This is a genomic window from Roseibium denhamense, from assembly GCF_009711415.1.
Taxonomy (GTDB): Bacteria; Pseudomonadota; Alphaproteobacteria; order Rhizobiales; family Stappiaceae; genus Roseibium; species Roseibium denhamense.
Genome location: NZ_SMLZ01000105.1, coordinates 55883 through 113553 on the forward strand (window position 1 = coordinate 55883; position 57671 = coordinate 113553).

Sequence of the window (57671 nt, forward strand, 5' to 3'; positions counted from 1 at the left end):
GCGTCCGGGTCAAGCAGGCGGCCGAACCGCGCATGATGAACTTCGGCGGCAACGACAGGTTCCGCGACTTTTTCGAGGACCTGCCCAACGGGCATCCGTTTGAACGCTTCTTCCGGGAATTTGGCGAGCGCGGCGATGAAGGCCGGTCCCAGCGCCGGGCACCGCGCCAGTTCGGCATGTCCCAGGGCTCAGGCTTCTTTATCTCCGCAGACGGCTTTGTCGTCACAAACCAGCATGTGATTGACAAGGGCACGGAATTCACCGTGATTGGTCAGGATGGCGAAGAATATGCCGCGACCCTGATCGGCGCTGACAAGCGCACCGACCTTGCGTTGCTGAAGGTCGAAGCCGATGAAGACTTCACCTATGTCGATTTTGCGGACGATGCTCCGGAAGTGGGCGAATGGACCGTTGCCATCGGCAACCCGTTCGGCCTTGGCGGCTCTGTGACAGCAGGGATCGTATCGGCGCGCGGCCGTGATATCGGTGCCGGTCCTTACGATGACTTCATCCAGATTGATGCGCCGGTCAACCGCGGCAACTCCGGTGGCCCTGCGTTTAACATGAATGGCGAAGTAATCGGCGTGAATGCCGCGATCTTCTCACCGTCCGGCGGCAATGTGGGCATCGCTTTCGCGATCCCGGCATCCACCGCCCAGGACGTGATCATGGAGCTGAAGGATGGCGGGACGGTCGTTCGTGGCTGGCTTGGCGTTCAGATCCAGAATGTGACCGATGATATCGCTGAAAGCCTCGGGCTTGACGAAGCGCGCGGCGCGATCGTTGCCGAAGCTCAGGAAGGCAGCCCCGCTGAAAAGGCAGGTCTGCGCTCCGGCGATACCATCCTGGCGGTTGACGGATCGGTCGTCGACGGTCCGCGCGATCTGTCCAAGATCATTGCGGCCTTCGAGCCTGACACGGATGTCGACATCACGGTCTGGCGCGACGGACGTGAGACAGACATTACCGTGACCTTGGGCCGCTTGCAGGATCAGGAACAGGCCTCCGTTGCCCCTGCGGTGGAAGAAACCAAGACCAGCCTGGATGACCTCGGCCTGGTGCTGACAACCAAGGCTGAAGCCGGGCTGGGCGGTGACGGCGTCGTCATTACCGATGTTGATCCTGATGGGCCAGCCGCTGAAAAGCGCTTGTCCGCAGGGGATGTCATCCTCGAAGTTGCCGGTATGAAGGTATCGTCTCCGGGCGATGTCCAGGACGCCTTGAAGAAGGCGGAAGATGAGGGCCGCAAAGCCGTCCTCTTCCGGGTGGAAAGCAACAACAACACGCGGTTCGTCGCCTTGCCGATCAACCTCGCCTGAATTCGGATGCCGGATCCCCCGGTCCGGCTCCGATAGGCAAGGCCGGTCTGCCCTCTGCCCCCAACCCCGACAGACCGGTTTTGTCTTTTCCGGCTGGCAGCAGCACTCTCACATCCATTGCTGCTGCCAGCCCGCTCTTTTCTCACCATTTCCAATCTCAGCAGCACAAGGTAATAAGAAGACATGTTGAGAATTCTTGTGATCGAAGATGACCCGGAAGCCGCAGGCTACCTCGTGAAGGGCTTGAGCGAACTCGGGCACACCGCCGACAAGGCCGGAGATGGTGAAACAGGCCTGCAGATGGCGCTCGACAGCCGGTACGACATTCTGATCGTGGACCGGATGCTGCCGCGTCTCGACGGCCTGTCCGTGATCCAGCAGTTGCGCCAGGCCGCAAATCACACACCGGTCCTGATCCTCTCGGCTTTGGGCCAGGTCGACGACCGGGTTAAGGGATTGAAAGCGGGGGGCGACGATTACCTGCCCAAGCCGTATGCCTTCACCGAGCTGCAGGCACGGGTCGAAGCGCTGGCCCGCCGTCCGAAATCGGCCAGCCAGGTCGAAACGACATACACGGTCGGCAATCTGACCCTCGACCGCATGGCCCATTCCTGCAAGCGCGGAGATGTGGAAATCCCGCTCCAGCCCCGCGAGTTCAGGCTTTTGGAATATCTCATGCAAAATGCCGGTCAGGTCGTGACCCGGACCATGCTTCTGGAAAATGTCTGGGAGTACCATTTTGATCCGCAAACCAACGTGATTGACGTTCACATTTCCCGTTTGCGCAGCAAGATCGACAAGGGTTTCGATACGCCCTTGCTCCACACGATCCGGGGCGCGGGATACACCATTCGTGACACGGCTCACTAGATACACACGCACGACAGCCTTCAAGCTGTCCCTGCTGTACCTTGGCGTCTTTACGGTCCTGTCTGCAGGGCTGCTCTACTATGTTGCCCGCAATACCGATCATCTGATGTCCGAGCAGGTGGTGCAGACCGTTGACGCGGAGCTCAAGGGCCTCTCCGATATTTATGTGCGCGGTGGTGTGCGCGCGGTTGTCGAAACAATCGACCGCCGTTCCCGTCATCCGGACGCCAGCTTGTATCTCCTGACCGACTTTGCCGGAAACGCACTTGTTGGCAACATCGCGCGCCTGCCCACCATGGTTCTTGAGGAGGCGGATGGCGGCCTGCGCCGGGTCCGCTACACGCGCATGGGTCCGGATGTGGAGGATATCGAGCGCCAGGCCATGGTGCGCACATTCGAGCTGCGCGGCGGTTACCGGCTGCTGGTCGGCCGGGATCTTGGTGATCAGCTCCGTTTCTCCAACCTGCTCGGAAATGCCTTGCGGGTCTGGCTGATCGGCGTTGTCGTTATGGGCGTCATGACCTGGGTGTTCGTAAGCCGCCGGGTCATGAAGCGGATCGATGAAATGTCGGCCACCAGCCGGACGATCATGAATGGCGACCTGTCCGGCCGTCTGACGGTCCGCGGAAATGACGACGAGTTCGACCGCCTTGCCGTCAACCTGAATGCCATGCTCGGCCGGATCGAGCTGTTGATGCAGTCGATGCGGGATGTGACCGACAATATTGCGCATGATCTCAAGACACCGCTCACCCGCCTGCAGACCCGCGTGGAAACCGCGCTTCGCGAGGCCAAGGGGGAGGACGGGTACCGTGAGGCGCTGGAATCGGTTCTCGATGACGGGGACCACCTTTTGCGCATCTTCAATGCCCTTTTGCGGATCGCCCGGATTGAATCCATGGCGCCCGGAGCGGACATGGAGCCTTCAGACCTGAAGGCCCTTGTTCTGGAAATCGCGGACCTCTATGAGCCGCTCCTTGAAGACGAGGGCGGTCATTTCGAGATAGACGTGTCCGATGGTCTGAAGACCGTTTGCAACAAGGATCTGATCAGCCAGGCGCTGGTGAACCTGATTGAAAACGCCCTCAAATACGGCCACCCTGAAAACGGGTCGTTGATTGTCAGCCTGTCCGCCAAATCAGACGGCGGCCGGATCGTGCTTTCAGTGTCCGACAATGGTCCTGGAATTCCCGAGGCGGAACAGGACCGTGTGAAAGACCGCTTCGTTCGTCTGGATGACAGCCGGACAGAACCCGGGACGGGCCTTGGATTGAGCCTCGTCAAGGCGGTTGCACGCTTGCATGGCGGAGAGTTGCGCTTCAAGAATGAGGCACCGGGCCTGACTGCTTCGATTGATTTGGAGCAGGCGCCTGGCCAGGACGGGAGCGATCATGAGCGGCACGACGGATCAGACAAAACCGGAATCCCCACGGCCTGACACGGGCGGTGCGGGAGATCTGGCGGACCGTATCGCAACGGTCCCCCTTGCTCCGGACGCTGAGCGGGCGCAGCTTTTCCTGAAAGACCTCCTGGACCATCCGGCTGCGGGAACTGAGCTGTCCGCACTCATGAGCCGCACGCCGGATCTGGAAGGGTTTCTGCTCGGGATCATCGGCAATTCGCCTTATCTTCGGGACCTTATGCTGACCGACCCCGCGCGTCTTGTGGCGATCTTGAGCGATGCGCCCGAAAGCAGGCTCAGCCGGATCCTTGCTGAAGCAGAAGCGGCCCGCGCCGAAGACGAGGCCGACATCATGAAGGTGTTGCGCCTGTTGAAGCAGGACCTTGCGCTGACGCTTGGATTGGCGGATATCGCAGGCGCTATTGGGCTCAACCGCGTCACCCATGCTCTGGCGGGTTTCGCCGACGCCTCTTTGACGGCGGCCATTCGCTTTTGCCTGGATGACCTCACCCGCAGAAACCGCTTCCAGCCAAAAGACCCAGAGCGGCCGGAAATTGGCAGCGGGCTGATTGTTCTGGCCATGGGAAAGCATGGCGCCAATGAACTCAATTACTCCTCAGATATCGACCTGATCGTTCTCTATGATCCGGCCATTGCTCCCATGGCCGGGTCAGCGGAAGCGCCGGTCGAATTCGTCCGTTTGACCCGGCGCCTGGTCAAGATCATGCAGGACCGGACAGCCGATGGATATGTCTTCAGGACCGATTTGCGTTTGCGTCCGGATCCCGGTGCAACACCGCTGGCCATGTCGGTTCCGGCAGCGCTTGTCTACTATGAGTCGCTTGGCCAGAATTGGGAACGCGCGGCGCTGATCAAGGCACGTGCCTGCGCAGGCGACATTGAGGCAGGCAACGCCTTTCTCCACGAGATCGGACCCTTTATCTGGCGCAAATATCTCGACTTTGCCGCGATTGCCGATGTGCAATCCATCAAGCGCCAGATCCACATGCACAAGGGGCATAGCGTGATTGCGGTTGCCGGCCATAATGTGAAGCTGGGCCGGGGCGGGATCCGTGAAGTCGAGTTTTTCGTGCAGACCCAGCAATTGATCGCAGGCGGGCGCAATCCGGCCCTGCGCGGGCGCCGGACTTTGGACATGCTGGACGGTTTGCTGGACGCCGATTGGATCCGCCCGCGGGCGCGGGACGAGCTCAGCGAGGCCTACCGTTTTCTGCGTACGGTAGAACACCGCATCCAGATGCTGAATGATGAGCAGACCCAGCTTCTGCCCAAGGACGAGGACGGGCTGATGCGTGTCGCCGCGCTTATGGGCTACGACACGCTGAAGGCGTTCGAAGCGGTTTATATGACCCACCTCAAGAACGTCCAAAGCCACTATGCGGACCTGTTTGAAGATGAGCCGGGCCTGTCATCCGATCTCGGAAATCTGGTTTTTACCGGGGATGATCACGACCCGGACACTTTGGAAACCCTGGCAAGGCTCGGGTTCAAACAGCCGGGCGATGCAGCAGCCATCGTCAAGTCCTGGCATTTCGGACGGTATCCATCCACCCGCTCCACCAAGGCACGGGAAATCCTGACCGAAATGCACCCGGCTCTGATCGGCGCCCTGGCGGCGACTGACAATGCCGATGCAGCGCTTCGCGCATTTGATGCGTTCTTGGCCAAACTGCCTGCGGGTGTGCAGCTGTTTTCGCTGTTGCGGTCGAACCCGCACCTCCTGACCTTGCTGGCAACGGCGATGGGGGCGGCACCGCGAATGGCCGATACGGTGTCGAAGCGCGTGCATGTTCTTGATGCCGTTCTGGATCCGGCCTTTTTCGGGGCTATGCCGAGCGTGCGCGAGTTTCGCGTGGGCCTCGATCGCACGCTGTCGCAAGCCCGGTTTTATGAAGAAGCCCTGGACCGGGCCCGCATCTTTACTCAGGAACAGCAGTTTCTTATTGGCCTGCGACTTATCTCCGATACGCTGTCCTCCGGCCGTGTGGGCTATGCACTGGCCCGGCTGGCCGAAGTGGTGGTGGAACGGATCCTGTCCCAGGTCATCGCCCATGTCGGCGAAACCCATGGAGTGGTGCCCGGCGGCAATGTTGCCGTGCTTGCCATGGGCAAACTGGGCGGCCGGGAAATGACAGCTGCCTCGGACCTCGATCTCATCCTGCTTTACGAAGCCCCAGAAGATGTGAAACAATCCGATGGCCGCCGGCCCATGCCGGTCTCGCAATATTACACCCGCCTGACCCAGCGGCTTGTCACGGCCCTGTCCGCGCCGACCGCCGAGGGCACTCTTTACGAGGTTGATTTCAGGCTGCGGCCCTCCGGAAATGCCGGGCCGCTTGCAACCAACCTGGATGGGTTTATCGCCTATCAGAAGAACGATGCATGGACCTGGGAACATATGGCTTTGACGCGGGCGCGGGTGATTGCGGCCTCATCGCCGGAGTTTTCCGAGAAGATAAGGCACAGCATTTGCCATACCCTGACGAGCCAGCGTGACCGGCCAGTGCTTGCCGACGATGTCCGGTCCATGCGGGCCAAAATCGAGAAAGAAAAGGGCACAAAGGACATCTGGGACCTGAAACAGGTGGCCGGCGGCCTGGTTGACATTGAATTCATTGCGCAGTTCCTGCTGCTCGCCAACGGGCGGGGGCATCCAGAGATCATTACCCAGGCAACGGACGATGCGCTTACGATCCTGCGCGAATCCGGTTTCCTGAGCGTTGGTGACGCGGAAGTTCTACTGGAGGCGCTGGGTCTGTATCAAAGGCTTACACAGGTCTTGCGCATGGCCCTTGACGGAAAGTTCGAGCCGCGGGACGCCCCGGGCGGGGTTCTCGATCTTCTGGTTCAGGCGTCCGGAAGTCCGACATTCAGCCGGCTGGAAGCCGATTTGGCTGACCGGCAGCGCCAGGTGCGGACCGTCTTTGAGCGGCTTGTCGGACCCGTTGAGACTGTCGATACCAGCAGAGATTGATGCAGATCACGCCGCCATCGGCAGTGTGAAGCTGACCGTCGTTCCTTTTTTCAGTTCCGACTGGATTGTCAGGCTGCCGCCGTGCAGTTCGACGAGCGAGCGGGCAATAGCCAGTCCCAGTCCTGATCCCTGGTGGGTTTTCGTGAACTGGTTCTCGACTTGAACGAAAGGCTGGGCAAGCCGTTCAATGTCGCGCTCGGAGATGCCGATACCGGTGTCGGTAACTTCAAAGCGCAACTTGTCACCCCGTGGGCGGGCCTTCAGGGTTACCGTGCCGTTGTCCGGCGTGAATTTGACGGCATTGGCCAGAAGGTTCAGGAGGATCTGCTTGAGCGCACGCTTGTCAGCGTGAATCATGAGATTGTCCGGCACATCGGCAGATACTGAGATGTTTTTCTCGGTCGCGGCGCCGGTGACGATCCGGCCCGCATCGGCGGCGGCTTCCGATGCGCTAAGGACTTCCGTTTCGATGGTCATCCGGCCAGCCTCGATCTTTGACATATCCAGGATGTCATTGATCACGTTGAGGAGATACGTGCCGGAGGAATAGATGTCCTTGCAGTAGTCGGAATACCGGTCCTGCCCAAGCGGGCCGAACATTTCTTGGGTCATGATGTCGGAGAAGCCGATAATCGCATTCAGCGGTGTTCTCAGCTCATGGGAAATGTTCGCCAGGAACTCCGACTTGGACTGGTTGGCAGCTTCCGCGCGGGTTTTTTCTTCCTGATACTTGTCTGCAAGGTCCACGAGCTGGCGGGCTTGAACTTCCAGCGTCTGGCGGGATTTTTGAAGGTCAGCCACAGTATTCTTGAGCCGTTTTTCCGACTCCATAAGCTTTTCTTCGTGCTTCTTCAGCGCGGTAATGTCCGTGCCGACGGAGACGAAGCCGCCGTCCTTTGTGCGGCGCTCTGAAATTTGGAGCCAGCGGCCATCTTCCAGCTGGGCCTCGTAGGAGCCTTCCGGCGAGCCGCCGCGCTGGGTCACGGTGAGCCGCTGGGGCGCAACTTCCGCATTGGATGCGGCTGCCATGACCGTCTGGTAGGGCGTGCCCGGCTTGATGACCGTATTCGGCAGGCTGTGCAGCGCCTGGTAATTGGAATTGCAGATGATCAGTTCGTTCTTGGAATTCCAGAGAACAAAGGCTTCCGAAATCGTCTCGATGGCGTCGCGCAGCCGGAGATCCGCCATCCGGCTTTGTTCGGCCAGCTTATGCTGCTCGGTGATGTCGATGCAGATCCCGATCAGGTGCGGCTCTGCGCGGCCCGGTTCCGACTGGATCTCGCCACGTGCGCGCAGCCAGACCCAGGACCCGTCAGCGTGACGCATCCGGAAGGTTTCATCGACCAGAGTTTCACCGCTTTCCAGAAGGTGCTCGGCAAGGCCGAGAAGGTCGATGTCATCGGGATGGGTGATGTCATCCACATCCGCAAAGCTGAGGATGTCATCCTTTGGCGTGCGCCCAAGCATTTCATACAGCGAAGAGGACCAGAACATGCGGCCGCGGGACAGGTCCCAGTCAAAGAGGCCGCAGCGGCCATGGGTGAGAGCGGTGTCGATCCGCGCTCGTGTGGCGGCATACATGTCATCGGCATTTTCCGCACGGGTTGCTTGGCTGAAGAACCCGTAGAGGACGGCCAGAAGCACGAGCGACGTGCCAACGAACAAGGTCACATTCGCGGAGAGATCTTCGCGCCAGCCCGCAAAGATCGCCTGTTCCGGCTGTAGAACGGCGACCATACCAAGCCGGCCGTCAAGATGGTGGACGGTTGCAAGAACACCGGTGTCTTCATCACCGTAGCCAAGGTCGACGGGAACGGACATCACGCCGGCGCGCGCGCCAAAGACAGTAAGGGGCTGTGAGGGGCCGAACAGTCCGGTGATCGGACGGTTTTCCAGGGCAGGGCGGGCTGGAGCGGTTGCGATGATCTCGCCGTTGTCGTCGGCAACCACAAAGATCCGCTCATTCAGGGTCGCCCCGGTGGGCAGGCTGTCCGCAAGAAGGCGCTTTAAGTTCGTCCGGTAGCCGACGTCGGGCAAGGACGCTTCTGAGCCATTCAGGTTCGTGGCGACCACAGTGGTCATCAGACTGAGGCGTTCGCGGGCCATGTCTTCGGTGATCTTGTAACCGGAGGCAAGATCACCTGCCCGAAAGAGCGCAAGAACCCCGATGAAGGTGATGGCAAGCACCGGGATTGCGCGGCGCCAGATGCTGTCGGTCTTGGCGAGGCCGGCAATAAACCGGGCAGCCATTGAGGTCAGCGGCACAGCTGGTCCAGTTGCTGTCTTTTCCGACTCCGGGTCGTCCCGCCGCGTGGTTGCGTCGCCAGTCAATGCTCGCGCCATTGGAAGTGTGCCTCAAATTCCGCCGCATCGGGGCCGCCCCCCGAATCACTTCCATTTGAATCAAATGCCGATGATTTGTCCAGTACACGGTAAGAAGAAAATGGTTAACGGGCGCTGTGTTTTCACGGTGTTCCGTTAACGTTTTGCAGTGTTACGTACTATTGCAGGGTCCTGTCCACGATATCGCGGCTGTCTCTTGACAGTTCTTCGCATGATGAAATCCGCAGGAGCGCAGATTCAGCAAGGGCAGAACGTTGTGGTTCCAGTGCGCGCCAGGACCGGAAACTGGTCAATAGCCGCGAGGCGACCTGCGGATTGCGCTTGTCGATGGCCAAAACTGATTCGGCAACCAGTTTGAATCCGGATCCGTCCACTCGGGCAAACTGCGTCGGGTTGCCGGACGCAAATGACTGGAGAAGCGCGCGCACCTTGTTTGGGTTGGATGGATCGTACAGCGGATGGTCCATGAGGCGGGCAACAACTTGCGCCGCGTCCTTCAGCGGTGCGGTCGCCTGGGTCATGAACCATTTGTCCATCGCCAAAGAATTCGACTGATGCCGATCATGGAAGGCGGCAAGGGCTTCCGCTGCCCGGGGAAGGTTGCTGTGAACAAGCAGTGTGAGGGCGGCAAGGCGGTCGGTCATGTTGTTTGCAGTCTTGAACCTGTCGGCCACTAATGCGGATACCCCTGAAGCATCTGATACGGCAAAGTAGTGCAGCGCCCGGTTGGCGAGGGCGCGCTGCCCGGCCGGTTCCGCATCCGGAGAGTAGGCGCCCGCCGGTGATGCTTCGATGATTTGAAGCAATTGGCCGCTTAGGGCTTTTCCGGCGAGGCTGCGCAGGCTCTCGCGGGCGCTGCGGATGGCGTCCGGGTCGACGTCCTTGCCGATCTCCTGGGCGATGTCCGCTTCCCCCGGCAGGGTCAGCGCCTGAGCCTTGAGCGCTGCATCGAGCGAACCATCTGACAGGATTGACCGGAAGACATCGATAATGCCCTCGGACGGGGACACGGGCTGATGAGCGCGAATGGCACTTGTCAGCCGCACGAGGTCTTGCATGGCGAGGGTCTGAACCGCCTGCCACCGGTTGAATGGATCGCTGTCCTTTCGCGCAAGAAACAAAAGCTCGTCTTCCGACAGCTTCTGATTGAGGCGCACCGGAGCCGAGAATGCACGCTGCAGGGAGAGAACCGGCGGAACCGGAACGTTCTTGAACGTCACTGTCTGATGCTGCTGATCAAACAGGAGGACGTCGCCCGAAACAGTGGCCCCATCCACCGAGCCGGGTGTCAGATCTGTGCCATTGGGGTCAACCAGCCCGAAACGAAGCGGAATGACGTTCGCCCGTGTTGTTTTTTGACCCGGTACAGGGGGGATTTCCTGGGTCAGCGACAGTGTGAAGGACTGGCGCGCGGGATCGTATTCGGTTTCCGCCGCCACCACCGGTGTTCCGGCCTGGTCGTACCAGAGCGAAAACTGGCCGAGATCCCTCCCTGAGCTGTCTTCAAAGCATTTCAAGAAGGCTTCGATGGTTGTGGCTTCGCCGTCGTGACGCTCGAAGTATAGATCAAGCCCGGCCCGAAAGGCTTCGGGGCCAAGCATGGTCTTGAGCATGCGGACGACCTCCGCGCCCTTCTCATAGACCGTTGCCGTGTAGAAGTTGTTGATCTCGTGATAGGTGCGCGGGCGGACCGGATGGGCCAAAGGGCCGGCATCTTCGGGAAACTGATGCGACTTCAAAAGCCTGACATCGGCAATGCGTTTCACCGCCCGGGACCGCATGTCGGATGAAAACTCCTGATCTCTGAAAACCGTCAGGCCTTCCTTGAGGCAAAGCTGGAACCAGTCCCGGCAGGTGATGCGGTTGCCCGTCCAGTTGTGGAAATACTCATGGGCAATGACCGCTTCGATATTGGCGTAGTCCTGGTCCGTCGCGGTTTCCGGATCCGCAAGAACGTATTTGTCATTGAAGATATTGAGGCCCTTGTTCTCCATGGCACCCATGTTGAAGTCGGACACGGCAACGATGTTGAAGACGCTGAGGTCATATTCCAGGCCGAAGGTCTCTTCGTCCCAGCGCATCGAGCGTTTGAGCGAATCCATTGCCCATCCGCACAGCCCCTCCTTGCCGTGCTCGACATAGATGTTCAGCTCGACAGACGTGCCAGACCTGGTCGTGAAACGGTCCGGTACCTTGGCCAGGTCACCTGCCACAAGCGCAAACAGATAGGCCGGTTTGGGGTGGGGATCGTGCCAGACCGCAAAATGACGGTCCGTCCCCTCAACCCGTCCGGTCTCTGCAAGGTTGCCGTTCGCCAAGAGCACCGGGCAGTTGTTCGCGAGGGCCTCCAGCCGTGTCGTGTAGACCGACAGGATATCCGGCCGGTCCAGGAAGTAGGTGATCCGCCGGAAACCCTCTGCTTCACATTGCGTGCAATAGGTCCCCGAAGACTGGTAAAGCCCCATCAATTGGGTATTCGCAGACGGATTGATGACCGTCTCAACGATCAGTTCGAACGGCGCGGCGGGCGGTGCCTTGATCGTCAGCTTTTCGGGAGAGGCTTCATAGGCGGAACACTCGAGCGGGACACCATCGATTTGGACGCTGGTCAGGGAGAGGTCGTCACCGTCCAGCTCAAGCGGTGTTCCGTCCGGCGTGCCCGCGGTCCGGGCAAGGCTCATCCTTGTGCAAACGCGGGTCTCAGTAGGGTCGAGATTTATGTCCAGGAAAACCGTTTCGATGCGGTAACGGGGCAGTTGATAGTCTTCCAGCCGGATGGCGGGGGCCGTTTCAGAGCGCAACGCGGTCTCCTTGGTAGTCTGCGAAAATCATGGATCAAGCGGGATAGGATAATCGCTCAATCGGACATTCAGATCTGGCAAATGCGGCGCAACCATGATCCCGGGCATCGCAATTGTCCAGCCACGATCTCCCTGCAGCCTCTGTCCGGCTGTTAACAATTTTTAAGCGCCGCGGCGTTGCGATCCGTGCAACCATCGTCAAGGTCTTCTACCAGGTTTTGAAACATGAGGATTGGCATGGCGGACAAGGTCAAGAGCACACAAAGCCAGACTGTGATCGATTACAAAACCAAGCACGTCTATTTCTATCTGCCAAAACTGCCGGAAAACGAAGGCGAGGTTCCGGATAACATCGATCTTGGCGCGGTTCTGCGGCTTGGCGGATATTCCGATATGGAGCAGCGGGCTCATCAGGTGCCGGACGAGCAGCTTCACTATTATCCTCAAAAGCATATCGAAGACGAAGGCGGCAGCTCCAGCAAGAACATCTTCAAAAGGGCTTCGGGGGCTGACGGCGAGACAAGCCACGGTATCCTGATGGCCTGTGATGGCCGCTTCCTGGTGAAGGCGGGCGAGAAAATGTACATGGAAACCGGCGACCACCACCTGCAGGTCAATGGTGATTACGAACACAACGCAACAGGTACAATAAAGGTGCATTCCGGCGGCACGTATGATGTGTCGAGCGCCGAGGGGCAGTCGATCACCCTGAATGCGGGGGATCAGACCGGCGACATGCTCTTTCAGGCAAACAACAAGAGCGAATCCTTGTCGGGTAATTCCTCCAGCAGTGTCCTTGGCAGCGAGGATTCCAAGACCAGCGGGAACAGCACGAAGATCATCGGCGGCATGTCCTGGGCGCACACGCAGAAGGTGGCCGTATCGGCCTTCGCGGCAGGTCAGGTGACCCTGTCATCCTGGGGTTTCCAGAGCTTTGGCTATTTGATCAAGCTCTATCCGGTGGGTGACATGATCATCGCCGGAACCCGCATCCAGGCGGTTGGGGCGGCCTTTACACGGCACCAGGCGAGTTTCGGCTATGCGGCGTTGTCGGCAGAAAGCCGGCAGCTCAAGCTCCGCGATGATCTGACCAGCCTCGATGGCATCGGCATCAAGATCCAGAATACCGATATCGGAGCTTCGGACAACGCCATTCACTTTGCCGCCCAGCAGGTCGAAATGAACAGCGGGGAGGTCGAGGCGAACACCAAGGGTGTGATCGTTTTTGTCTGATACCCGGCCGCCCGGCCGCCAATTACAAGTTTGCGATGATCCCGGACATGGCCACCATCGCATTGGTGGTCGACAACCGCAGTTCTCCCAGGTCGGTTTTGAGCCCCTGGGTCGCCGCTTCAAGTTCTCCTGCGCGGGTCTTGAGCGGATTGACCTCCACCTGAACGTCTGAAATGCGTGAGCTCAAGGCGTGCATTTGGGTTTCAAGCTCTGTCATTTCGGCTTTGGTCGCGGGCGAGACCAGTTTCATCTCCGCGATGTCGAACTCGAATTTCTTGAAAGACATTTCCAGGGTGGTGATGGAGATGTTGACGAAAAGGTTCATTTCAAGCGCAGCATTCAATGAGATCGCGGCAACGGCGGCCAGGTTCATCTCCAGGCAGCCGCCGGTGACCATCTCGACTTTCCCGCCGGCAAAGAATTCATAGCGGTTGGCATGCACGACCTCATAGGAGTTCTCCGTGATGAGCTCGTAGGAATGCCCCATGATTTTCGTTTGCTGTTCCTTGCCCTGAATATAGATGGTGCCGGTCTCGTTCCCCGCGTCCAGCGTGATGGACTGGTTGGTGCCGGATTCTATCTTGACGCTTCCCTCCGCGGCGACGTCGACATTGCCGCTGACTTCCAGTTCATAATTTCCCTCCACGTCGATGTTTTGATCGGCGGTCTGCAGGTAATACTTCTCTCCCGCCTTCAAAAGAATCCGGCCATCGCAGGCCAACAGAATGCCGTGACTGGTGGATGGTGAGGAGCCTGCCGCATGCTGAAAAATATTGTCCGACCCCAGGCCGCCTTCATCCTCGATATGTTTTTCCGGGTAATAGTGTTCCGCATCCTCTTCCACATCACCGGCCTGCTCTTCCAGTTCGCAATAACCGCCAAGCCGGAAAATTGCGCCCAGATCAATATTGTCCGGAACATCTTCTTCATTTTCCGAAAGACGTGGAAGGTAGAAGTAAAAGTGCTTGGTGTCGTAGCTGACTTGTGATTGCGAAGTGGTGTCGGTATCGGACATAGGCCCCCCAAGAGCAAATGCTTAAAAACGAGCGCGGAGCCGCGCTTTTTTGAGCCGGATCGTGAAACTCTGCCGCAAGCAGGCGCAGTCTTCCGGAACGGGCGGTGTATACCGCACGCAATCACGTTACGTCAGATGTCGTTGCACTTGAAGCTGGTTGAAACCACAAGGGCATCAGGGTTGTGTGGTGTCGTCCCAAAGATCAGTGCTGACAAAGCGGATTTGATTTACCGCCCAGGCCTGATCGACTATCAACGGGCCGGGGATCTTCAGGCATTTCCCCCAATACGCCTTATGCTCTAGAGAAAAGCGTTTTTGACCTTCCGGACCGGTGCGTTTATTCAGGCACCCGAATTTGGCAACAAGGGTTTGTATTTATGAGTCGCTTGGACAGCTTCATCCGCCGCATGACGTCCCAGAAAATTCTGCTGGAATACCTTGTCAGCAAGGTCAATGAAACCGAAGGACCGGTCCTGGAGCTTGGTCTCGGCAATGGCCGGACCTACGATCACCTGCGGGAAATTTACCCGAATAAGGAGATCTACGCCTTTGATTTCGTGATGGAATGCCATCCAAGCTGTGCGCCGGATGCGGATCACATGATCTCAGGCGACATTCGCGACACACTCGCATTTTGTGAACCACGCATTGGTTCCAAGGCCGCTTTTGCCCATGTGGATATCGGGTCTGCCGATCCGACTTTCGACCTGTCCATTGCCCACTGGCTTGCACCACTTCTGGACAAATGCATGACCGTTGGCGGTTACATCCTGACGGCCTTGCCGTTGGATCTTCCAAACTATGCCGAGGAGGAAAAACCTGAGGGCATTCATCCGGGCCGGTATCACATTTACCGTAAAATCTCCGAAGCGTGAGCGGCACTAAGACATCTTGAGGACATCGCATGACACCCCCATTGACCGGCCTGAAGGTGGTCGAGCTTGCCCGCATCCTTGCCGGGCCATGGATCGGCCAGACCCTTTCGGATCTTGGAGCGGACGTCATCAAGGTGGAAAGCCCGGCAGGGGACGACACCCGGGGCTGGGGCCCGCCGTTTACGGCAGGCAGTGATGGCGGGCAAAGCGATGCGGCCTATTTTCATGCCTGCAATCGCGGGAAACGCTCCATCACAGCGGATTTCCGGACCGCAGAAGGCCAAGAGGTGGTCCGAAGGCTGGTGGCTGGTGCCGACGTCCTGGTTGAAAACTTCAAGGTTGGCGGGCTTGCCAAATACGGGCTCGATTATGAAACCCTCAAGCCCATCAATCCGAAATTGATTTATTGCTCCGTGACGGGTTTTGGCCAGGACGGGCCTTATGCGCACCGTGCCGGCTATGACTTCATGATCCAGGGCATGGGCGGCATCATGGACCTGACGGGCGCTCCTGACGGCGAACCGCAGAAGGTCGGTGTGGCCTTTGCCGATATTTTCACCGGTCTTTACGGCGTTATCGGGATCCTGGCCGCTTTGCGGCGGCGTGATCAGACAGGTGAGGGAGAATGGGTCGACATGGCCCTCCTGGATGCGCAGGTTGGGGTTCTTGCAAATCAGGCCCTGAACTATTTCGTCAGCGGAAACGCTCCAAAACGGCTCGGCAATGCCCATCCGAACATCGTGCCCTATCAGGTCTTTCCAGCCAGCGACGGCCATCTGATCATTGCCGTCGGGAATGACGGGCAATTCGCCCGTTTGTGTGCGGTTCTGGGGCTTCCGGAGCTGGCGAAAGAGCCGCGATACGCGACCAATGCGGCTCGTGTGGCGGCCAGATCGGATTTGGTTCCGCTTCTTGTCGCAGAGACGCAAACGCGCCGGCGCGACGACTTGCTGGCGGCGCTGGAAGCGGAAGGGGTTCCGGCCGGGCCAATCAACTCGGTCAGCGATGTCTTCGATGATCCGCAAATCCAGCACCGGTCAATGAAGGTTACCCTGCCGGCGGATGCGGTTGAGGGCGGAACCGTTTCCTCCGTTCGAACGCCGATCAAGTTTCAAAACTCAGGGCTGAAGCTTGACCGGGCCGCGCCCGCGCTTGGCCAGCACACGGATGAGATCTTGAAGGAACTCGGCCTTTCCCCCGAAGCGAAGCCCGGAGGCGGGGAAGGGTAAAATGGACGACGCGCCAAACCTGAAGATCCTGAAGAGCGAGGTCCTGTCCGACAATTGGGGCACGCTCACAAAGTACACATACGAGTTGTTGCGCAGGGATGGTGCCTGGCAGGAGCAAATTCGGGAGGTTTATGACCGGGGGCATGGTGCGGCCTGCCTGCTCTACAATCCGCAAACCGGTTGCGTTTTGCTCACACGCCAGTTCCGCCTGCCCGTCTTTGTTGCAAGACGCCCAGCCCATGTGATCGAAGCACCTGCGGGCTTGCTCGAAGGTGAAAACCCGGCGGCCCGCATGCGGGCCGAATTGATCGAAGAGACCGGATTTGATGTCTCTGAACTTGAACACGTTTATGATTTGGCGATGAGCCCGGGATCGGTGAGCGAGTTCCTGTCCTTTTTCCGGGGAACGTACAGCCTGAAGGACCAGGTCGGGGAAGGCGGGGGAGACCCTCATGAAGGCGAAGACATCGAGGTTCTTCATGTTCCGCTTCAAAAAGCGCTGGGAATGATCGAGACCGGATGCATTTTCGATGCGAAGACCGTCATTCTGCTTCAGGATCTTCACATCAGACTGACCGCTGGGCTTTTAACGCAACCGGACGGGGCCTAGGACAGGTTCCTTGGGGGCTGCCTCCAAGCATTTTGCCACAATTTGACGGCAAGTCTGGTACCTGTAGTTTGATGGTTCACAAGAGGACCGGGCCGCATGGCAAAAATGCGCTCAAAAAATCGTCGCTTCCAGGTTAGCCTGTCAACGCTTGTTGGTGCCGGGTCCGGCGGCTTTGTAGCGCTTGCGATCGCGCTTGTTCTTGGAATGTCGGTCACGGCCAACTTTCAAAACACGTTTTCTCTTTTGAACGACAAGACGATCTTGAGCACCCAGGGGCTGGAACAGCAACTGAGGACGCATTTCGCCTCTGTCGAAAATGCCGTGGTGGGCTTGCAGCCCTCATTCGAAAACGGACTGGAAACCGGCAAAAGCCCGGACCGTATTCTCGAAGATCTGACGCTTGCGCTGAAATCCAACCAGGACATCACGACCCTTGCAATCACCTGGATGGACGGACGGCGGCTGGGGATCTACAGGGCTCTGAATGGAAAGCTTTGGCGGATCAAGGAAGCTGTGCCGCCTCCGGGGTTTGAAGGCCAGGACTTGCCCGAGCTGGCACCCGATAGCCCGCCAACCTGGGGGGAGGTGGTGATCCATGATGTCGGAACCTTCTCGAATGTTTCGGTTCCCCTTGTCAGCGGCGGTTCGTTGACCGCAGTCCTGACAGCGGCCACATCCATGGAAGACCTTGCCGAAATCGTATCGGCCCGGGACGAGGGACCGGACAATACGGTTTTCATTCTCGACGGGCAGGACCGGGTGATCCTGCATTCGGATTCGGATTGGTTGCAGACCGGCGGCCAGATTACGGAAAAGTTTCCGATGCCCCGGCAGACGATTTCAGACCCTGTCTTGAAGAACCTGGCCGAGCAGGAGCGCCTGGAAGAATTCGGAAAAGCGGCCGACCTCGGTATTTATGTCTCCTTCGTACCGGCCGACGAAGACGAGTTCATCGTCATGACGGCGGAACTGTCCGGCTTTAGCAGTGTTCCGCTCACCATCGGGCAATATTACCGGGGCGCGACAGTGTCCCGGGAAGTGCACCGCCTGTCGGGATCCATGATCGTCGGTCTGGGCATGCTGGCCGTATCGGTTGTGATTGCCTTCTGGCTGGGGCGGCGTGTGTCGCGCCCCTTGCGGAACCTGGCGAGACAGTCAGAGCGGGTTGGAGCTCTCAACTTGAACGAGGTCGAAAAACTGCCCCGCAGCCGCGTTGCGGAAATGGACCAGGTGGCAATCGCGTTCAATTCCATGGTCGAGGGGCTGAAGGCCATGAACACCTATGTTCCCCGGTCGCTCTTCATCAAGCTCATGCGTCTGGGCGGCAGCAAGGCGGCCGAGGCCCGGGAAGCGGATTTGACGATCCTCTTTTCCGATATCGTCGGGTTTACGGCCCTGTCCGAACACATGAGCGCCGAGGAAACCGCTGACATCCTGAATACGCATTTCGCGATTCTGGTTGAGGCTGTCGAAACGGAGGGGGGAACGGTCGACAAATTCATGGGGGATGGCATGCTCGCCTTCTGGGGCGCGCCAGATGCCCGCCCGGACCACGCTGAGGCCGCCGTTCGCGCCGCCCGCCGGATCGCTGCCGCTCTCCACACCGCGAATGCAAAGGCGGCTGCTCAAGGGCGCCCGCCGATCCGGATGCGCGTTGGCATCCACAGTGGACCGGCCGTGGTTGGCAATGTCGGCGCGCATGACCGCTGGAACTACACAGTGGTCGGCGACACCGTCAATGCTGCAGAGCGGCTGCAGCATTTGGGCCGGGAAGTGGCCGGTGAACCCGAAATGACGATCCTTGCAAGCGCCGACACCGTTGCACGTTTGCCGGTTCAAACCGGCCTGACTGCGGTCGGGGAACACTATCTGCGCGGCCGCAGCGAACGCATGGACGTGTTCTGGCTGGATCCGCACCCGCCAAAGGCCGCGGAGCAGGACAGTCTGCAAGAGCGTCCGGTTTCAGCGGCAGAATAAATGCCGGAATCGGGTTAGCGCTGGCAATATTCTGAAACAAATGGAATTTTCCGAATGGCCGTGATCCAAGTCACGGTTCAATTGTCGCTTCTGGACCATTGCTATCAGCTGCCAAATTTGATTGTCTTTTGTCTGCAACAGAGGCTTAGTAAGGCTCTGCAAGTCACGCCGCACCAAGGAGGAGCGACACGGTGAATGTTCTCTCGATTGAGGGGCTGACGGTAGATTTTAATACTGCCGAGGGAAAAGTCCGGGCCGTCGATGACGTATCGTTTGTGGTTCCGGAAAACCGCACCGTAGCGCTGGTTGGGGAATCAGGGTCCGGAAAGACCGTTATTTCGCAGACAATTATGGGGCTTTTGCCGGAAGCTGCGTCGATTACATCAGGCCGGGTGATCCTGGCCCATCCCAGTGGCGCGGAGCCTCCTGTCGACATCGCAACGCTCGAGCGCAAGGGACCGCAAATGCGCCATATGCGCGGCAACCGCGTTGCGATCATCTTCCAGGAACCCATGACATCCTTGTCGCCGCTCCACACGATTGGTGACCAAATTGGGGAAGCGGCGCTTCTCCACCGCAATTGCAGCCGCGCCGAAGCGCGTGAACTCACGCGCGACATGTTGAGGCTGGTCCAGTTCCCGGACCCCGAACGCGGCCTTGATACCTTTCCGTTCGAACTGTCCGGCGGATTGCGCCAACGGGCCATGATCGCAATGGCGATGATCTGCAATCCATCGCTTCTGATTGCCGATGAGCCGACAACAGCCCTTGATGTGACCATCCAGGCGGAGATCCTCAAACTGATCCGCGATGTGCAGCAGGAGCTGCGCATGGCGGTCCTGATGATCACGCATGATTTCGGGGTCGTTGCCAACATGGCCGACGAAATCGCGGTCATCTACCATGGCCGCATCATGGAGCGGGGCACGGCGGAGCAGCTCTTTTCCAACCCGCAGCACGACTATCTCAAGGCGCTTTTGAATGCCGTGCCGAGTTTTCACATGGAGAAAAGCGAGCGCTTGGTCCCGATCCGGCCGATAGAGATCAATTCCGCGGAGATGACGAGCAATCGTCCAAAATGCGATGTGCCGCCCGGCGAGCCGCTGGTGGAGCTTCGGAATGTGACGAAACAATTCACCCTCCGGAAAGGGTCGTTCCTGGGCGGTAAGCCGAAAACGATGACGGCGCTGGACTGCATCAACCTGACGATCAAACGGGGCGAATGCCTCGGCCTGGTCGGGGAGTCCGGCTCCGGCAAGACCACGGCCGCCAAAACGATCCTGCGCGCGCTCGATATTGAAGACGGCGAGGTCGTCTATAATCGCGGGAAGGGGCTTGAGAACGTCGCGGATCTTACCGGTGCCGATCTGATGGATTACCGCCGCCGGGTTCAATTGATTTTTCAGGACCCGTTCTCATCGCTCAATCCGCGCATGACGATCAACGATATCCTGACGGAGCCGCTCGAGATCCACGGGATCGGAACGCCTGACAGCCGGGCGGAGCGTGCCCGCAATCTCATGTCGCTGGTTGGGCTGGACCCGCGCTACCTGCGCCGGTATCCGCATTCCTTTTCCGGCGGCCAGCGCCAGCGGATCGGGATTGCGCGGGCGCTGACGCTCAATCCGGAGTTTCTGCTCTGTGACGAGCCGACATCGGCGCTTGATGTATCCGTTCAGGCCCAGATCCTCAATCTGCTTCAGGATCTGAAACGGGACCTGAACCTGACCTATCTGTTTGTCAGCCATAATCTGGCGGTTGTCGACTACATTGCCGACCGGATTGCGGTCATGTGCCGGGGCCGCCTGGTTGAAATGGGAGAAACGCGCAAGGTCGTTGCCAAGCCGCTTCACCCTTATACAAAGGCGCTTTTGTCCGCCGTGCCGGAACCGGACTTGTCCGCGCCACTTGATTTTGCAGCGCTTGATGCGAACCGTGCATCCGAGCCGCATCTTTGGCCCGATCCGTTCAAGATCACAGAAGGAGTTACCCCAACGCTGGTGGAGCTTGAACCGGGCCATTTTGTCTGCGCACCTGGTCTTCAGAATACCGGGGCGCTGAAGGGAACAGCAGCATGACGTTGAAATCATCATTTGCGGCGGGGGTCTTCCTCGGCGCTGCCCTGGTCTGCGGGCCGGTGGCCGCTCTTGAACTCAAGGAGACGCCGGGGCTTTCGCCGGATCTGCCTCCGGTTGCCGAACGGGTGCCGTCGGAGCCGTTGATTGTCGATTTGGAGGCGCGCGGGCGGACCATAGGACAGCACGGCGGCGCGCTTGATACCCTCATCGGCCGCGCCAAAGACGTGCGGTTGATCAATGTTTGGGGCTATGCCCGGCTCGTCGGCTACAATGAAGACTTGGAGCTGGTTCCCGACCTTCTGGAGGACGTGGAAGTCGAGGATGGCCGAATTTTCACCCTCCATACCCGTGAGGGTCATAAATGGTCCGATGGGCATCCGTTTGGCGCAGAAGATCTGCGCTACTACTTTGAAGATGTTGTGAGCAATGAGTATCTGACCCCGGCCGGCCTTCCGCCGTTTCTTCTTGTGAACGGCAAAGGCCCGACATTCGAGGTTCTGGATGAAACAACCGTCCGGTATACCTGGGACGAACCGAACCCGCTGTTTCTGCCGGAATTGGCCAAGTCACGCCCGCCCTTCATCTACCGCCCGGCGCATTACCTCAAGCAGTTTCATGGCGATTACGGCGATCCGGAATTCCTGAAAGAAGAGGCTGCGAAAGTGAAAGCCCGCAGCTGGGCACCGCTGCAGGGCAAAAAGGACGACATGTACAATGCCCGCAATGTCGACCTGCCGAGCCTGCAACCATGGGTCCGAAACCGGGATAACAGCGATCTCAGGTTCATTCTCGAGCGCAATCCTTACTACCACCGGGTCGACAGCACCGGCCAGCAGCTTCCCTATATCGACGAGATCATCATGACGGTCGCGGATGGCAAGCTGATCCCGGCCAAGGCCCAGGCAGGCGAAGCCAATCTACAGGCCCGCAATCTGAGCTTTTCGGATATCACCGTGCTCAAGAAAGGGGAGAAGCAGAACGACTATGTGACCGCGCTTTGGTCAAACACCAAGGGGTCCGAAATCTCGCTTCTGCCGAACCTGACCGTGAAAGATCCGGTGTGGCGCGAGCTGCTCCGTGATACCCGGTTCCGCCACGCCTTGTCCTTGAGCCTCGACCGGAAACTCCTCAACAAGGTTCTGTTCTTTGGTCTGGGCACTCCGGGCAATGATACGGTGCTGCCGCAAAGCCCGCTCTATAAGCCCGAATACACGACCAAATGGGCGGAATATGATCCTGACCGGGCCAATGCGCTGCTGGATGAGATCGGACTGACCGAGCGCGACAAGGAGGGCATCCGGTTGATGCCGGATGGGCGTCCGCTTCAGATCATCGTGGAAACCGCAGGCGAACAGCAGGTGGAACTCGATGCGCTCGAACTGGTTACCGACATGTGGAAGGATATCGGCATCAAGCTGTTCGCAAAACCGAGCCAGCGCGACAATCTGCGCGAACGCTCGATCACGGGCGAGCTGGTGATGTCGGTCTGGTCGGGCATGGAGAACGGCATCCCGACTTCTGAGATGCCGCCGGAAGACCTGGCGCCGGTGCGCGGTGATCTGGCGCTCTGGCACTATTGGGGCGACCATTATGAGACCCAGGGCAAGGGCGGGGAAAAGCCGGATTGGCCGCCAGCGGAGCGCCTCCTGGAGCTCTACAAGGCCTGGCTGGTCTCCAAGACGCCGGAAGAGCGGACCAAGATCTGGACCGAGATGCTGCAAATCCACGCAGACGAAACGATCCGGATTGGTCTGGTCTCCGGCGTGCGTCAGCCGGTCGTGATCAAGGATGTGGAAAATGTTCCGCTGGAAGGGATCTACGGATGGGATCCGGGCGCGCATTTCGGCATTCACCGCATGGACGAGTTCTATCTGGCTGACTGAGCTGGATAGACCCGCCACATCCTCACTACCTCAAGGAGCTTGAATGGCCGACCGGCTTCAGATCACGGAAGACCTCATCGACTATGTGTGTGAATACGGAACCCGGGAAACCGGGCCCCTGGCACAGCTGCGGCAAAAGACGCAAAGCCTGCCCGAAGCGGACATGCGGGTGCCGCAGGAACAGGGGCAGTTGCTGCATTTCCTCCTGAAGACATTGAATGCCCGCAAGGTGATGGAGCTGGGGGTCTTCACCGGTTACAGCACCCTTTGGATGGCCTCGGCCTTGCCGGAAGATGGCAGGGTTGTTGCAATTGAAAAACGCGAGACATGGAAGGACATCGCTGAAGCGTCCTGGGAAGAGGCCGGGGTGCGCGGCAAGATCGATTTCCGGATCGGGCGCGCAGAAAAGATCATTGCCGGTTTGCTGGAGAATGGCGAGGCGGGGAGCTACGACCTTGTTTTTGTCGACGCGGACAAGAAAAGCTACACGCGCTACTATGAACTCGCGCTGGAGCTGCTGCGTCCCGGTGGCATCATGGTTTTCGACAATATGCTGAGGCTGGGCGACGTGATCGATCCGTCCGTGAGCGACCCGGCGGTCGACGACATTCGCGAGTTGAACGAAAAACTCCGCCAAGACCCGAGAGTGATCATTTCCATGCTTCCGTTTTCCGACGGACTGACATTGGTGCTCAAAACGTCATAAGATTGAACGAAAATACGTGCGTGCGCCGGGGCAGAAACGCCCTTAGCGGCTGCGGGGCAAAGGGGAACCAGGGTGCTCTATTATATTCTGCGCCGGCTCTTGCTGATGATACCGACATTGCTTGTCATCAGTCTGTTGATTTTCTTCATCATCGAGCTGCCGACCGGTGACTATATTACCAATCAGATCGCGGCCTTGCGGGCTATTGGTGAAGAAGCGTCGATTGCCAAGCTTGAGTTCCTGCGCAAGGAGTTTTCCCTCGATAAGCCTTTTTTCGAACGGTACCTGATCTGGATCGGGCTTTGGCCTGGCCCCCATGGCCTGGATGGTCTTATCCAGGGGAACTGGGGCTGGTCCTTTGAATTCGACAAGCCGGTTGAGCAGGTTGTCGGCCCTACCTTGCCGCTGACGATCGTGCTGAACTTTGCAACGATCCTGTTCGTCTACATTGTTTCCTTCCCGATCGGCATCTATTCGGCGACGCGCCAATACTCCTGGGGTGATTACGGGTTCACGCTGCTGGGCTATATCGGTCTCGCAACGCCGAACTTCCTGCTGGCGCTGCTCCTGCTTTACGGGTTCAACCGGTGGTTCGGCATGTCAATCGGCGGGCTGATGGACCCGCAATACATCGATCAGCCCTGGAGCGTTGACAAGATGCTCTCGGTTCTTGCCCACCTCATCGTGCCGACAATCGTGATCGGGACATCGGGAACGGCCGCCATGATCCGGCGGCTCAGGGCCAACCTTCTTGATGAGCTGCACAAGCAATATGTGACCACCGGCCGGGCCAAGGGGCTCAAGGAAAACCAGCTTCTGGTCAAGTATCCCCTGCGCATGGCGATCAATCCGTTCATCGCCGACATCGGCAACCTTATCCCGTCTCTTGTGTCCGGATCGGTGATCGTGTCCGTGGTGATGAGCTTGCCGACTGTCGGGCCGGTCTTGTTGTCGGCGCTACAGTCCCAGGACCAGTTCCTCTCCGGGTTCATTCTGCTGTTCGTTGCAGTGCTCACGCTGATCGGGATGTTGATTTCCGATCTGCTTTTGGCCGTTCTGGATCCAAGGATCCGGCTCGGCGGGAGGGCCGCGTCATGAGCCAGGATCTCAAGGATCAGACGCCAGCCCGCGTGGTCGAACACTATGTCGATCCGACCCCGTTCAATCCGGCTGTGGCCGAAGATCTGACGCCGGAACAGGAAAGATATTACCAGGCGTCCCAATGGAAGATCATGTGGTGGAAGTTCAAGCGCCACAAGCCGGCCGTGTGGTCTGCCTATATCCTCCTGATTTTCTACCTGTGCGTTCCCTTCGCGGAGGTGATCGCGCCCTATGACGCCAACAGCCGCAACGCGGATTATCTCTATGCTCCGCCGCAGCGCGTGCACTTGTTCCATGAGGGCAGTTTCGTCGGCCCCTTCGTCTATGGAATGTCGTCGGAGATCGATCTGGAAACCGTGCAATGGGTATTCACCGAAGACCGGTCTGATGTTCAAAGGATCCGCTTCTTCTGCCGCGGCGAGGAGTACAAGTTCTGGGGGCTGTTTGACGCTGACTTCCACCTGTTCTGCCCGGCTGAAGGCGGTGCCCTTTATCTCCTGGGCACGGACCGGCTCGGTCGGGATCAGCTTTCAGGACTTGTTTACGGGGCGCGGCTGTCCCTGACGGTCGGTCTGGTCGGGGTGACGATTTCCATCGTTCTCGGGCTCTTTTTCGGCGGCATCGCCGGTTACTTCGGCGGCATTCTCGACAATCTGATCCAGCGCTTGATCGAGATCATGAGATCCTTGCCGGAACTGCCCTTGTGGATGGCACTGTCGGCAGCGCTTCCGGTCACATGGGGACCGGTGTCTATTTATTTCGGCCTGACCATCATCCTTGGGCTCCTAGACTGGCCGGGCCTTGCGCGCGCCGTGCGTTCAAAGCTTCTGTCGCTTCGGGAGGAGGAATACGCCAAGGCGGCCGTCCTTATGGGCGCAAAGCCTCAGCGCGTCATCACACGTCACTTGCTGCCCGGCTTTACGAGCCACATCATCGCCTCGGCGACCTTGTCGATCCCGGCCATGATCCTCGGCGAAACGGCGCTGTCGTTCCTGAACCTGGGACTTCGTCGGCCCGCCGTTTCCTGGGGCGTTCTTTTGAACGAAGCCCAGGATATCACGATTGTGACCATCTATCCCTGGCTGATGGCACCCGTGATCCCGATCATCATTGTGGTTCTGGCGTTCAATTTCCTTGGCGATGGTTTGCGTGACGCGGCAGATCCCTATAAGTGATGCAGCTGAAACCGCGACCTTTACCGGCGGGCCGTTCTGGCCCGCCTTTGACTTTAGGAAATCGAAATGTCGAAAAACGCCACAACCGCCGAAGGCTGGGACGAGGAATACGAAGCCGGGCGCTGGGCCTTTTTGCGTTCGCTTCCCGAAAGCGGCCGCTATGGCATCATCGGCATGTGGCTCAATCTGACGCAAGCCATGGACGAGGTCCTTGATATTGGCTGCGGTGAAGGCCTTTTGTACGAACGGCTTCAGCCGATGGGCGTTAAGAAATATGTCGGCATGGACCTGTCCCCGGCCTCCCTTCAGATCGCCAATGTCGACCCGGCCAGTGCCAGCCTGCGGGCGGGTGACATGCACACGTTCGAGCCGCAGCCGGGGGAAACGTTCTCCGCGATTGTGTTCAACGAAGTGCTCCATTTTGCAGAAGATCCGGCAAGCGTTGTCGCCCGCTACCGGCCATTCCTGAAGCAAAATGGCGTTATCGCCCTGTCGATGTATGCGCCGAAACGGCCTGAATCGGGTGCCAACAAGCTGATCAATGCGCTCTGGGCAGCAACGGATGATGAAAGCCAATGGGAAGTCCTGGACGACTATCGTCTGGTTTCCGACAAAAAGGGCGTCACCTGGCGGATGCGTCTGGTCAAACCCGTCTGAGAAATACTGGGATATAGCCAGTAGAAGGGCCGCGGACCGCATTCCGCGGCCCTTTTTCAGTGAGCGGCACGTGCAGTAAAAGGTCCAGGCCGCGCCTGCCTTGTTGTGTGCGGTCGTTCAAAGCAGTTCGGGACATGTGCCGGACGTGAGATTGGTATAAGCAGACAGGCCCATTTTTAGCACCAACTCTGAAAGTCAGTTGAGCGGCTTTTTGGATCCGCCCGTATTTCCGGCGTCCGGAAACAGATCTGCCAAACCTTCCAGATAGGCGGGATCTTCCGTGTCGAGTGCAGTCTGGTTCAGTCGGTAAGGGATGACCGAGACACCGCCCTCCGTATCATCCACCACCTTGAAGCCGATGAGCGCGATGACGTTTTCAGGCAGTCCGATGGATCGCAGATGCATCTTGGGATCCGCGATGAAGGTTGCGCGAAAGGCCAGATCCATCCGCGCCCGGGCAAGCAGTCTGCCCAGGTCCTCGATGTTTTTCTTGTAATAGGGAAACCGGGCCATGGCACGCTCAAGATCAGTGGGTGATAAATCGGACCCGATTTACCGCCCAAACCTGATCGATAGTCGGGGTTTCGAGCATCTTCGGGTTTTCCTTACTGAGCGCCCGATGCTCTCGGGGTGGGCCGGCTGTGTGCCGGCCCTTTGGCTGGTCAAGTTACCGGTTCGTCCGGTTGCTCCGAATACATGCACAGGCCCAGTGCCAGTAATCCCAGTTCTTCAAAATATGCAGCGTCATCGGCAGCAACACGGCTTTGGTCAATATGGGCGGGGATGACCAGGTGCACCATGTCGGCGGTATCCGCATACACCGTTGCGTTTGTGTGAATGCCCATGTCAGCCAAAACACTTTGCGGATTGGCGGCCAGCTCAGTCCGTGAGGCCTCGTTCTGGATCATGGCGCCGATCTGTTTTCCTGTTGTCCGTTTGGCAGCGGAAGAATTCTGTACCGACATCGTCTTTCTCCTGATCGTGTTTTTCTTCTTGAGCCGGGTGGACCCGGTTCAGGGTTAAGCCGTGTCGCGTTTCAGGTGACTGAAGCGGGCACGTGGGCAAAGCCGCATGAGGCGCTGGGGAGCCTGACTGCATGGGCGTTTGTCTTGACTAAAGACGTGGGGCTTTCGGGCGGGCCGCACAAGACCATGACAAATAATTAATGGCGGTTAAGTTAATGAAACCCGTCAAGTAAGGGCCGGGAGTAAATCATGTGGTCAGGCGCGGCCGCACCATCGGTTTCGCGCTGATTAAGCCGAAAATGGAGAAGGCATTTATACAGTAAAATATGCAAAAAGATCCAGTCATATATGCCTTTAGGGAAGGTAATTTCAGTTTCTGTCAGTAGTAATTGTGCATATGGGATTTTGATATTTGCTGGATTGATTCTTGAGTCTAAGAGACGGGGTGTGTGTATCGGAATTATCCGTAAAAATTGTAGAGAATACTGGAAGCCAGGAATGTTTAAGAAAAGTAAGGGCGTCATCCTTGCCATTTTTTCTTCAGCGTTGGTGATGGGCGGACAAGCGGCCGCCTCTGATCATCTGCTATCGCGAATTTACGCAAAAGTTGAAGGAGGGGCATCTATCTCATCCCAGACCGAAGCGACGGTGACGGGGACCCTGAGAGAAATGGCCCTTGAAAAGGACACGCTTGGAACCGGTAGAAGTGTCGGGGCCGGTTTGGGGATGGTTTTCAATGATTACCTGCGTGCGGACGTCATGTTCAATTACCGGACCGGTTTTGAACTGGACACACCCTTGGCAGACTTTCCCAGCACGGATCCAATCACCGGTGATATCAGCAGCTACGGAGTGATGGCGAGCATCTACTGGGATATCGCGACCCTCCAGGCCGGCGGGATTTCCATTTCGCCTTTTTTGAATGCAGGCGCTGGCCTTGCGGTCAACAAGGTCGATTCCGTGACGGTGCAAGAGGTGATGCCGATCGAGTTTGAAGGCGATACCACGACCAACTTTGCCTGGCATGTTGGTGCCGGGCTCGGGATTGGCCTTACCGAAAATCTGACGCTCGATACCAGTTATCGCTACTCGGACCTTGGTGACTTCAAGTCTGGAAAAAATGCCAAGAATTTTGCAGGAGCTCTTGAAGAACCCTTTAAGGGGGATCTGTCGACACATGAGCTGATGGTGGGTTTGCGTTACAGCTTCTAGGGGACGGCTTCGCCTGTTCTTCCATTTGCTGCGGCTCTAGGGGCTGCAATGAAATCGCGCAAATTTCACGCCCTCAATTCACAGAGCCTGGGTATGCGCGTCCTTCCGGTCAGAGATGGCCGGGAGGTTTGGCAATGAGTTTGGTTGATATCCTGAAAGCGCAATCCGTTTGGACCTATGACATCATGGCGGCCACGGCGGATCTGGGGGAGATGATCCGCGAGGATGCGCTGACAAGCGTCAACCTTGCACAGGTTCAGAGCATGGCCAATCAGCAGGGGATCGCGCTCGGGACGACCAGCCTGCAAGGGGCTAAACTGGAGGCCGAGTTCGGCGGAGACTGGATCTGGAACTATGACGGTGCGACCTTGCTGGTCCAGGCCAAGAAGCTCGATGCGATCAAGGGGCAGAACTTTGCGTCCTACACGATCAACATCGATCAGTTGAAAATACTGATGACCAACTGCACCGACGGCTATTTCTCCGATGCCAAGGCCATCCCGCTCTACGTGTTCTACAACACCTTTATCGATGACGATCACAAGGACGATGTGGGCTGCATCATGATCCATGCCAAGACGCTCTGGACATGGCTTTGCACGAATGGCCAGAGCGATCAGAAAACAGCTACCGTCTCCCCAACCCAGATGAAAACCGCCGGTGCTGGCCCCTGGTGGCAAATCTTCTCAAGTTGATTGCACCAGAGTCTGCCGATGTCAGATCCAGCGCCGGACTCTTGCGCAATAGGCGTCATAGTCAGCGCCGAACAAGGACCGCAGACTGGTCTCCTCCGGTTTGATCTGGAATTCCGTCAAATACCAGACAAAGGCGGGCAGAACGGCGAGTGCGGTTAACGTGCCCCAGTAAAGGGCCAGCGCTGTCAGGAGCAGGGCCATGCCGAGATACATCGGGTTACGGGTGTAGCGGTAGAACCCGGAGGTCACGAGGTGGCTTGCCGTTTCCGGCGAAAGCGGGTTGATGGTCGTTTTCTGGCGGACAAAGCCCAGGACCGAATACCCATCCAGAACCAGCCCTGCGGCGGCGAAAACAGCCGCAACAGCCCATTGGCCGGGAAAGGTGAGTGTGAGGGCCGGCAGCAAAACCGTTCCGCCATAAAGCAGACCGGCGGCGCACAGCGCGATGATGGGGGGCGGCAGTTTCAAATGCATGCGGCGGTCATTCCGTTGTCTTGGGACCTGGTGTCTTGCCGAAGAGCTCAATCGGCTCCCCGTGCGGGGTTGCCTTGGCCGCCCGGTCCCAGGCCTCTTGTGTCTCTTGAAGGACGTTCTTGGCTGCCACACCCTTATCGCTCAGCAGCGCTTCAAAGGCTGCCAGCCAATGGCCGTAATAACCAGTTTCATCCTGTGTCCCGGTTCCGGGCTTGGCCAGTTCCGCGCCAAGGGCGCGCGTCCACTCTGCCCAGGTAAAGGCGCCCGCTTGATGCGCCTGAAGGGTCATGGCAAAAACACGTGCTTGCCAGGGTTCTGAAAAAACCGGCGCACCCTTATCATCCAGGTCGAGGCCGGGAAGGGCGTCAAAGTTTGCTGGCAAGTTCAAGATAGGGCTCCCAAAGGTCAATGCGCACGACAAGATCCCGGTCGGTGCCGGGCCCCCAAAGATCCGGCCCTTCAAACGCAACGCCATAGAGCCAGGCGGGCTGATCCCCTTTTCCATGGGCATTTGCATCGGGGAAGACATGAACGCCGTGAATTGCCTCGATCTGTCCGACAGTATCCCGCGCATAGCCGGGCAGGCGGGTATGGTGTTCCGGGTTCAGCCGCTTGGTGTGAACATGATCGCCAACGCGGAAACGCGGCGGCTGTGCGGCCGGCCTGTCAACGGGTGCGCCCTTGGCAAGAACCTCCGGGACGCTTTCAGCCGCCAGAACTCGGTTCACCGGTTTGGCAGGTTCCAGCGCCGTGCCTGTGCGCAGTTCTTCTGCGGTCACCAAGCCGTACTGAACGACGAGTTTTTCAAGGCCCTTGGTCCAGATTTCATAGTAGCTGGAGGCTAGATACTCCGCAGGCGGCAGGCTTTCGCGGGCAAAGCGGGAGGCATCGAGCGTCCAGGTGCCGGTCGCGCCCATCGCGAGGGTGATCGCGAAGGCACGTTCTTCCCATTTTGCGTGAAAATTGGGCTCACCGGGTTCCAGCGCGATTGGGCCGTGCCCCATTTGCCCGCCGAGATCCTGCGCGCCGTTCATGAGGTTGTCTCCAGTTCGGCGGGTCGGCGGGCAAGGCCGGTTCCAATCATGCTGTCGCGCGTTACAAGCTGGCAAAGGCTTGATTCCGGCCAGTCCGTAGTGCCTTCGGGCCGTTTCGGGATGACAAGATAGCGGATTTCGGCGGTCGAATCCCAAACCCGGATTTTCTTGGCTTGCGGAAGCTCGACACCGAACTCCTTCAAGACGCCGCGCGGATCGCGCACGGCCCGGGACCGGTAGGGCGCGGACTTATACCAGACCGGCGGCAGCCCCAGCACGGTCCACGGATAGCAGGAACACAAGGTGCAAACGACCATGTTGTGGGTCTCGTCCGTGTTCTCGACGGCGACCATGTGTTCGCCCTGGCGGCCGGTGAAGCCGAGTTCGGCAATTGCGGCCGTGGCATCTTCCAGCAGCCGTGCCCGGTAGTCCCGGTCCAACCAGGCGCGCGCGACAACCTGTGCACCATTGCGGGGCCCGATCCTTGTTTCATATGTCTCGATCAACTCATCGAGCGCGGGCGGGTCGATATAGCCCTTTTCGGTGAGGATGGTTTCAAGGGCACGGACCCGCAATTCGGTATCGGACAAGCTGGAATGGCTGTGATCGTGATCATGGTCATCTGACATGGCGCCCTCCCGCTTGGTTAGAGCATCGGGCGTTTTTTTGAAACGCCCAAAGATGCTCGACCAATGCACAATCGATCAGCTTCGGGAGGCAAATCGATCCTGATTTACCGCCCGCTGATCTAGTTGGATGGTAGTGTGCACGGGCGGCGCGGCCAAGCGCGACCTAGGAGTTTTTTGAAGAATTTGCCTTGGGGGAATCCTGGAGAAGCCATTTTAGGTTTTAAAGTGGCTCAGGCACACTGTGCCCTTGGTCCTTTTCGATGGAGGTGACCGGTGAAACTTGGTTTGGGCGGCGGCTGCCATTGGTGCACCGAAGCTGTTTTTCAGATGATTGCCGGAATATTGAAGGTCGATCAGGGGTTCATTCAAGCCGATCCGCCCAACCATGGCTGGTCGGAAGCTGTTGTCGTGACGTTTGACCCGGTGGCCTTGCCGCCGGAAATTCTGATCGAAATACACCTGCGCACCCACGCCTCTACCTCGCGCCACAAGATGCGCGGCAAGTACAGGAGTGCTGTCTATGTCTATGACGCTGCGACCGGTGTGAAGGTCGGGCGGATCTTGCGCGAGCTGCAGAAACAGTTTTCAGAACCGCTTGTGACCGAGGTCTTGTCTCTTGCGGCTTTCAAGCCCTCGGGCAGCCAGTTTCAGAATTACTACCTGAAGGGCCCGGACCGGCCTTTCTGCAAAACCTACATCGACCCGAAGCTTGCACTTTTGCGGCGAGAATACGGGCGCGTTTTAAAGGACAAAGTTGAAGCCGCTGAGTGACACCCGATCCAGGAAAGCCATAAACCTGAGACAGAATGAGGCACCGTCCGGCGCCTCCTGCGATGAACCGGAAAGCCGGTTCCGCAATCAGTCAAGGGTGACGTTATATTCGGCTTTAAGGGCCGTGACCTTATCCTGATTTTCGGCCATCCAGCTGTTGAAATCCTCAACCAAACCCGGCTTCGTGGTGGTGCTGAGATAGTAGAAATCGCGGGTATGCTTCAGGTCCGGATCAAATTGGAGGTTGTTCGCCTCACCCATCTCGCTCAGCTGGTGCTGGATCACGGACACATTGGCGTAAGCAGCATCGATTCTGCCGGCGACAGCTTGTTTGATTAAGCCATCAAGTGCGCCGAGTTCAGACAATTCGACAGCCCCGGATTGAGTCTCGTCCAGACCACGCCCATGGCGTAAAACCGCGCACGGTGCCGAGTTTTTTAACTGAGGTCATCCCTTTTCCGACGTTCTCCGGCTTAACAGAAACACCGTCGATATACTCAACAACAGGTTTGGAATAAGTGACCTCTGTTGAGGCTTTGAGGTCAGACGACCAGTAAGCATTGTCCGGATACTTCAGGTCGATCCCGCCTTCAACCAGCATTGTCATCAGCCGTTTGATCGGAAATGCCTTGTAGGTGACAGAATGCCCGCGATCACTGGCCCAGCTATCGAGCAGGGCACGTCCGAAGCCCGCATACTCGCCGCCTTCGAACGTGTAATGCGGGTAGTAAGTCAGGTCTTCAACACCAATTAGGATTTCATCGGCACTGGCAGCGATAGGATAGGCCAAAAGCGTGGCCGCCAGTAGGCCTGGGGCAAGGCGGTTGGCTTTTGGGATAGGTCTGAGAAGCAACATGAAACCTCCGTAGGGATCCTATGATCCTTTGATCACCCCCTCAGTTTTGCTGCTTCCATGACCACAGCATGACAATGCGGGGCGAATGGACTTGAGGGTTAAGAAAGGCTTGAAAGCCTTAAGGGTCCCATGACCTAAAGGTCAAACAATCTCGACGGGTTTGGCCACTCCGCGCCCTTGTGGTGGGCGGCAATAGTGAAGAACGTTTCCAGGAACTCCCAGCACCCCTCATCATGGACAAGATGATGGGTCAGAATTCCGATAGGTTCCGGACCGGTGTTCCGCCTGCGTGTCAATTGCAGATCAAAGCGCAGACGAGCGCTCTCCCAGCCGATAAACCGGACCTGCTTTTTCCACTTGATGATATCGATGTGGCTCTGGAGCTGATGCGCGCGCGGGAAATTGTGAAATGTGAAGGACGACAGTCCGGGCAGTTCGATTTCCGGCAGGCGCCGGGAGACTTCCGGTGCAATCCGGTTCCAGGGCGGGACCATTGCCGGGATGAATTTCTTCCCAAACAACGCCTCTAGCCGGTCTTTGCCCTGACCGAGTTCGCCCATCAGCTCTTCCAGGTCGCGCCGGGAGCCGAGTTCAGCAGCCTTTTCGCCGAGATCTTTGCGCTGAAAGTTCTTGTGCTGCCAGCCATGCTGAAGAACATGGGCATAAGGTTCATCTGCCAGCCGCATGGCGAGCGTTTCCGTTGCGTTTTTTGGAATGACGGCCAGTGCCAGATGAACCTTGTTGGAATTGGCCAGCAGCAGCATTTTTTCAAGCGCCGGGGTTGGCTCAATCGCATCGTCATCACGCCACCAGAACCGCACCTTGCGCCCGCGCTCTGCAAACCAGTCTAGGTGGCCAGTCAACTCGTTTTTAAAGCGGTCGGCATCAGCAGCCATTAGAAGCGATCCTTCAAATCAGCCAACAAAATCTCAGCGCTCCGCTGGGCACCGCCGAGTTGGACCTGGTGCGGGCTGAGCTCCAGCGAAAGTGCGTCATCGATCCTGGCGGCAAGTCTGGCAGGGGTCAGGCCGGCTTCGCTGACAACGACAGCGCGGCCATGACGCGCCAAGGCTTCGGCGCGCTGGGTTTGTTCGGTTTCATCGGCCTGGGCAAACGGGACGAACACGGCCGGTAAGCCTGCGGTCAAAACGTCCAAAACCGTGTTGTAGCCAGCCTGGCTGACCGACAGGCGGGCCCGTTTCAAAAGGTCTGGGAAATCCCGGCGCGCACGTTCCACGATCAGTCCGGCGGGCGCCATTTGCCGGTAGCGCTGAAACGCGTCTTCGCCAACATCATGCCCGACAAGCAGACGCCAGATCGTGCCGCCGGCCTTGTGCGATAGCGAGCGGGCATTGAGCGCCGCCTCGATCAAAGGGGCGGCGACCGCACCGCCGCCACAGGAAATGATGAGTTCGTCCCGGCCGTCATCCCCTTGCGCTGCCGGGCGGGCCTCAGGTCCGACATAGCCGGTGTACCGGACGAGCGGCTCGACGCGGTCAGCGAAGGGAAAACTGTCGGAAAGCTGGATGAAGTCAGGATCGGAATGAACAAGGATGCGATCGTAAAAGCGCAGCGCCTGGTCCGCCATCCACTTCTCTTTCCAGGCCTCCTTCTTCCGAACAAGAATGTCCCGGATGGATGTCGCGATCAAAGGAGGTTTGGGGTTTTTCTTCGCAGCTTCCAGAAGCGGGGTGAGCTCAAAATCCAGCTGCCGCCGCCCGAATGGGTAGGTTTCCGTGAGCAATAAATCGTAATCACCGGACGAGAAGGCTTGAATCGATGCTTTAACGCGCGCGGATTTCCATGTCTCGTCAATGGGTTCATTGTCTAAAGTGACAAGGGACTTGAAGGTGGCGTCCGCACTTTTGCAGGCCGGGAGCTCAACTATGTCAAGCGGACCTGTGTCCAGAGTTGGCGGAATTTTGTTCCCGGTTGCCAGCGTGACGGCGGCGCCTTTGGCGGCCAACGCTTTGCCAATGGCAGCAGCGCGCACCACATGCCCGGTGCCGAGCAGATGTTGCACATGAATGAAGGCCTTGACCGTCATGTCAGCCCCTGGTTGTCCGGTTGGCATAGTGCGCGCAGGCCCGGTCTACAAAATCGGTCAGTCGTGAGGCTCCGGCCGACAGCGTATGGTGTTCTGCAATATGGGCCCGCGCGGCCTGACCCATGGCGTCAGCCAGCTCCGGTTGGTCAATGACATGAAGCAGGTTGGCGGCAAAGTCATCAGCATTTCCTTCCGCCGACAGCAGCCCGGTCTTGCCGTGCGCAACGATGTCCGGCACGCCAAAGGTGTCTCCTGCAATTACGCCAATACCCGCCGCCTGGGCTTCCAGGAAAACGAGCCCGAAAGCTTCGCGGATTGCCGGCCAGACTAGGAGGTCATGGCTTGCGTAGTGTGATGGCAGCGCTTCCGGCGGCAAAGCCCCGAGCCACGTGATCCGTTCCGGCGGGAAGAGGGGTAAAATCCGGTCCCGGTTCGGACCATCGCCGATAATCGTCAGATGCCAGGGCCGGTCTTTTAGAAGCGACAAGGCTTGTGCGAGAACCTCGTAGGACCGGGTCTTGTCGCCCTCCCTCATCATTCCGACCGCCAGCAAACTCAACGGGCTGTGGGCCAGCGGTTTGGCGATATGGCTTGCCGATTGAAAGGGAGCCGTCTCCAGGAACGGCAGAAGAACGGACAGGCGTTCTGCTGGAACCACATCGGCAAGGCACTCAGCATCGGCTCTGTGGATCGCCGCAACCGCATCCGCGCGCGCAAGAGCGGCATCGGCCGCGGCAAACCCTATGGCCCAATCGCCATTTTGCCGTTTCGGTGCCCGGCTGGCTTCTATCACGGCATAGGGGAGGCCGAACCGGTCTGCCAGCGCAGGCCCAATCCAGTCTGGAGCCTTGTGATAAAGGTGGTAAGTCAGGAAAAGATCCGGACGGTAGCCGGTCTCGGTCCAATTCCGGACGATATGTTCCGCCTCTTCCAAAGCCGCTTCCCGGATGGCCGCCTGCTCCGCTTCACTTCCATTTTTGCGCCATGCACGGAAGCTGCTGGCCGTGATGACGTTATGTCCGGCCTTTTCCAAGGCGGCGACAATCAGGCGGCCCATGGTGCGGTCACCCGATGGAACCGGGTGGTCAAGCGGCTTCATCGGCGCGGTAAAGGCGATTTTCATGAGGGTTTCCAGCCTTTGGTCACAATACCTTGCGCAGTTTTGCCGCCAGCCGGTCAAGACCAGGATCTGTCGAGAAGTGCGAACGGACACGGTCTGCACCGGCAAGACCGAGCCTTGAGCGCTTTTGCGGATCGCTTATCAGATCCGCCAAAGCTGCGGCCAGCTGATCCGGTGCGCCGGGCGCCGTCAAGACCCCGGTTTCCCCGTCATGAATGAGCTCCGGAATTGCCGAGACGCGGGTTGAGAGACAGCACAGACCCATGGATTGTGCTTCCATGAGGACATTCGGCAGCCCGTCGCGGTCACCGCTCTTGGCAAGTTTGGAAGGGAGCACAAACAAATCCGACGTCCGGCAAGCTTCGATCACCGCTTCACGGGGCTGCGCGCCCCGCCAGGTTATGTGCTTTGAAAGCCCGAGGCGTTCTGCTTGGGCTTTCAGCGTCTCAGCCATGTCGCCGCCGCCGATATGGGTGAAGTGCCAATTCAGCCCTTGCGGCAGGCTGCTGAACGCCTTCAGAAGATCGTCATAGCCCTTCTTCTCGACGGCGCGCCCGACAGACACGATCCGGACAGGCTCATCACGGCCGTCGCGGGCCGGATTGTTGGCAGAGGGTTTGGGAAAGCCGGAAAAATCAAGTCCGTGATAAAGAAGCTCAACCTTGCCGGGAGACGACGACAGGGAATTCAGATGATCTGCGTTCACCTTGGTGCAGGTCACGCCCCAGGCAGCATCATCGATCTTGGTTTTCAGGTCCCAGTCCGGGCTGGTCCAGATGTCCTTGGCATGGGCGGAAAATGACCATCCGCGCCCGCTCAGATGAGCCGCGTAGCGCGCTGCCGAACAGGGCGTGTGAAGGTAATGGGTATAAATCCAGCGCACATCTTCGGGAAGTTCGTGCGCAAAGACACAGCCTTGCGCCCATCGTCTCTGGCGGTCCGCATTGGATTGGCGGGCAAAGTCGGCATCGAACAGTGCCTTCGCGCCGGCGTATGTTGGCTGCGCTTCTGCCCAGCGTTTGGCACGGTTTACACGTGCCGGATCGTCTTTCACGTATTCCGGCAGATACATCACCTCTGCTTTGATTTGCCGGTGCAGATCGTGAATGTAAGGATCATAGGGTTTGCGGAGGGCAACGATGAGGATGTCGATCCCGCGTTGCTCGAGCCCGAGCATCTCCTGGGCGATAAAGGTTTCGGACAGGCGCGGATAGCCTTTTACGACAACGGCGATGCGGGACATGGTGACCTTGATGGGAAAAAGGGAAACAGCAGCAAAGGCTAAAAATTGACCAGTTTCTTGCCCGACCCGTAACGGAAATCGAAAATCTTGCTCACACGGCTGCTGATGATATCGAGACCGTCCATCAAATTGCCGATCCCCGCCTCCGACGGAGCCGGCATTTGCGGCAGGTCCGACAGCGCGTCCGCCATGAGTTGCGGATCCGGATACCGGTCGATTGGAAGTACCTTAAGAAGGCCGCTGCTTTCTGCCCGTTCCGCGCGTATGGCCTGCTCCCGGCGCGGGACGACACGGGGCACCATGAGCGTCGGCTTGTCGAAGGACAGGATCTCACAAAAGGTATTGTAGCCGCCCATGGCAACGATGGCCTTGGCACCGGCAAGATAGGGCTCGATCTGCGGGGTGAAGCGGATAACCTCAACGTCGCGCAGGTTCTCCGCGCGGTCCGTGAAGTTGGCAGCAGCTGCTGCTGGCATGAATGGCCCAAGCACAATCAAGGCCGGAAACAGCGGTTTGGTGCGGGTTTCATAGGCCCGCATGACCCAATCGACCATTTCGACGCCGTCGCCGCCGCCGCCCGGCGTCACGAGGATGTAGGGATCGTCTTCGAACGGTGCCGGAATGGGCGTGTCCTTCAGGGAGGCGGGAAGGTCCCGGCGCAGATAGCCTGTGTAGCGCATCTTCGGTTCGACACCCTCCGGCAGGGGGATGTTTTCCAGCGGGTCACAGATGTCCTTCGGGCCATAAACCCAGATCTCGTCGTAAAGATCTCGCAGGGCCGGGTAGACATTTTTGCGGTCCCATTCTTCCTTCAAGACATCGGGATCATCCATCACATCGCGTAGACCGAGGACAAGACGGGTATCGGTTTCCTTCAAGGCCTCAAGCGTACCCAGAACCTCGCCGCGCAGCCCAAGCGGTTCCTTGTCGACGATAAAGATGTCCGGATCGAATACCTTGGCGGTGTGTTCGATAATACTGGACCGTACAGCAAGGGTTTCGTCGATGTTTATGTGGAGTGACAGGGGCGTATATTCACCGTTGCGCAGCTTGATCACCCCGGGGATGCGGACAAAATCAACCCGTGAGCGGAACTCGAAACTGCCGATAATAGGCGAACCGGACAGGATCAGCACAGAGAGCGTGTCGAAGTCTCCCACCAGCGCCTGAGCAATTGCCCTGCATCGGCGCAGATGACCCAGGCCGAACGAGTCATGGCTATAGATCAAGATCTTAGGCGTTCTGGAACTCATTATGCCCCTAAATTTGTAATGCGTGCCCGCGGGCCTTATGTCTCAAGTCGCTGGTCTTTGTCACGAACTGATCTGCCTTGACATGGAGTGTACGCGCGGATTGGTTTGGGAAGGGTCCAAAAATGACGCCGGTGGGGATAGATCCTGGCTGGTACATTCAATTCAGATCGGTATTATACTCAAAATGTTCGGTTTGCACATATTTGATCCAGCCATTGTCCGGATGATCTGATGGAAAAAAGTCTTTTCGGCTTCATCTGGAGGTACAGCGCCCGGCATCAGATCTACATCCTTTTGATAACGGTTCTGACCTATCCGGTGGTCTATTTCCTGCTGGAACTGCCGAAACTGATTGTCAACGATGCGGTGCAGGGGGACGGTTTTCCCAGAATCGTTTTTGGTTTCGACTTCGACCAGATCCCCTATCTGGTTCTTCTATGCTGCATTTTTCTCGGGCTTGTTGTCGTCTCTAACGGCCTGAAATTCTATCTGAATGTCTACAAGGGCCGTCTGGGCGAGAGCATGTTGCGCCGCTTGCGGTTCGAGCTGTTCCAGCGTGTTTTGCGATTCCGTTTGCCCCATTTCCGGAAGGTGAGCTCGGGCGAGATCATTCCGATGATCACCTCGGAAGTGGAAGACGTTGGCGGCTTTATCGGCGAAGCGTTCGCCCTTCCGGCCTATCAGGGCGGCATGTTGCTTGTGCAGCTCGGCTTTATTTTCATGCAGGACCCCTTGTTGGGACTGGCGGCTGTGGCGGCCTATCCGGTCCAGGGCTATGTCATTCCGATGCTGCAGAAGAAAGTCATCCGCCTTTCGCGCCAGCGGGTGAAGAACATCCGGGTGATTGCGGACAAGGTCGGCGAAAGCATCAACGGTGTTGCAGAGATCCACGCCAATGATGCCGCAGCCTGGCATTCTGCCGATATCTCCGACCGGCTCTATGAAAACTTCAAGATCCGCTATGAGATTTTCAACCGCAAATTCCTGATCAAGTTCGTGAACAATTTCATGAACCAGTTGACGCCTTTCTTCTTCTATCTGATCGGCGGGTATCTGGTGATTGAGGGCGACTTGAGCATGGGTGCGCTTTTGGCCGTGATTGCCGCCTACAAGGATCTTGCCGGCCCTTGGAAAGAGCTGTTGTCCTACTATCAGATGACGGCTGATGTTGGCGTCAAATATCAGACTGTTGTCGAAAACTTCGACCCAATTGATATCCGTGAAACCGAGCAGCTGACGTCCGATGATGCCGTTGTTCTGGACGGTGATCTTACGTTTGAGAATGTCAGCTTCTCCGGCGGCGCGGCCGGCCAGGAACTTCTGGACGTATCACTCACGGTTCCAGCGGGTACGATGAGCGCAGTGGTCGGGCCCGATGGGTCGGGACGGACGGAATTGATGCAGCTGGCCGCCGGGCTTGTGGCGCCATCATCGGGCAAAGTCAAAATCGGCGCGCATGAACTGGACCGCCTGACCGATTCCACGCTTGGCCGGGAAATCGCCTATGTGGGAGGCGCGGTCCACGTTTGGACCGGAACGATCCGCGACAATCTCTATTACGGTCTGCGCCACCGGCCGCTGACCGAGCCAGAGCGGGAAGGAGAGGCGCTGAAGGAATACAAGCGCCGCGTGAACGAGGCCAAGCAGACGAAAAATCCGCTCTATGATCTGGAAGCCGAATGGGAAGACCTGGAGCTTGCAGGCGTTTCCGACCTTTCGGGCCTGGATTACAAGGCCTTGTCGCTCTTGGAGGCGGTCGGGCTCGACAATGACATTTACCGTCTCGGCTTGCAGTCCAGGTTCGACCCGTCGATGAATGACGAGTTTGCCGGTGAGATCCTGAGGGTCCGGAAAACACTGGCCGAGCGCATCGAAAACGAACCGGCGCTGGGCGGTTTGGTGGAGCGTTGGAACCTGGGCACGTTCAATGCCAGCGCGAGCCTTGCGGAAAATCTCTTCTTCGCCGTTCCGTCTGATCCTGAAATCACCATGGACGAAGTGCCGGAGCTTCCTGAAGTCAAGGCTTTCCTCGCCGATACCGGTTTCGACAAGGAACTGCAGAATATCGGTATCAAGATCGCTGAGACCATGCTGGAACTCTTCTCAAACGTTTCCGGCGACAGCGGTTTGCTGGGGGCCTATTCGTTCATTACCCAGGATGAATTGCCAGAATTCGACCGGATCGTGCGGATTGCCAAGTCCGGGCAGCAGCGGCCGGGCTTGACTGATGCCGACCGGACGCGCCTGACTGCGCTTGCCTTCAAACTCGTTCCGGCCCGCCATCGCCTGGGCGTCATGACCGACGATCTCAGGGACGACGTAATTGCAGCCCGCAAGAAGTTCCTGGATACCGTGGTCAAATCTTCGGAGAGCTTTGTCGCATTTGATCCGAACGTCTATCTGCCGCCGCTCACCATCGAAGACAATCTTCTGTTCGGCAGGGCAAGGGTCGACCGCCGTGACGCGCGCCGCCGGATTGACGATGTAATCCGTTCGATCGTCGAAGAGACCGGTTTGAGGCAGGCGATTATCTATGCCGGCGGCGACTACCACGTTGGCGTGGCAGGCTCCAAATTGTCGGCAAGCCAGCGGCGCCGGATTGCGCTCGTGCGCGGACTTCTGAAGAATTCGAAATTCACCATCATCGACGACATTGCCACGGGAATGACCGAGGAAGACCGCGCGCTGCGCGCGAGCCTCAAGGATGTCCTTTCCGGCAAAACCTATCTCTATGGAACATCAAATGCTGAGATAGCGTCCGAGTTCGACCATACGGTCGTTCTCGACCAGGGGCGCATATCGGAGAAGGGGTGATGGGATGACAAAACCGGTTGCGGGCCCGCCGCGCCCGAAAAACACTTTGAGCAGGGCAACTGCTCACGAGGGGGGAAAAACGTGTCGTTAGAAACCGAAGTAGAAGCCCTGAGGAAGGTTCCCTTATTCCGTGGGATTCATGAGACGAAACTCCGGCTGTTGGCCTTCATCAGCGACCGCACAGAGTATCCGTCGGGAGAGCGCCTTTGTACTCAGGGCGAGGAGGGGGATTGCGCCTTCATTATTCTGGCCGGAAACGCCGATGTTTTGGTGGACACACCGGATGGTGAAAAGCGTGTCGCCCAAGTCTCGGAAAACTCCATTGTCGGGGAGATCGCCATCTTGTGTGATGTTCCAAGAACGGCAACGCTGGTTGCAGCCAGCAAGATGGATGTTCTAACAGTATCAAAGGACGATTTCTTAAAGCTCCTGAAGGAGTTTCCAGATATCTCGCTTGAAGTCATGCGGACCTTGGCATTGCGCCTTGAACGCACTACACGTGACTTGGCGGAGGCACGCCAGGGAGCCGCTGGCGGGTAGGAGTACGACGTGGCAGATGATTTTTCGCTTCGTTGCTGGGGAGTGCGCGGGTCTACACCGACACGGGTTCAAGCACGCTCCGTTATGGCGGCGAAACGGCTTGTTTTGAATTGCGTGCCGGCAACGCCCTGGTGTTGATCGATTGCGGATCCGGCGCCCGGAACCTCGGGCTGGAGATTTGCAAGGGCACCCCGCAAACATTCGATCTTCTGTTTACCCATACCCATCTGGACCACATTTGCGGCCTGCCGTTCTTCAAACCTGCTTACGATCCGAATTATGCCGTCACTGCCTGGGCCGGGCATTTCCAGGACGGCACTGAGCTGATCGATATTGTCAGCCGGATCATGTCGCCGCCGATCTTCCCGGTTGCCGCCAAGACACTCAAAGCTGTCGAATTCAGGTCTTTCACGGCGGGTGAACAGATCCCGCGTGATGATGATCTTGTCATCAAGACGACACGGCTGAACCACCCGGGCGGAGCGTGCGGCTACCGCTTCGAATACAAGGGCAAGGCCATTTGCATCATTACAGATCATGAACATGGCGATCCCGAAATCGACGCGGCTTTGCCGGAATTCGTGGCGAATGCCGATGTCATGATCTACGACGCCATGTTCACCGATGATGAGTATGAAATCTACAAGGGCTGGGGGCATTCCACCTGGAAAAAGGCGGTCCAGCTTGCAAAGATCGCAAATGTAAAGACGCCCGTGTTGTTCCACCATGATCCGCGCCGCACCGATGATGAACTGGACGAAATCGGGATGGCTGCCGAAAGCGCGTATCCCGGCACTCTTGTTGCAAGCGAGGGCATGCTGCTGCTTCCCTGAGTCTCTTGGATGTCAGATGCGGCCTGCGGCAAAAAAAAATGGCCCGGAACGGGCCAAGAAAAGTGCTTTTTGAAACTGTTACACCAGGCGCGGATTGCAGGTTTTTGCGCCAGCGCCTGAACTGCCCAAAGGCTTCAAATTTCCCCTCAAGCCACCGGCGCATGTGACCGTTTGACTGTATGGCCTCCGGAAAACTGCCGCATGATCCATTTGGACTATGTCTTGATGTTTGAGGCTGGTTTTAACCGCCGTAACTGGAATGAGAACGGCCTCGTTGAGTTGTTGTTATGTCGGGCCGGGCAGGCGGCGTTACACGATACGCAAATTCCTGAAATCGGTTCTGGTCAAACCAAGCCGCTGCCGCAGCAAGACCTAACACGTCCGAAAAATCTGGCGGATCAGACTGCCCAAACGCTGTCCTGATCAAGCCGGCACAAGCGCGATGGATCGATCACAGGCTGTCACGTTTGCTTGGTAGCCCTTGCGCACTCACGATTCTTGACCAAAGTGCTTTTGGAAAAGAAACAGGGGCGGCAATGGCAGGTCTGGTCGAAACTCTGAAATACATCATCCGCGGCGGGCCACCCGAAACGGGGATCCCGCAAAGGGTGCGCGCCGAGATCCGCGATCAGGAAGCCTCTTCGGAACGCCTGATTGGTTGGGTTCAGCTCGGCCTTGTTCTCTTCTTTGCAATCTTGTATGCGCTTGCCCCTCGGGCTGAAGGGTCGGCCGGGTTCAACTTTGTGCCCTTGGCTCTCGGTGCCTATTTTCTATTCACGGTCATGCGGCTGGTGTTGTCCTACCGCTTTGAGTTGCCCGAGTGGTATCTGCTGATCTCCATCGGGGTCGACATGGCCTTGCTGGTTGGTCTGATCTTTTCGTTCCACATTCAGTACGACCAGCATCCGACCTTTTATCTCAAAGCCCCGACGCTCATGTATGTGTTCATTTTCATCGGGCTTCGGGCCTTGCGCTTCGATCCGCGTTTCGTTCTGACAACCGGTCTTGTGGCGGTTGCCGGGTGGCTTGGCCTGGTGTTTTACGCGGCCCTTGCGGATATGGACGGAATGCGGGTGACCCGTAATTACGTGGAATATCTCACCGGCAATGCCATTTTGATCGGCGCTGAACTCGACAAGACCATGGTGATACTGGCGGTGACGATCTTGTTGTCCGCCGCGATTTACCGGGGGCGGGCGCTGTTGTTTGAAGCAACCCGGGATCATGCCGCAGCAGCCGATCTGAAACGCTTCTTTGCCCCGGAAGTGGCCGCGTCCATTACCGATGCCGACACCGCTTTGGAAGCCGGGGAGGGCACGTTGCGCCATGCGGCGATCCTTTATGCCGACATCCGCTCGTTTACATCAACCTCCAGCACACTTGCGCCTGAGGTCGTGCTAGCGGTTCTGGCCGAATATCAGAACCTTGCCGTCGACGTGATCAATCACGAAGGCGGGCGCGTCGATAAGTTCCTGGGGGACGGGATCCTGGCGACATTCGGGGCGCTGCAGCCTTCTAAAACCTTTGCTGCGGATGCCTTGCGGGCGGCAAACCGGCTGGTTGAGGCGATTGAGGCTGAAGCGGATTTGTTCCAGGCAGCCGGCTGGCCGGGTTCCCTGAAGATTGGAACGGCAGTGGCCGCCGGACCGGTCACTGCCGGGGTAATCGGCGCAAAAAACCGGCTAGAGTTCACCGTGATCGGCGATGCGGTCAATCGTGCAGCGAAATTGGAAGATGCCAACAAGATCCATGGAAGCACAGTGCTGACAGATCAGGTCAGCCTCACCTTGGCCAGAGAACAGGGCTTCGATTTGCCGCCCTTGGAAACACTTCCTGCCTCACCTGTGATGGGGGTGCGGGACCCGGTTGATCTGGTGGTGCTTGCACGCTGAACAGACACCCGGTGCAGAAATTGGCTTTCCGCATATCAGTTCCCGCTTGACCGCCGGAGAAAGCTGGGTCACTTTGCGCGCAAATTGACGTTTTCGTCAAAAGGGGCGTTGTAACGTCAATATTTCAATAGGTTGTATATCGGGAGGTGTGCGTGAAACTGGAGTCTTCAATTTCGGCAATTGTGACCGGCGGCGCGTCCGGACTGGGTGCTGCAACAGCGCGGATGCTCGCGGGCGAGGGCGTGAAGGTAACCCTGTTCGACCGCAACCGGGACCAGGGCGAGGATATGGCGGCCAGCATCGGTGGTGTTTTCGCCGAGGTTGACGTGACCGACCAGGCGAGCGTGGAGGCCGGGTTTGAGGTTGCGCGCGCGGCCCATGGACAGGAACGCATCCTGGTCAATTGCGCCGGGATTGCACCGGTCGCCAAGACGACATCGCGCGGCGAACCGCACCCGATGGACATGTTTGAAAAGGTGGTCGGGGTCAACCTGATCGGCTCGTTCAGGTGTCTTTCCATAGCGGCAACGGGCATGGCGGATCTGGATCCTGTCACGCCGGATGGCGGGCGCGGCTTGATCGTCTCGACCGCCTCGGTCGCAGCGTTTGACGGCCAGATCGGCCAGGTCGCCTATGCGGCCTCCAAGGCAGGTGTTGCCGGGATGACCCTGCCGGTTGCCCGGGACCTGGCAAAATCGGGCATCCGGATGATGACCATCGCGCCGGGCATTTTCGAAACGCCCATGCTTTTGGGATTGTCGCAGGAAGTTCAGGACTCGCTTGGGCAGCAGGTACCGTTCCCCTCCCGGCTCGGCAAGGCTGCCGAATACGCCCAGTTGGTGAAGGCCATCTGCGAGAACGATATGTTGAACGGCGAGACGATCCGTCTTGATGGTGCCATTCGAATGGCGCCGCGGTAAGTCCGCACCAGCGGAAGCTGGTTGCCTTTGCGCAACTTCACTATTATCGAGTGATAGGGCACCGGCCTTGCTGGTTTCGCAAGCCCGGCACTTCTTTGGAAACCGATCCTTAGCGCAGCAGTCAGCCGGGGTATTGTATGTCGACACATTCAGAAAACACAGGCGAGGGGGCGGTAACGCTTCACCCTCTTGCTAGCGAACATTTGCCGTTTTTTATACCGACAGCTGACGGATATGATCAGATGATGATCTCCGTACTCATCGTGTTGGTCATCATTATTGTGTTGGTTGGAACGCTTTATCTTCACCTTCATTCCATTCCCGAAAAAGTGGCGCACGGAAAGGAAGGGGTCCATTTTGAGCTTGTAGCTGTCCTCGCCCTGGTCGCGTTGTTCACGCATAACAATGTTTTTTGGGTCGCCGCGCTGGTTCTTGCTTTCGTCCCGTTTCCCAACCTCGCTTCCCCTTTGACCTCGATAGCATCGTCATTGAAAACGATTGCCCTATCCAAGGTAGCATCTGTGCCGGAGCCTGCAGTAAGTTCGCCCCCTGCGCAGAGTATCGCTCCATCCGGTGGCACTGAGGCTGTTTCTCCGGACATGGCGTCAAGAGATGCAACGGATACTGAAGTTGCGATTGAGCCGGTCGTTTCCCCTGAAGACAAAAGGAGCTGACGATGGAGCTACTTCTGTGTTCAATGGTCACCTTGCTGCCTGATTACCTGTTTCGCCGCTACGTTCAGGGAAAACGGTTTGGGTATGAAATTACAATATACTCTGTCTGGTTTGAGCTGCGATATGGTATTGTCACATGTGCTTTGCTAACGATCTCTTTGATCACACTCATTTTCTACTATCACCCGTCGACGAACCACGCGACGCTGATTTTTAGAACAATACCGATCCTTCCCGAAACACGAGGCCGTGTCGTTGAGATCTATGTAGACAATACGCTCAATACGCAGGTTAAAGCCGGCGACAAAATCCTCCGCATGGATTCCAGCCAAGACGAACTGGCAGCAAATTCGGATCGTCAACAAATCAACGAGATTGAGGCGGAGATCCGGTTGGCGGAAGGTGAGTTGCAGGTCGCCGAAGGACAGGTCAGTCAGGCCGAAGCGAGCCTGAAACAAGCGCAGGACGAGCTGGACACTAAGCAAGAGCTCTATGACAGAAATCCTGATGTTGTGCCGCTTCGCGAATTGGAAAAGCTTCGCACTTCCGTTCAAAATCGGGAAGGGGCTCTGGAAGCAGCCATCGCCCAAAAGGAACTGATCGAGACCAAGATCAATACAGCCCTTCCGGCTCGCAAACAGACCGCGGAAGCGCGGCTTCAGGAAACGTTGAACCGGATCGAGAAAATGACGATCTATGCCGGTGTGGATGGAGCTGTGGAACAGTTTTCCATACGGGCGGGTGATGTTCTTAACCCGGCAATGCGGCCCGGCGGTGTCCTGATCCCGTCAGACGCCGGACATGACCGAATGATCGCCGGCTTCAATCAGATCGAGGCACAGGTCATCAAGAAGGGCATGATCGGTGAGGTCACATGTGCGGCGTTACCGTTTACAATCATCCCGGTCGTTGTCTCGGAAGTGCAGGATTATCTTGCTTCTGGCCAGTTTTCCGCAAGTGGGGCCCTGGTGGACGTTTCTGCCAATGCGACGCCTGGCACAATAACGACGTCGCTGGAACCGCTCTATGCGGGCGGTTTTGACAAGCTTGTGCCGGGAAGCCGTTGTGTTGCCAATCTCTACACCAGCAACCATGACCGGCTTACCAGCGGTGAGCCGATGGGAACTGGCGAGTTCGTCTTCCTTCATGTGGTTGATACGGTCGGACTGGTGCATGCAATTCTGCTGCGGTCTCAGGCTTTGCAATTGCCGATCAGAACGCTTGTGTTGTCAGGTGGCCACTAGAGACGGCGATAAAGTATATTTACGACTGAACGGGCTCCCTTTGTGGAGCCCGTTTCATTTTAGGGGCGCGCTCTCAGGCCTTCAGGAACCAAAACATACTCTGGTAGCTTTGCCGGACCTTTATGAAGAGAGCTTGTAGCTGTTTTTGAGGCGCTGATTTCCCGATCCGCAGCTGTTCCGATCCGAACTCCCGATTTAATGTGCCGCTTTCATTGAGGAAACCATCAGCGCGCAGGGCTGAAACGGCTTGTGGCGGAAGGTTCGGGCGGGGCCGTAATCTGTTCGCCGCCAAAAACTCATGCAGGGTCTCATGCGGCATAGCTGACCACCTCAAACTCGATCCCGTCATCGTCGTGAAAGTAGAACCTGCGGCCCGGCTCATAATCGGCGTGGTTCTTTGTCTGGTAGCCACCAGACGTGATCCGTGCCTCTGTGGCATCTAGGTCATCCACAACCACGGCAATGTGATTCAGGCCGCCCCGGACACCATAGCTTTCGGCCTCCATGGCGGCCGTTTCTTTCGGCGGGTTATAGGCGGCGATGTAACTGGTCTCGTTCCCTATGTGGTAAGTCGTGCCACCGCCCAGGCTGTCGCCCTTCCAGCGGATCTCCCAGCCGAACCAGTCTTTGAGCCGTTTGGCGGTCGCCTCCGGATCGCTGACGGTGACGTTCACATGTTCCAGAAATGCAGTGCTCATTTGGTGTCCTTTCAAAGTTTGACTTTGCCTGGACACTGGAGATAATTCCTCAAGTAAAGTTGAGGTCAATAGGAAAAAACATCATTTTTGGAGTAAGTTGTGAAATCGTCATCTGTACTGTCAATCGGTGAGTTGTCTGACCGGACCGGCTTGTCGGTGTCGGCCATCCGGTTTTACGAGGAAAAAGGCCTTGTTCATCCGATCCGCAACGCTGGCGGCCAAAGGAGGTTTTTGCGGTCCGATATCCGCCGCCTGTCCTTTGTTCTTGTCGCTCAGGAGTTCGGGTTTTCGATCTCTGAAATCGCCGATCAACTGAAACAGCTGCCCGAGGGGCGTGCGCCCACCAAGGCCGACTGGACCCGTATCAGCCGCGAGTTCAGGGCGCATCTTGATGCCCGGATCGAAAAGATGATCCGGCTTCGCGACAAACTTGATGGCTGTATTGGATGCGGTTGCCTGTCGATGAAGTCTTGCGCGCTTTACAATGCCGGTGACGCCGCTGCCAGGCACGGGCGCGGGCCCCGGTATTTGATGGGAGACACGTCTGACGCGGTGTAAACAAAGCGGCCCGATATTTTCTGCAAGAACCAAGTGTCATCCGCCTGTGATGTTGTCAGAGGAGGGCGGTGAAAAATTTTGTATATTGCTGATTTTACTTGTGTATTTCCGTAGACCACATCCGCCTCCTAAAAGGTGAAATTGTTCGGGATTGCGCAGTTAAATATTCGTAATACGTGTGTCATAGCCGCGTCATGCAACTGTCACTAAGGGTGGGTAACGCAGATTGGCGTAATTTCACGTAGCCATCCGTTTGGGAGAGCGAACATGACTGACATCAACAAAGACGATCTGTCTTGGGACGATTGGGACGAACTGGTCCGCCCGGCAGCAGAAACCACCGAATTCGACAGCGTTGTTGAAGCCAACCTGTCCCGCCGCGGTTTCCTTGGCGGCCTCGTGGCCTTCGGATCAGGTGCAGCTGTGATGGGCCTTGGCACCGGTGCCAGCCTCATGAACTCCACCTCCGCGCAAGCACAGGCCGCTGCTGGCCGCTTTGCCTTCCAGCCGGTTGGAATTGCAACCGACGCAACCGTTCATGTTCCGGAAGGCTACAAGTGGGACGTTCTGGTGAAGTGGGGCGACAAGCTCTTCTCCGACGCTGCTGACTTTGACGGTGCAAAAGGCGTTCCAGTCGCTTCTTCCGACCGCGTCTTTGGTGAAAACACTGACGGCATGGAGCTGTTCGCGATCGGCGACAAGCAGGTGATTGCAGTTAACAGTGAGTATGTGAACCCGAAGGTGAACCTGCCGCACACTGAAGACGGCAAGCCGCAATCTGCGGACGACGTAAAGATGCTGCAGAACTTCCAGGGTGTGACTGTCATGGAAGTGGCGGAAGACGAAACCGGCTGGCAAGTTGTTGTCGACAGCCCGTTCAACCGCCGTATCACGCACAACACCGAAATGCGGATCGCCGGTCCGGCGGCAGGTCACGACCTTCTGAAGACCGAAGCCGATCCGACCGGAACGAAATCCCTCGGAACCTTCAACAACTGTGGCGCGGGCAAAACCCCTTGGGGCACTTACCTGACCTGTGAAGAAAACTTCAACGGCTACTTCGGTTCCACGGACGAAGGTTTCGAGCGTCCGGACGATTACAAGCGTTATGGTATCGGCTTGGAAAGCCGTTACTCCTACGAGAAGTTTGACGAGCGTTTTGACATCTCCAAGAACGTCAACGAACCGCGCCGTGCGGGTTACATTGTTGAGATCGACCCGTCCAACCCGGACTCAACTCCGGTGAAGCGCACTGCTCTCGGCCGCTTTAAGCACGAGAACGCTGCATGTGCCCTCGCTCCGAGCGGCCAGGTTGTCGTTTATATGGGCGACGACGAGCGCGGCGAATTCCTCTACAAGTTCGTCTCCAACGGCACCTACACACCGGGTGCTCCGACCGACGGTCTTCTCGATGATGGTCAGCTTTACGTTGCCAAGTTCTCCGAAGACGGCAACGGCGAGTGGGTTGCCTTGACAGAAGAAGCCACCGGCATGAGCAAGCCGGAAATTTCCATCTATAGCCGTATGGCTGCGTCCAAGGTCGGTGCGACCACAATGGACCGTCCGGAGTGGGTTGCTGTGAACCCGGTTTCGGTTGAAGCCTACTGTGCTCTGACCAACAACAAGAACCGCGGCATTAAGCCGAACGCTGGCGGGGACGACACTTCTGTGAACGGCCCGAACCCGCGTGAAGCCAACAACTACGGTCAGATCCTCCGCTGGTATCCGGAAAATGACGATCACGCAGCGTCTTCCTTCAAGTGGGACCTCTACGTGATGGCTGGTAACCCGGAAGTCCACGGCGACAGCGCTTATGGCGGTTCTGAAAACGTCAACGCCGGCAACATGTTCAACTCTCCGGACGGCATGATGTTCGACTCATCTGGTCTCCTGTGGATCCAGACAGACGGCAACTACAAGAACGAAGGCGATTTCGCCGGCATGGGCAACAACCAGATGCTGGTGGGCGACCCAGTCACCGGTCAGATCGAACGTTTCATGACCGTTCCTTACGGCTCTGAAGTCACCGGCATCACCTGGTCTGCTGACCGCCGGACGGTTTTCGTCGGCATCCAGCACCCGGCTGCGCCGTTCCCGGACGGCGAAGGCAAGCTTGAGCGTTCCTCCATCATCGCCGTCAAGCGCGACGACAACGCCCTGATTGGCTAATTGTTTTAGCGATAGAAACATGAGAAGCCCGCTGGAGCGATCCAGCGGGTTTTTCTGTTCCGGATGAAAGCTTATGGGATGGGGATGGGCCCGGTGTCGCCGACGGCCGGACTTTCCCCGCAAAATCACAAAAGCGGCCACGTGCTGGCCCGGGGCCGGCGGGGCTTCCCACCCGGCAAAAAGCTTCTAGAGCAAGTCGCATTTAATCGGTGTCGTCTTTTGCTTTGAAATCATTGATTTCAGACAGTGAAAGACGACACATGATGAATTTGAATGAATGCGACATGCGCTAAAGGCCGAGCTCGAGGGTGCGGAGCAGGCGGAACCGGGTTTTTCCCGTGTTGCCGCCCAGCGAGATCACGAAGGGCACCAAGCCGTGCTTGGAGCTGTTCACATATCCGGCCAGTGCCCGCACCCCCGGGATCGTGCCCGTCTTGTAACGGGAACCGGCCCGGGTCTTGGGCAGGAGCGCGGCATGCGGTTCAAACGCCTGCAGCACTTTGGCAAGGCTTTCGGTGGAGAACCGGTTATCGGGGCTGATCCCTGAGCCTTCCTTCAGGTCTATGCCTTCAGTAATGCCGTGTGCTGTCAGGATCTCCCGAGCGGCTTGCTGCGATTTTTCAAGACTGACCGGCCCGCCAAAACGGTGTGCGCCGATCTCCAGAAAGATCTGGTTGGCGATGTAGTTGTTCGACCCCACCATGAGGAGGGTCAGGATTTCCGGCAGGGAGCGGGACTGGCGGTGCACATGGACAGGCTCCAGGCCCGCAGGGACAGAGCCGATTACGACGTCGCCCTCAACGCGCCCGCCGGCCTGCTCGATAAAGGCGGCGAGCAGCTCACCGGCATAACGCACGCCCACGTCAGGGTCTTCCTGGGCGAGGCTGATGCGGCCGCGTCCGTTGGGACCACGCTCCCGGAACTGGCTCACAGCCAGGGGCGTGATCGGGGTCTGCTTTTCCGCTGAACGAACGGACTTACCCTTCCGCACGGCATGGATCGTGTTGAAGTTGACCGCAAGGGCCGCGTTCAGGGCGTCATAGGCCTCGCCAGTGTCTTCAATACCGGGGATACGCAGACCGGAAGGATAATAGCTTGCGTCAAGAACGAGACCCGTGAACGGCGCCTTGCCGGTTGCTGCGACAAGCGCGGGCGCGAGCAGCGCGAGTTCCTCGGACACAAGAAAGGGATCGCCGCCGCCGCGCACATACAGCACCCTGTCGCTGTCCAGGTAAAAGCGGGTTTGAAACCGGTAATCCTCCCCCAGAACCTCCAGCGCCAGCCAGGCGGTGACAAGCTTGGCGACGGACGCTGGAACGAAGGACCGGTCTTCGTTTTGCGCCACCAGCGTGTTGCCCTTTCCATCCAGCACAAGCACGACCCCCGACGGCGCGGTGGCCGCAACCTTGTCTTCAAGACCGGCCAGAGCGGGCCCGCAAACAAGAAACAGGGCCAGAATGTGAGCAAGCAGGCGCATGGTCGCTCCAGTCAGCCGCGTCCTATGCGGCGGGTGACGTTTTTCGTCGTTGTCGAGATTCTTTAAGCGTTTCAACCGAAACGCTAGATGCTCAAGATCAGCGGGCGGGCGCTGCCGGACACATCATTGAGGAATGCCGGGAACCCAGAGGCGCCGCCCCGATCGTCCAATTCAACCAGACCTGAGAAGGATTGTGAATACGCCTTGCCCAAACCGTCCAGCGCGGAGTCTTGGTGCCCTACGCTGAGACCGGCTGTAAAGGGCCAATTCGCGACCCTCGGGACCAACGCGGCAACGTTGGGAAAGGGCGGGAAGCTGACTTCCGCTGCGAGTTGGATGAAGGTCCAAACTTCGGACTATGTTGCCCTAGGATCTCCGCATAACCACACAGCCCGCAAATCCCGCTCACCGGTCAAAAAGACGATAAAGGAACCAAGTTATCCTGCAGTATAATCTTAGTCTGCGACCAGCCAACGCTCACCTTTTGACGAGCCACAATCCGTGTCATCATACAAACTGCGCGACTTGAGATTTTGAAACCCAAATGCTAACGTTACGACAGTTCGTACGCCTTTCGTTGTATCGGGCCGGGTGATCTTCAATGAAGCCTTGCTTCTTACTAGCTGCGCTCGCATTGGGCCTTGGCATGATTTTCTGGTCATCGGGTCCGGCAGCTTCGTCAGATCTATCCTATCCGCAGGTTTACCGCGATCTCGGTCTGCCCGAATTACCAGGTGCAAAAGCCACTGGCACTGGAAGAAACAACTCGTCTCTCACCGACGGTATCTCCATAACTCTACAGTCAGAGGCGTCGAACGGCGCACTGCGCAGCTATTATGAAGCGGCCTTGGCGGAACGTGGCTGGACACTGCAGGAAACTGTGGCTGTTTCCAGGATGCGGGAAGCGGGGATGATCGAACAGTTTCCGTTTAGTGCTGTTTTCTGCGGCCCCGACGCATTGGCATTCCAGGTTAACACGGTGGATCTGGGCGCAGTGCGGGAGTTGTCGATCTCGGTTACCGAAGGATCAAATGCGTGTAGCCCGTGACCGCTGCGCGAACTGATGTGGGGTAGATAAAAGGGCAATCTGTAATGGGGCATAGGCGCAAATTGTCCACGTGGTTCGCACACACGGCGATAACCCGTCTGCTTGCGCTAGCAGCACTACTCTCGGCGTCGGTTGCCGCACTGGCTGAAACGACAGTTAAGCAAATTGATCATGGTATCAACGTTTGTCCGGCATTCGATATCGTGCAGCGCAATATCCTCGAGGTGACAGCGGGCGCCGACGGAGAAGAAGCGATACCTCAAGGCGCCACCGATCCCGTTGCCGTCGAAATCATCTTTGATGCGAGCGGTTCGATGGCTGCGTCTCTTGATGGGCGCCGTAAGATTGACATCGCCCGACAGGCACTCGGGGCAGCGCTCAATCGGCTCGATCAATCCGACGCACTTGTTAGCATTCGCGCTTATGGTTTTGACAGTTCGGTCGAAAAGTCACCTGAAGCCTCTTGTCCGAACACCGCTCTTGTCAGCAATTTCCGGCAGCGCGGACAACAGCACCATAGCGGCATCACAAATCGCCTCGAGCCCTACGGCTACACACCTATCGCCGCGAGCTTGCACGCAGCTGGCGTGGACTTGAGCGGTGTGAGGGCCCGGGACCGCATGGTGATACTAATCACTGACGGCGAGGAAACTTGCAACGGAGATCCGGTCGCTGCTGCGGCCGCGCTGCGTGCCCGGGACTTTGCAGTCGCGTCATATGTAGTTGGCTTCGATCTTGATGCCGAACAGCGCGCGCAGATGCTGGCAATCGCAAGTGCAGGCGGCGGTGCGTACTTCGATGCCTCTGATGCCGCTTCTCTCGAAGCCGCCATAGACGAGGCGGTCGGAGTCACCGTGCGAAAGCAGGAGCGTGTCATCAAAAAGTGTATAAACGATGTTCGAGGCGGCGAGACCGTGGCTGAGGCGACCGTGCTTGGTCCGGGGCTTTTTACTGTCGGTGAGTTGCTTCCCAAGCAGACGGAACGCTTCTACCGCATCGACACTTCCGTAGGGCAACACGTAGTCTTGCGTGGGCTCTTGCAATCACACCGGACCTACCCCGGCGAAAATGGTAAGCCGTTTGAGACGGCCTATGCGCTGGGCGCGTTTACTATTCGGCCTTATCACCCGGACGGGCAACCCATGAGTATTCGGGCAGCGCGCAAACGGAACATACCAGGCACATCGTTCTTTCTCGAATACACTGACCAAACGGGCAGCGGCATCGCCTTTTCGATCGGCGACAATTATGATTGGGTTGCGCCGGACCCGTTATTTGCCATTGAGATCGATGGTGAAACGGGTATCTCTGAGATTGCCTCTACAGGTAATATTCGGTTTACGCAAAACGCTGAACCGGACAGAGTACTGCAGGGGGAACTCGACAAAAAGTCATCCGATTCCATCGGCGGCGACGACCCCATCGATGTCTGGCGGATCGCCCTGCCGTCCGTTTCTGGTAATGCAGAAGGCTGGCAGGGTGTTGTGTCAGTCTTCACCGAAACGGCGGTTTCCGGTTATCGGTTGGATATTACTGTGGCCGGCGAGCGTGAAGGCGAGACTGTAGCTCTCGCCGACAATCCGGGTGGCTCGGGCTACTTGGCCGTTGCCGCTATCGAACCTGAACAGCCACTCGATGCACTGATCGTCACCCTTAAAAGCAAAGAACTCGATGGCGCCGTTACAGAATATGATCTGTTCGTGGTCGCTGACGGCTGATTATGCCTATAAACAAAAGCCGATTCTAACCGAGCCAAGGTCTCACAGCCATCCATGACACCGTAAAGCCCCGGAGGCCCCATCGTCCATCCCGCTTGCGCTGCACATGGCGGTTCAGCGGCATGACCAGCGGCGTGTTTCGCTAACTTCTGGGCTCTCAAAAAGCTTGGGATCGGGTCTGGAGCCATAAGGTCGATGACAAACCCGCGCTGTGTCTTGTGTCCTCCCGGCCAAACGGAGTGCGTGCCGGGACCGGAGAGCCGCAGGTTCCGGTATAAAGGCATATGGTCTTTGAGGCCCGATCCCGGATTTGCGCTGCGCTGCATCCGGGAAGACGAAATGAGGGATTGTTAAAGGTCTAACGGCCCCGGAACTTGTCCGGGGCCGTGCCAACGGTTCTGCGCCGGTCTATCGGTTGTCCAGCTGCGCCCGGACCCGTTTCAGGCCCAGATGCGTAATCCGGTAGGGCCCGCTGTTTTTCGACGCGATGTACCGGTTGTATTTCAGTTTGCGGAAGACCCTTAAGGAGCATCCGCCCCAGTACCAGCCGTCCCGCGTGACGGTTTCATGTTTGATGATGCGGCCATGGTCGTCTTTTTCGACACGGATATAGCCACCTTGAGCCAGCAGGTGCAGCACCCGCTGTTCGGCTTTTGAAATGTCCATTGGGTATTGAGAAGCCTGATGAAGAGCGTCCCGCATCCAGACGGGTTTGGCTTCGGTCTTGCCTTGAAATCTGTGATCTCAAAAGGCGGGAACCTGGGCCGGGAGCGTTTCGTTTGAAAAGCTCCAAAGATGATCTGGTGGATGCGTACAGCGCTCAAGACATAATCCAGCAGTCATTGCAGCCTGGCGCATGCAATGCTGGTTCGTCTTCTTCCCGGCTGCAATCTCGAGCCGGGCCTTACCGGGACTCTTTAGATCCGCGCATAAAACCTCTCAAAGTGATGCGGTGCTTTACCACCAAAGACCGGATTGCCGCAAGATGCTGAAGTAATGCGCAGCAGAGGTGTTGCGCGGGCGCATCAGGTCCCGGCCGGGCGCCTTGGGCTCTGGGGAGACGATTGCTCAGCTTCTTTCAGCTGGCCAGAACCCGGTGTCCGGGTCGCGGCTGATGGCGAGCGCCCTGACATCCTCCGAGCGGCAACTGGCGCATTTGAGCGTTTCAGCCAGCGTGGATATCCGTTGGTCTGCGGCAAAACGTGCCAGGTTCATGTAGCGGAACCGGCCGCAGGAATCGCATAAAATTGCAAGCCTCCGGCCCGATTGCGCGAGCTCCTCAATTGTCGGGTTGTCGAGGGAGTCTTCTTGTAAGGGCATGAAGGATATTATCTTTTTGTCAAATACGCCAGCTTGGCGATTGTGTGTGCACGTTGCAATCCTTCAGAGCCTAACACAGTTGGAGGCTTCTGGCGCCGGGCAGTGTTTTCTGAATGTATCCCGCTATCTGACGAGGGTGGTTGAAAGCCTCTCGCCTTTTTGCGGCGGGCGCATTAAGGAAGGGCCATGATGACACTTTCAGATACTTGGCTGGATCTTTTCGGCCTGTCCGGCCTCATCAATCCGTTCGCCCTTCTCATCGGGGTCTATCTCGGCTGGCGCGCGGACGATGCGAGCAAACTCTGGATTGCCGGCTTTGCCGCAGCAGCCCTGTCTCTCATTTTAGAAACAGCGGTTGGTCTGTTGCAGCTGCCGCAGCCGATCTCGCAGGACGCTGGCGCGCTCGCCATGTTCCCGTTCCGCTTTGCCGGAGGCGCAATTGCGGGTTTCATTGCCTACAAGCTGCGGCGGACACGGGACGCCTGAGGGCGGGTGCCGGTCTGCCGGATGCCTTTCTATGAGACCTTCAGCCAGCTGTTGAACAGCGCGGCATTCGGGCATGTGTCCGGAGCTGCAGGCGCACCGGCGGTGTTCTGATCCAGCCAGTTGGAGCAGGCTTTTGTGTTTTCGCAGCGCATGCAGCGCTGTGCGGCGGACCGCATTGTCATGTCGCTCAGATCGCTGCCCGGAAGGTCCTCCATGGCGCCGATTGTTTCAAGCATGCGGCCCATGAGGCCCGCGCGCTCGTTGAGGCGGTCCATCCAGTTCATGAAGAAGTCTCCTGACCGGTCGTTCCAGTGCCGCGTGACATCTGTCGGCAAGGGTAATCTGCCGGGGCGGGTTGGGGGTTCAACTCTGATTGCCGGTGAGTTTGCGGAAAACCGCTGCGGAAATCTTTGACAAGGGTCAAGTCTGGGCAAGCTTTAAGAAACCGGCCATACTCGCACGCTAAGATTCAGTCAGGTCCTCCAAGCGGAGTAGCGGAATTGGTGCAAACGGTCGCCGCGCAGCCATTGCCTGCCCAAGCGGGCCAGAACCCGGCTCCAATTGATCTTGAGCCGGGCACCGAGCTGCGCGCCAAGGTGGAGAGCAATCTGCCGGGAGGATTGGTCCGCCTTACTCAGGCAAATTCAAACACGCGGCTCGACCTCAGGGTGCCCGCGCCGCTTCCTGTCGGCGCTGATGTCGTGGTGAACGT

53 protein-coding genes (2 of these 53 running past the window's edge) are annotated in these 57671 nt (G+C 57.9%); 32 read left to right on the forward strand and 21 right to left on the reverse strand.

Translation table 11 applies throughout. From position 1 onward, the window contains the following. From E1180_RS09490 to E1180_RS09505, 4 genes are all read left to right on the forward strand, one after another. Positions 1-1319: the 3' portion of a Do family serine endopeptidase gene (locus E1180_RS09490; RefSeq protein WP_155190941.1), read on the forward strand. The gene continues 205 nt to the left of window position 1, outside the view; only the last 1319 of its 1524 coding nucleotides appear in the window; its start codon lies beyond the left edge, outside the window; its stop codon occupies positions 1317-1319. Between the two features lie 183 nt (positions 1320-1502). Next, entirely contained in the window at positions 1503-2189 is a 687-nt protein-coding gene (locus E1180_RS09495) for a response regulator transcription factor (protein WP_155190942.1), read from the forward strand. Then, complete coding sequence (locus tag E1180_RS09500) at positions 2173-3627, forward strand: sensor histidine kinase (protein ID WP_208997044.1); 1455 nt, start codon at positions 2173-2175, stop codon at positions 3625-3627. Before E1180_RS09495 ends, E1180_RS09500 begins: the two co-directional genes overlap by 17 nt. Then, positions 3581-6586: a bifunctional [glutamine synthetase] adenylyltransferase/[glutamine synthetase]-adenylyl-L-tyrosine phosphorylase gene (locus tag E1180_RS09505; protein WP_155190944.1), complete on the forward strand. Its 3006-nt coding sequence runs from the start codon at positions 3581-3583 to the stop codon at positions 6584-6586. Before E1180_RS09500 ends, E1180_RS09505 begins: the two co-directional genes overlap by 47 nt. A 6-nt stretch (positions 6587-6592) precedes the next feature. Here the strand turns inward: E1180_RS09505 and E1180_RS09510 are convergent, their stop codons facing one another. Next, positions 6593-8929: a PAS domain-containing sensor histidine kinase gene (locus tag E1180_RS09510; RefSeq protein WP_155190945.1), complete on the reverse strand. Its 2337-nt coding sequence runs from the start codon at positions 8927-8929 to the stop codon at positions 6593-6595. 158 nt (positions 8930-9087) lie between these two features. Next, on the reverse strand, positions 9088-11730 hold the full coding sequence (pepN, locus tag E1180_RS09515; RefSeq protein WP_155190946.1) for an aminopeptidase N: 2643 nt from the start codon (positions 11728-11730) through the stop codon (positions 9088-9090). 237 nt (positions 11731-11967) lie between these two features. Between pepN and E1180_RS09520 the strand changes: the two genes are divergently transcribed. Then, on the forward strand, positions 11968-12963 hold the full coding sequence (locus E1180_RS09520; RefSeq protein ID WP_155190947.1) for a hypothetical protein: 996 nt from the start codon (positions 11968-11970) through the stop codon (positions 12961-12963). 22 nt (positions 12964-12985) lie between these two features. Here E1180_RS09520 and E1180_RS09525 read toward each other — a convergent pair whose 3' ends face one another. Then, positions 12986-13978, reverse strand: coding sequence for a hypothetical protein (locus E1180_RS09525; RefSeq protein ID WP_155190948.1), 993 nt, complete (start codon positions 13976-13978; stop codon positions 12986-12988). A gap of 377 nt (positions 13979-14355) precedes the next feature. Here E1180_RS09525 and E1180_RS09530 point away from each other — a divergent pair, with 377 nt between their 5' ends. The 10 genes from E1180_RS09530 to E1180_RS09575 all read left to right on the forward strand — a co-directional run bounded on the left by E1180_RS09530 (position 14356) and on the right by E1180_RS09575 (position 26269). Continuing rightward, positions 14356-14853, forward strand: coding sequence for a class I SAM-dependent methyltransferase (locus E1180_RS09530; protein WP_155190949.1), 498 nt, complete (start codon positions 14356-14358; stop codon positions 14851-14853). A gap of 29 nt (positions 14854-14882) precedes the next feature. Further along, complete coding sequence (locus tag E1180_RS09535) at positions 14883-16082, forward strand: CaiB/BaiF CoA transferase family protein (RefSeq protein WP_155190950.1); 1200 nt, start codon at positions 14883-14885, stop codon at positions 16080-16082. Position 16083: 1 nt separating this feature from the next. Beyond that, entirely contained in the window at positions 16084-16692 is a 609-nt protein-coding gene (locus E1180_RS09540; protein ID WP_155190951.1) for an NUDIX domain-containing protein, read from the forward strand. 96 nt (positions 16693-16788) lie between these two features. After that, positions 16789-18669, forward strand: coding sequence for an adenylate/guanylate cyclase domain-containing protein (locus E1180_RS09545; RefSeq protein ID WP_208997045.1), 1881 nt, complete (start codon positions 16789-16791; stop codon positions 18667-18669). A gap of 191 nt (positions 18670-18860) precedes the next feature. Further along, positions 18861-20747, forward strand: a complete 1887-nt coding sequence (locus tag E1180_RS09550) for an ABC transporter ATP-binding protein (RefSeq protein ID WP_283404660.1) — start codon at positions 18861-18863, stop codon at positions 20745-20747. Continuing rightward, the gene (locus tag E1180_RS09555; RefSeq protein ID WP_155190952.1) at positions 20744-22630 is read left to right on the forward strand and encodes an ABC transporter substrate-binding protein; all 1887 of its coding nucleotides are present in this window, start codon (positions 20744-20746) and stop codon (positions 22628-22630) included. The genes E1180_RS09550 and E1180_RS09555 overlap by 4 nt, the downstream gene beginning before the upstream one ends. 43 nt (positions 22631-22673) lie before the next feature. Further along, on the forward strand, positions 22674-23336 hold the full coding sequence (locus E1180_RS09560) for an O-methyltransferase (protein ID WP_155190953.1): 663 nt from the start codon (positions 22674-22676) through the stop codon (positions 23334-23336). A 72-nt stretch (positions 23337-23408) separates the two neighbouring features. After that, positions 23409-24434: an ABC transporter permease gene (locus tag E1180_RS09565; protein ID WP_283404661.1), complete on the forward strand. Its 1026-nt coding sequence runs from the start codon at positions 23409-23411 to the stop codon at positions 24432-24434. Further along, positions 24431-25612, forward strand: coding sequence for an ABC transporter permease (locus tag E1180_RS09570; RefSeq protein WP_155190955.1), 1182 nt, complete (start codon positions 24431-24433; stop codon positions 25610-25612). Before E1180_RS09565 ends, E1180_RS09570 begins: the two co-directional genes overlap by 4 nt. 66 nt (positions 25613-25678) lie before the next feature. Then, positions 25679-26269, forward strand: a complete 591-nt coding sequence (locus E1180_RS09575; RefSeq protein ID WP_155190956.1) for a class I SAM-dependent methyltransferase — start codon at positions 25679-25681, stop codon at positions 26267-26269. Positions 26270-26464: 195 nt separating this feature from the next. Here E1180_RS09575 and E1180_RS09580 read toward each other — a convergent pair whose 3' ends face one another. Further along, positions 26465-26782 (reverse strand): hypothetical protein, encoded by a 318-nt coding sequence (locus E1180_RS09580; RefSeq protein ID WP_155190957.1) that lies wholly within the window; start codon positions 26780-26782, stop codon positions 26465-26467. Positions 26783-26931: 149 nt separating this feature from the next. Then, on the reverse strand, positions 26932-27234 hold the full coding sequence (locus E1180_RS09585) for a hypothetical protein (protein ID WP_155190958.1): 303 nt from the start codon (positions 27232-27234) through the stop codon (positions 26932-26934). A 498-nt stretch (positions 27235-27732) separates the two neighbouring features. Here E1180_RS09585 and E1180_RS09590 point away from each other — a divergent pair, with 498 nt between their 5' ends. Together E1180_RS09590 and E1180_RS09595 are read left to right on the forward strand one after the other, a co-directional pair. Further along, positions 27733-28446 carry an outer membrane protein gene (locus E1180_RS09590; protein ID WP_196220571.1) on the forward strand — a complete coding sequence of 238 codons (714 nt, stop codon included), beginning with the start codon at positions 27733-27735 and terminating at the stop codon, positions 28444-28446. A 134-nt stretch (positions 28447-28580) separates the two neighbouring features. Next, a complete protein-coding gene (locus E1180_RS09595; RefSeq protein ID WP_155190960.1) occupies positions 28581-29141 on the forward strand; it encodes a hypothetical protein in 561 nt (186 codons plus the stop codon). A gap of 21 nt (positions 29142-29162) precedes the next feature. Here E1180_RS09595 and E1180_RS09600 read toward each other — a convergent pair whose 3' ends face one another. From E1180_RS09600 to nthA, 4 genes are read right to left on the reverse strand one after another with little or no spacing between them, the layout of a single operon-like run. Further along, complete coding sequence (locus tag E1180_RS09600; RefSeq protein ID WP_155190961.1) at positions 29163-29615, reverse strand: methyltransferase family protein; 453 nt, start codon at positions 29613-29615, stop codon at positions 29163-29165. A 7-nt stretch (positions 29616-29622) separates the two neighbouring features. Continuing rightward, positions 29623-30003: a nitrile hydratase accessory protein gene (locus tag E1180_RS09605; RefSeq protein ID WP_341873554.1), complete on the reverse strand. Its 381-nt coding sequence runs from the start codon at positions 30001-30003 to the stop codon at positions 29623-29625. Further along, positions 29981-30649, reverse strand: a complete 669-nt coding sequence (gene nthB / locus E1180_RS09610; protein WP_155190963.1) for a nitrile hydratase subunit beta — start codon at positions 30647-30649, stop codon at positions 29981-29983. The genes E1180_RS09605 and nthB overlap by 23 nt, the downstream gene beginning before the upstream one ends. Further along, positions 30646-31278 (reverse strand): nitrile hydratase subunit alpha, encoded by a 633-nt coding sequence (gene nthA / locus E1180_RS09615; RefSeq protein WP_155190964.1) that lies wholly within the window; start codon positions 31276-31278, stop codon positions 30646-30648. The genes nthB and nthA overlap by 4 nt, the downstream gene beginning before the upstream one ends. A 273-nt stretch (positions 31279-31551) precedes the next feature. On the opposite strand from nthA, the gene E1180_RS09620 reads away from it, so the two are divergent. Next, positions 31552-32049 (forward strand): peptide-methionine (S)-S-oxide reductase, encoded by a 498-nt coding sequence (locus E1180_RS09620; protein WP_208997046.1) that lies wholly within the window; start codon positions 31552-31554, stop codon positions 32047-32049. A gap of 87 nt (positions 32050-32136) precedes the next feature. Here E1180_RS09620 and E1180_RS09625 read toward each other — a convergent pair whose 3' ends face one another. The 7 genes from E1180_RS09625 to E1180_RS09655 form a co-directional block, all read right to left on the reverse strand. Then, positions 32137-32415: a hypothetical protein gene (locus E1180_RS09625; RefSeq protein ID WP_155190965.1), complete on the reverse strand. Its 279-nt coding sequence runs from the start codon at positions 32413-32415 to the stop codon at positions 32137-32139. After that, positions 32408-32905 (reverse strand): hypothetical protein, encoded by a 498-nt coding sequence (locus tag E1180_RS09630; RefSeq protein WP_155190966.1) that lies wholly within the window; start codon positions 32903-32905, stop codon positions 32408-32410. The genes E1180_RS09625 and E1180_RS09630 overlap by 8 nt, the downstream gene beginning before the upstream one ends. Before the next feature lie 134 nt (positions 32906-33039). After that, complete coding sequence (locus tag E1180_RS09635; protein WP_155190967.1) at positions 33040-33801, reverse strand: polysaccharide deacetylase family protein; 762 nt, start codon at positions 33799-33801, stop codon at positions 33040-33042. Then, positions 33801-34952, reverse strand: coding sequence for a glycosyltransferase family protein (locus E1180_RS09640; protein ID WP_155190968.1), 1152 nt, complete (start codon positions 34950-34952; stop codon positions 33801-33803). The genes E1180_RS09635 and E1180_RS09640 overlap by 1 nt, the downstream gene beginning before the upstream one ends. A 1-nt stretch (position 34953) precedes the next feature. Beyond that, the gene (locus tag E1180_RS09645; RefSeq protein WP_155190969.1) at positions 34954-36075 is read right to left on the reverse strand and encodes a glycosyltransferase family 4 protein; all 1122 of its coding nucleotides are present in this window, start codon (positions 36073-36075) and stop codon (positions 34954-34956) included. A gap of 19 nt (positions 36076-36094) precedes the next feature. Then, positions 36095-37315, reverse strand: coding sequence for a glycosyltransferase family 4 protein (locus E1180_RS09650; RefSeq protein WP_155190970.1), 1221 nt, complete (start codon positions 37313-37315; stop codon positions 36095-36097). Between the two features lie 38 nt (positions 37316-37353). Then, entirely contained in the window at positions 37354-38568 is a 1215-nt protein-coding gene (locus E1180_RS09655; RefSeq protein ID WP_155190971.1) for a glycosyltransferase family protein, read from the reverse strand. 231 nt (positions 38569-38799) lie between these two features. On the opposite strand from E1180_RS09655, the gene E1180_RS09660 reads away from it, so the two are divergent. From E1180_RS09660 to E1180_RS09695, 8 genes are all read left to right on the forward strand, one after another. Next, positions 38800-41382, forward strand: a complete 2583-nt coding sequence (locus E1180_RS09660) for an ABC transporter transmembrane domain-containing protein (protein WP_155190972.1) — start codon at positions 38800-38802, stop codon at positions 41380-41382. Between the two features lie 81 nt (positions 41383-41463). Continuing rightward, a complete protein-coding gene (locus E1180_RS09665; protein WP_283404664.1) occupies positions 41464-41922 on the forward strand; it encodes a cyclic nucleotide-binding domain-containing protein in 459 nt (152 codons plus the stop codon). Positions 41923-41954: 32 nt separating this feature from the next. After that, positions 41955-42755 (forward strand): MBL fold metallo-hydrolase, encoded by an 801-nt coding sequence (locus E1180_RS09670; protein ID WP_208997047.1) that lies wholly within the window; start codon positions 41955-41957, stop codon positions 42753-42755. A 201-nt stretch (positions 42756-42956) separates the two neighbouring features. Next, positions 42957-43178: a hypothetical protein gene (locus E1180_RS09675; protein ID WP_155190973.1), complete on the forward strand. Its 222-nt coding sequence runs from the start codon at positions 42957-42959 to the stop codon at positions 43176-43178. Positions 43179-43291: 113 nt separating this feature from the next. Continuing rightward, complete coding sequence (locus E1180_RS09680) at positions 43292-44647, forward strand: adenylate/guanylate cyclase domain-containing protein (RefSeq protein WP_155190974.1); 1356 nt, start codon at positions 43292-43294, stop codon at positions 44645-44647. A 152-nt stretch (positions 44648-44799) separates the two neighbouring features. Further along, positions 44800-45567 carry an SDR family NAD(P)-dependent oxidoreductase gene (locus E1180_RS09685; protein WP_283404666.1) on the forward strand — a complete coding sequence of 256 codons (768 nt, stop codon included), beginning with the start codon at positions 44800-44802 and terminating at the stop codon, positions 45565-45567. Between the two features lie 137 nt (positions 45568-45704). Beyond that, on the forward strand, positions 45705-46241 hold the full coding sequence (locus E1180_RS09690; protein WP_155190975.1) for a hypothetical protein: 537 nt from the start codon (positions 45705-45707) through the stop codon (positions 46239-46241). 2 nt (positions 46242-46243) lie between these two features. Then, the gene (locus E1180_RS09695) at positions 46244-47485 is read left to right on the forward strand and encodes an HlyD family secretion protein (protein WP_155190976.1); all 1242 of its coding nucleotides are present in this window, start codon (positions 46244-46246) and stop codon (positions 47483-47485) included. A 308-nt stretch (positions 47486-47793) separates the two neighbouring features. Here the strand turns inward: E1180_RS09695 and E1180_RS09700 are convergent, their stop codons facing one another. Then, the gene (locus E1180_RS09700; RefSeq protein ID WP_155190977.1) at positions 47794-48183 is read right to left on the reverse strand and encodes a VOC family protein; all 390 of its coding nucleotides are present in this window, start codon (positions 48181-48183) and stop codon (positions 47794-47796) included. Between the two features lie 99 nt (positions 48184-48282). Between E1180_RS09700 and soxR the strand changes: the two genes are divergently transcribed. Then, positions 48283-48741, forward strand: a complete 459-nt coding sequence (gene soxR / locus E1180_RS09705; protein WP_283404667.1) for a redox-sensitive transcriptional activator SoxR — start codon at positions 48283-48285, stop codon at positions 48739-48741. A gap of 267 nt (positions 48742-49008) precedes the next feature. Further along, positions 49009-50910, forward strand: a complete 1902-nt coding sequence (locus tag E1180_RS09710; RefSeq protein WP_155190978.1) for a PhoX family protein — start codon at positions 49009-49011, stop codon at positions 50908-50910. Between the two features lie 289 nt (positions 50911-51199). On the opposite strand, the gene E1180_RS09715 is transcribed toward E1180_RS09710, so the two are convergent. Then, positions 51200-52387: a D-alanyl-D-alanine carboxypeptidase/D-alanyl-D-alanine-endopeptidase gene (locus E1180_RS09715; protein ID WP_155190979.1), complete on the reverse strand. Its 1188-nt coding sequence runs from the start codon at positions 52385-52387 to the stop codon at positions 51200-51202. Positions 52388-52988: 601 nt separating this feature from the next. On the opposite strand from E1180_RS09715, the gene E1180_RS09720 reads away from it, so the two are divergent. Together E1180_RS09720 and E1180_RS09725 are read left to right on the forward strand one after the other, a co-directional pair. Beyond that, positions 52989-53435, forward strand: coding sequence for a hypothetical protein (locus E1180_RS09720; RefSeq protein WP_155190980.1), 447 nt, complete (start codon positions 52989-52991; stop codon positions 53433-53435). A 62-nt stretch (positions 53436-53497) separates the two neighbouring features. Further along, positions 53498-55153, forward strand: a complete 1656-nt coding sequence (locus E1180_RS09725; RefSeq protein WP_196220572.1) for a vWA domain-containing protein — start codon at positions 53498-53500, stop codon at positions 55151-55153. 408 nt (positions 55154-55561) lie between these two features. On the opposite strand, the gene E1180_RS09730 is transcribed toward E1180_RS09725, so the two are convergent. Next, a complete protein-coding gene (locus E1180_RS09730) occupies positions 55562-55819 on the reverse strand; it encodes a YjhX family toxin (protein WP_155190982.1) in 258 nt (85 codons plus the stop codon). Positions 55820-56221: 402 nt separating this feature from the next. Further along, positions 56222-56473, reverse strand: coding sequence for a hypothetical protein (locus E1180_RS09735; RefSeq protein ID WP_155190983.1), 252 nt, complete (start codon positions 56471-56473; stop codon positions 56222-56224). Positions 56474-56659: 186 nt separating this feature from the next. On the opposite strand from E1180_RS09735, the gene E1180_RS09740 reads away from it, so the two are divergent. Continuing rightward, positions 56660-56959: a phosphatidylglycerophosphatase gene (locus tag E1180_RS09740; RefSeq protein WP_155190984.1), complete on the forward strand. Its 300-nt coding sequence runs from the start codon at positions 56660-56662 to the stop codon at positions 56957-56959. Between the two features lie 29 nt (positions 56960-56988). On the opposite strand, the gene E1180_RS09745 is transcribed toward E1180_RS09740, so the two are convergent. After that, the gene (locus E1180_RS09745) at positions 56989-57243 is read right to left on the reverse strand and encodes a DUF6455 family protein (protein WP_155190985.1); all 255 of its coding nucleotides are present in this window, start codon (positions 57241-57243) and stop codon (positions 56989-56991) included. A gap of 219 nt (positions 57244-57462) precedes the next feature. Here E1180_RS09745 and fliK point away from each other — a divergent pair, with 219 nt between their 5' ends. Beyond that, positions 57463-57671: the 5' end (the start) of a flagellar hook-length control protein FliK gene (fliK, locus tag E1180_RS22705; protein WP_155190986.1), read on the forward strand. 2476 nt of this gene lie beyond the right edge of the window; only the first 209 of its 2685 coding nucleotides appear in the window; the start codon lies at positions 57463-57465; its stop codon lies beyond the right edge, outside the window.

Coding starts and splice junctions, on each gene's coding strand:
- E1180_RS09495 (WP_155190942.1), top strand. CDS start 1,503: ATGTTGAGAATTCTTGTGATCGAAGATGACCCGGAAGCCGCAGGCTAC.
- E1180_RS09505 (WP_155190944.1), top strand. CDS start 3,581: ATGAGCGGCACGACGGATCAGACAAAACCGGAATCCCCACGGCCTGAC.
- E1180_RS09510 (WP_155190945.1), bottom strand. CDS start 8,929: ATGGCGCGAGCATTGACTGGCGACGCAACCACGCGGCGGGACGACCCG.
- E1180_RS09520 (WP_155190947.1), top strand. CDS start 11,968: ATGGCGGACAAGGTCAAGAGCACACAAAGCCAGACTGTGATCGATTAC.
- E1180_RS09525 (WP_155190948.1), bottom strand. CDS start 13,978: ATGTCCGATACCGACACCACTTCGCAATCACAAGTCAGCTACGACACC.
- E1180_RS09530 (WP_155190949.1), top strand. CDS start 14,356: ATGAGTCGCTTGGACAGCTTCATCCGCCGCATGACGTCCCAGAAAATT.
- E1180_RS09535 (WP_155190950.1), top strand. CDS start 14,883: ATGACACCCCCATTGACCGGCCTGAAGGTGGTCGAGCTTGCCCGCATC.
- E1180_RS09540 (WP_155190951.1), top strand. CDS start 16,084: ATGGACGACGCGCCAAACCTGAAGATCCTGAAGAGCGAGGTCCTGTCC.
- E1180_RS09545 (WP_208997045.1), top strand. CDS start 16,789: ATGGCAAAAATGCGCTCAAAAAATCGTCGCTTCCAGGTTAGCCTGTCA.
- E1180_RS09555 (WP_155190952.1), top strand. CDS start 20,744: ATGACGTTGAAATCATCATTTGCGGCGGGGGTCTTCCTCGGCGCTGCC.
- E1180_RS09560 (WP_155190953.1), top strand. CDS start 22,674: ATGGCCGACCGGCTTCAGATCACGGAAGACCTCATCGACTATGTGTGT.
- E1180_RS09570 (WP_155190955.1), top strand. CDS start 24,431: ATGAGCCAGGATCTCAAGGATCAGACGCCAGCCCGCGTGGTCGAACAC.
- E1180_RS09575 (WP_155190956.1), top strand. CDS start 25,679: ATGTCGAAAAACGCCACAACCGCCGAAGGCTGGGACGAGGAATACGAA.
- E1180_RS09580 (WP_155190957.1), bottom strand. CDS start 26,782: ATGGCCCGGTTTCCCTATTACAAGAAAAACATCGAGGACCTGGGCAGA.
- E1180_RS09585 (WP_155190958.1), bottom strand. CDS start 27,234: ATGTCGGTACAGAATTCTTCCGCTGCCAAACGGACAACAGGAAAACAG.
- E1180_RS09590 (WP_196220571.1), top strand. CDS start 27,733: ATGTTTAAGAAAAGTAAGGGCGTCATCCTTGCCATTTTTTCTTCAGCG.
- E1180_RS09595 (WP_155190960.1), top strand. CDS start 28,581: ATGAGTTTGGTTGATATCCTGAAAGCGCAATCCGTTTGGACCTATGAC.
- E1180_RS09600 (WP_155190961.1), bottom strand. CDS start 29,615: ATGCATTTGAAACTGCCGCCCCCCATCATCGCGCTGTGCGCCGCCGGT.
- nthB (WP_155190963.1), bottom strand. CDS start 30,649: ATGAACGGCGCGCAGGATCTCGGCGGGCAAATGGGGCACGGCCCAATC.
- nthA (WP_155190964.1), bottom strand. CDS start 31,278: ATGTCAGATGACCATGATCACGATCACAGCCATTCCAGCTTGTCCGAT.
- E1180_RS09630 (WP_155190966.1), bottom strand. CDS start 32,905: ATGTTGCTTCTCAGACCTATCCCAAAAGCCAACCGCCTTGCCCCAGGC.
- E1180_RS09635 (WP_155190967.1), bottom strand. CDS start 33,801: ATGGCTGCTGATGCCGACCGCTTTAAAAACGAGTTGACTGGCCACCTA.
- E1180_RS09640 (WP_155190968.1), bottom strand. CDS start 34,952: ATGACGGTCAAGGCCTTCATTCATGTGCAACATCTGCTCGGCACCGGG.
- E1180_RS09645 (WP_155190969.1), bottom strand. CDS start 36,075: ATGAAAATCGCCTTTACCGCGCCGATGAAGCCGCTTGACCACCCGGTT.
- E1180_RS09650 (WP_155190970.1), bottom strand. CDS start 37,315: ATGTCCCGCATCGCCGTTGTCGTAAAAGGCTATCCGCGCCTGTCCGAA.
- E1180_RS09655 (WP_155190971.1), bottom strand. CDS start 38,568: ATGAGTTCCAGAACGCCTAAGATCTTGATCTATAGCCATGACTCGTTC.
- E1180_RS09660 (WP_155190972.1), top strand. CDS start 38,800: ATGGAAAAAAGTCTTTTCGGCTTCATCTGGAGGTACAGCGCCCGGCAT.
- E1180_RS09675 (WP_155190973.1), top strand. CDS start 42,957: ATGATCCATTTGGACTATGTCTTGATGTTTGAGGCTGGTTTTAACCGC.
- E1180_RS09680 (WP_155190974.1), top strand. CDS start 43,292: ATGGCAGGTCTGGTCGAAACTCTGAAATACATCATCCGCGGCGGGCCA.
- E1180_RS09690 (WP_155190975.1), top strand. CDS start 45,705: ATGTCGACACATTCAGAAAACACAGGCGAGGGGGCGGTAACGCTTCAC.
- E1180_RS09695 (WP_155190976.1), top strand. CDS start 46,244: ATGGAGCTACTTCTGTGTTCAATGGTCACCTTGCTGCCTGATTACCTG.
- E1180_RS09700 (WP_155190977.1), bottom strand. CDS start 48,183: ATGAGCACTGCATTTCTGGAACATGTGAACGTCACCGTCAGCGATCCG.
- E1180_RS09710 (WP_155190978.1), top strand. CDS start 49,009: ATGACTGACATCAACAAAGACGATCTGTCTTGGGACGATTGGGACGAA.
- E1180_RS09715 (WP_155190979.1), bottom strand. CDS start 52,387: ATGCGCCTGCTTGCTCACATTCTGGCCCTGTTTCTTGTTTGCGGGCCC.
- E1180_RS09720 (WP_155190980.1), top strand. CDS start 52,989: ATGAAGCCTTGCTTCTTACTAGCTGCGCTCGCATTGGGCCTTGGCATG.
- E1180_RS09730 (WP_155190982.1), bottom strand. CDS start 55,819: ATGGACATTTCAAAAGCCGAACAGCGGGTGCTGCACCTGCTGGCTCAA.
- E1180_RS09735 (WP_155190983.1), bottom strand. CDS start 56,473: ATGCCCTTACAAGAAGACTCCCTCGACAACCCGACAATTGAGGAGCTC.
- E1180_RS09740 (WP_155190984.1), top strand. CDS start 56,660: ATGATGACACTTTCAGATACTTGGCTGGATCTTTTCGGCCTGTCCGGC.
- E1180_RS09745 (WP_155190985.1), bottom strand. CDS start 57,243: ATGAACTGGATGGACCGCCTCAACGAGCGCGCGGGCCTCATGGGCCGC.